This window comes from Idiomarina sp., from assembly GCF_048265525.1.
Lineage (GTDB): Bacteria > Pseudomonadota > Gammaproteobacteria > Enterobacterales > Alteromonadaceae > Idiomarina.
On sequence record NZ_JBLXBI010000005.1, the window covers coordinates 110,114 to 167,784 of the forward strand.

48 protein-coding genes (1 of these 48 cut by a window edge) are annotated in these 57,671 nt (G+C 47.4%); 20 read left to right on the plus strand and 28 right to left on the minus strand.

Annotated elements, in window-relative coordinates:
- Nucleotides 1-15: 15 nt before the first annotated feature.
- Nucleotides 16-624, plus strand: a complete 609-nt coding sequence (gene rdgB / locus ACN0TF_RS11130; protein WP_417442101.1) for an RdgB/HAM1 family non-canonical purine NTP pyrophosphatase — start codon at nt 16-18, stop codon at nt 622-624.
- Entirely contained in the window at nt 621-1,772 is a 1,152-nt protein-coding gene (hemW, locus tag ACN0TF_RS11135) for a radical SAM family heme chaperone HemW (RefSeq protein ID WP_417441981.1), read from the plus strand. Before rdgB ends, hemW begins: the two co-directional genes overlap by 4 nt.
- 17 nt (nt 1,773-1,789) lie before the next feature.
- On the opposite strand, the gene trmB is transcribed toward hemW, so the two are convergent.
- On the minus strand, nt 1,790-2,506 hold the full coding sequence (gene trmB / locus ACN0TF_RS11140) for a tRNA (guanosine(46)-N7)-methyltransferase TrmB (RefSeq protein WP_417441982.1): 717 nt from the start codon (nt 2,504-2,506) through the stop codon (nt 1,790-1,792).
- Nucleotides 2,507-2,618: 112 nt separating this feature from the next.
- Nucleotides 2,619-3,704, minus strand: a complete 1,086-nt coding sequence (locus ACN0TF_RS11145; protein ID WP_417441983.1) for an OmpA family protein — start codon at nt 3,702-3,704, stop codon at nt 2,619-2,621.
- Nucleotides 3,705-3,819: 115 nt separating this feature from the next.
- Between ACN0TF_RS11145 and mutY the strand changes: the two genes are divergently transcribed.
- The 4 genes from mutY (at nt 3,820) to ACN0TF_RS11165 (ending at nt 7,666) form a co-directional block, all read left to right on the plus strand.
- Complete coding sequence (mutY, locus tag ACN0TF_RS11150) at nt 3,820-4,860, plus strand: A/G-specific adenine glycosylase (protein ID WP_417441984.1); 1,041 nt, start codon at nt 3,820-3,822, stop codon at nt 4,858-4,860.
- A gap of 11 nt (nt 4,861-4,871) precedes the next feature.
- Entirely contained in the window at nt 4,872-5,144 is a 273-nt protein-coding gene (locus ACN0TF_RS11155) for an oxidative damage protection protein (protein WP_417441985.1), read from the plus strand.
- A gap of 156 nt (nt 5,145-5,300) precedes the next feature.
- Complete coding sequence (gene proB / locus ACN0TF_RS11160) at nt 5,301-6,416, plus strand: glutamate 5-kinase (protein WP_011235213.1); 1,116 nt, start codon at nt 5,301-5,303, stop codon at nt 6,414-6,416.
- The gene (locus ACN0TF_RS11165) at nt 6,413-7,666 is read left to right on the plus strand and encodes a glutamate-5-semialdehyde dehydrogenase (RefSeq protein ID WP_417441986.1); all 1,254 of its coding nucleotides are present in this window, start codon (nt 6,413-6,415) and stop codon (nt 7,664-7,666) included. The genes proB and ACN0TF_RS11165 overlap by 4 nt, the downstream gene beginning before the upstream one ends.
- Nucleotides 7,667-7,733: 67 nt before the next feature.
- Here ACN0TF_RS11165 and ACN0TF_RS11170 read toward each other — a convergent pair whose 3' ends face one another.
- A complete protein-coding gene (locus tag ACN0TF_RS11170; RefSeq protein ID WP_417441987.1) occupies nt 7,734-9,719 on the minus strand; it encodes a 3-deoxy-D-manno-octulosonic acid kinase in 1,986 nt (661 codons plus the stop codon).
- Nucleotides 9,720-9,724: 5 nt separating this feature from the next.
- Nucleotides 9,725-10,501, minus strand: coding sequence for a glycosyltransferase (locus ACN0TF_RS11175; RefSeq protein WP_417441988.1), 777 nt, complete (start codon nt 10,499-10,501; stop codon nt 9,725-9,727).
- 119 nt (nt 10,502-10,620) lie between these two features.
- On the opposite strand from ACN0TF_RS11175, the gene ACN0TF_RS11180 reads away from it, so the two are divergent.
- Both ACN0TF_RS11180 and ACN0TF_RS11185 read left to right on the plus strand, forming a co-directional pair.
- Complete coding sequence (locus ACN0TF_RS11180; RefSeq protein ID WP_417441989.1) at nt 10,621-12,177, plus strand: cryptochrome/photolyase family protein; 1,557 nt, start codon at nt 10,621-10,623, stop codon at nt 12,175-12,177.
- Between the two features lie 12 nt (nt 12,178-12,189).
- Nucleotides 12,190-12,726: a lipocalin family protein gene (locus ACN0TF_RS11185; protein WP_114982177.1), complete on the plus strand. Its 537-nt coding sequence runs from the start codon at nt 12,190-12,192 to the stop codon at nt 12,724-12,726.
- On the opposite strand, the gene ACN0TF_RS11190 is transcribed toward ACN0TF_RS11185, so the two are convergent.
- Nucleotides 12,723-14,510: a DEAD/DEAH box helicase gene (locus ACN0TF_RS11190; RefSeq protein ID WP_417441990.1), complete on the minus strand. Its 1,788-nt coding sequence runs from the start codon at nt 14,508-14,510 to the stop codon at nt 12,723-12,725. The two genes, ACN0TF_RS11185 and ACN0TF_RS11190, sit on opposite strands and share 4 nt — an antisense overlap.
- A gap of 343 nt (nt 14,511-14,853) precedes the next feature.
- On the opposite strand from ACN0TF_RS11190, the gene ACN0TF_RS11195 reads away from it, so the two are divergent.
- The 9 genes from ACN0TF_RS11195 (at nt 14,854) to nspC (ending at nt 27,966) form a co-directional block, all read left to right on the plus strand.
- Nucleotides 14,854-16,296 carry an NAD-dependent succinate-semialdehyde dehydrogenase gene (locus tag ACN0TF_RS11195; protein ID WP_417442102.1) on the plus strand — a complete coding sequence of 481 codons (1,443 nt, stop codon included), beginning with the start codon at nt 14,854-14,856 and terminating at the stop codon, nt 16,294-16,296.
- A complete protein-coding gene (locus ACN0TF_RS11200) occupies nt 16,293-17,666 on the plus strand; it encodes an aldehyde dehydrogenase family protein (RefSeq protein ID WP_417441991.1) in 1,374 nt (457 codons plus the stop codon). The genes ACN0TF_RS11195 and ACN0TF_RS11200 overlap by 4 nt, the downstream gene beginning before the upstream one ends.
- A gap of 82 nt (nt 17,667-17,748) precedes the next feature.
- Nucleotides 17,749-18,600 (plus strand): thioredoxin, encoded by an 852-nt coding sequence (gene trxA, locus ACN0TF_RS11205; RefSeq protein WP_417441992.1) that lies wholly within the window; start codon nt 17,749-17,751, stop codon nt 18,598-18,600.
- A 93-nt stretch (nt 18,601-18,693) separates the two neighbouring features.
- Nucleotides 18,694-19,815, plus strand: coding sequence for a cell division protein ZapE (zapE, locus tag ACN0TF_RS11210; RefSeq protein ID WP_417441993.1), 1,122 nt, complete (start codon nt 18,694-18,696; stop codon nt 19,813-19,815).
- Nucleotides 19,816-20,064: 249 nt separating this feature from the next.
- Complete coding sequence (locus ACN0TF_RS11215; protein WP_417441994.1) at nt 20,065-21,483, plus strand: sodium-dependent transporter; 1,419 nt, start codon at nt 20,065-20,067, stop codon at nt 21,481-21,483.
- A 1-nt stretch (nt 21,484) separates the two neighbouring features.
- On the plus strand, nt 21,485-23,323 hold the full coding sequence (locus ACN0TF_RS11220; RefSeq protein WP_417441995.1) for a GNAT family N-acetyltransferase: 1,839 nt from the start codon (nt 21,485-21,487) through the stop codon (nt 23,321-23,323).
- Nucleotides 23,324-23,388: 65 nt separating this feature from the next.
- Nucleotides 23,389-25,545 (plus strand): prolyl oligopeptidase family serine peptidase, encoded by a 2,157-nt coding sequence (locus tag ACN0TF_RS11225; RefSeq protein WP_417441996.1) that lies wholly within the window; start codon nt 23,389-23,391, stop codon nt 25,543-25,545.
- Nucleotides 25,546-25,617: 72 nt separating this feature from the next.
- Entirely contained in the window at nt 25,618-26,817 is a 1,200-nt protein-coding gene (locus ACN0TF_RS11230; RefSeq protein WP_034822448.1) for a saccharopine dehydrogenase family protein, read from the plus strand.
- Nucleotides 26,818-26,832: 15 nt separating this feature from the next.
- Complete coding sequence (gene nspC / locus ACN0TF_RS11235) at nt 26,833-27,966, plus strand: carboxynorspermidine decarboxylase (protein WP_417441997.1); 1,134 nt, start codon at nt 26,833-26,835, stop codon at nt 27,964-27,966.
- A gap of 52 nt (nt 27,967-28,018) precedes the next feature.
- Here the strand turns inward: nspC and ACN0TF_RS11240 are convergent, their stop codons facing one another.
- From ACN0TF_RS11240 to acs, 7 genes are read right to left on the minus strand one after another with little or no spacing between them, the layout of a single operon-like run.
- Nucleotides 28,019-28,645: a tetratricopeptide repeat protein gene (locus ACN0TF_RS11240; protein WP_417441998.1), complete on the minus strand. Its 627-nt coding sequence runs from the start codon at nt 28,643-28,645 to the stop codon at nt 28,019-28,021.
- A 37-nt stretch (nt 28,646-28,682) separates the two neighbouring features.
- Entirely contained in the window at nt 28,683-29,471 is a 789-nt protein-coding gene (locus ACN0TF_RS11245; protein WP_417441999.1) for a type III pantothenate kinase, read from the minus strand.
- Nucleotides 29,458-30,453, minus strand: coding sequence for a bifunctional biotin--[acetyl-CoA-carboxylase] ligase/biotin operon repressor BirA (birA, locus tag ACN0TF_RS11250; RefSeq protein WP_417442000.1), 996 nt, complete (start codon nt 30,451-30,453; stop codon nt 29,458-29,460). Before birA ends, ACN0TF_RS11245 begins: the two co-directional genes overlap by 14 nt.
- Nucleotides 30,450-31,451, minus strand: coding sequence for a UDP-N-acetylmuramate dehydrogenase (gene murB, locus ACN0TF_RS11255; protein ID WP_417442001.1), 1,002 nt, complete (start codon nt 31,449-31,451; stop codon nt 30,450-30,452). Before murB ends, birA begins: the two co-directional genes overlap by 4 nt.
- A complete protein-coding gene (locus tag ACN0TF_RS11260) occupies nt 31,448-34,921 on the minus strand; it encodes a PAS-domain containing protein (protein WP_417442002.1) in 3,474 nt (1,157 codons plus the stop codon). The genes murB and ACN0TF_RS11260 overlap by 4 nt, the downstream gene beginning before the upstream one ends.
- A complete protein-coding gene (locus ACN0TF_RS11265; protein WP_417442003.1) occupies nt 34,918-35,550 on the minus strand; it encodes a response regulator transcription factor in 633 nt (210 codons plus the stop codon). Before ACN0TF_RS11265 ends, ACN0TF_RS11260 begins: the two co-directional genes overlap by 4 nt.
- A gap of 21 nt (nt 35,551-35,571) precedes the next feature.
- Nucleotides 35,572-37,512: an acetate--CoA ligase gene (gene acs / locus ACN0TF_RS11270; RefSeq protein WP_417442004.1), complete on the minus strand. Its 1,941-nt coding sequence runs from the start codon at nt 37,510-37,512 to the stop codon at nt 35,572-35,574.
- A gap of 185 nt (nt 37,513-37,697) precedes the next feature.
- Here acs and ACN0TF_RS11275 point away from each other — a divergent pair, with 185 nt between their 5' ends.
- Nucleotides 37,698-38,897 carry a DcaP family trimeric outer membrane transporter gene (locus tag ACN0TF_RS11275; protein ID WP_417442005.1) on the plus strand — a complete coding sequence of 400 codons (1,200 nt, stop codon included), beginning with the start codon at nt 37,698-37,700 and terminating at the stop codon, nt 38,895-38,897.
- 57 nt (nt 38,898-38,954) lie between these two features.
- Here ACN0TF_RS11275 and ACN0TF_RS11280 read toward each other — a convergent pair whose 3' ends face one another.
- The 4 genes from ACN0TF_RS11280 to xseA all read right to left on the minus strand — a co-directional run bounded on the left by ACN0TF_RS11280 (nt 38,955) and on the right by xseA (nt 45,346).
- Entirely contained in the window at nt 38,955-40,466 is a 1,512-nt protein-coding gene (locus ACN0TF_RS11280) for an exopolyphosphatase (RefSeq protein ID WP_417442006.1), read from the minus strand.
- Nucleotides 40,441-42,528: a polyphosphate kinase 1 gene (ppk1, locus tag ACN0TF_RS11285; RefSeq protein ID WP_417442007.1), complete on the minus strand. Its 2,088-nt coding sequence runs from the start codon at nt 42,526-42,528 to the stop codon at nt 40,441-40,443. Before ppk1 ends, ACN0TF_RS11280 begins: the two co-directional genes overlap by 26 nt.
- Before the next feature lie 124 nt (nt 42,529-42,652).
- A complete protein-coding gene (locus ACN0TF_RS11290; protein WP_417442008.1) occupies nt 42,653-43,960 on the minus strand; it encodes an alkaline phosphatase in 1,308 nt (435 codons plus the stop codon).
- A 75-nt stretch (nt 43,961-44,035) separates the two neighbouring features.
- Entirely contained in the window at nt 44,036-45,346 is a 1,311-nt protein-coding gene (gene xseA, locus ACN0TF_RS11295) for an exodeoxyribonuclease VII large subunit (protein WP_417442009.1), read from the minus strand.
- A 151-nt stretch (nt 45,347-45,497) separates the two neighbouring features.
- Between xseA and ACN0TF_RS11300 the strand changes: the two genes are divergently transcribed.
- Nucleotides 45,498-46,406: an alpha/beta fold hydrolase gene (locus ACN0TF_RS11300; RefSeq protein ID WP_417442010.1), complete on the plus strand. Its 909-nt coding sequence runs from the start codon at nt 45,498-45,500 to the stop codon at nt 46,404-46,406.
- Nucleotides 46,403-47,671 (plus strand): O-acetylhomoserine aminocarboxypropyltransferase/cysteine synthase family protein, encoded by a 1,269-nt coding sequence (locus tag ACN0TF_RS11305; RefSeq protein WP_417442011.1) that lies wholly within the window; start codon nt 46,403-46,405, stop codon nt 47,669-47,671. The genes ACN0TF_RS11300 and ACN0TF_RS11305 overlap by 4 nt, the downstream gene beginning before the upstream one ends.
- Before the next feature lie 53 nt (nt 47,672-47,724).
- Here ACN0TF_RS11305 and ACN0TF_RS11310 read toward each other — a convergent pair whose 3' ends face one another.
- The 12 genes from ACN0TF_RS11310 to gspD form a co-directional block, all read right to left on the minus strand.
- Nucleotides 47,725-48,543 carry a mechanosensitive ion channel domain-containing protein gene (locus ACN0TF_RS11310; RefSeq protein ID WP_417442012.1) on the minus strand — a complete coding sequence of 273 codons (819 nt, stop codon included), beginning with the start codon at nt 48,541-48,543 and terminating at the stop codon, nt 47,725-47,727.
- Nucleotides 48,544-48,623: 80 nt separating this feature from the next.
- Nucleotides 48,624-49,370 (minus strand): type II secretion system protein N, encoded by a 747-nt coding sequence (locus ACN0TF_RS11315; RefSeq protein ID WP_417442013.1) that lies wholly within the window; start codon nt 49,368-49,370, stop codon nt 48,624-48,626.
- Nucleotides 49,367-49,885, minus strand: a complete 519-nt coding sequence (locus ACN0TF_RS11320; protein WP_417442014.1) for a type II secretion system protein M — start codon at nt 49,883-49,885, stop codon at nt 49,367-49,369. The genes ACN0TF_RS11315 and ACN0TF_RS11320 overlap by 4 nt, the downstream gene beginning before the upstream one ends.
- Entirely contained in the window at nt 49,882-51,102 is a 1,221-nt protein-coding gene (gspL, locus tag ACN0TF_RS11325) for a type II secretion system protein GspL (RefSeq protein WP_417442015.1), read from the minus strand. Before gspL ends, ACN0TF_RS11320 begins: the two co-directional genes overlap by 4 nt.
- A 3-nt stretch (nt 51,103-51,105) precedes the next feature.
- Nucleotides 51,106-52,092 carry a type II secretion system minor pseudopilin GspK gene (gene gspK, locus ACN0TF_RS11330; protein ID WP_417442016.1) on the minus strand — a complete coding sequence of 329 codons (987 nt, stop codon included), beginning with the start codon at nt 52,090-52,092 and terminating at the stop codon, nt 51,106-51,108.
- Nucleotides 52,082-52,765, minus strand: coding sequence for a type II secretion system minor pseudopilin GspJ (gene gspJ / locus ACN0TF_RS11335; RefSeq protein WP_417442017.1), 684 nt, complete (start codon nt 52,763-52,765; stop codon nt 52,082-52,084). Before gspJ ends, gspK begins: the two co-directional genes overlap by 11 nt.
- The gene (gene gspI, locus ACN0TF_RS11340; protein WP_417442018.1) at nt 52,755-53,147 is read right to left on the minus strand and encodes a type II secretion system minor pseudopilin GspI; all 393 of its coding nucleotides are present in this window, start codon (nt 53,145-53,147) and stop codon (nt 52,755-52,757) included. Before gspI ends, gspJ begins: the two co-directional genes overlap by 11 nt.
- A 2-nt stretch (nt 53,148-53,149) precedes the next feature.
- Entirely contained in the window at nt 53,150-53,716 is a 567-nt protein-coding gene (gene gspH, locus ACN0TF_RS11345) for a type II secretion system minor pseudopilin GspH (protein ID WP_417442019.1), read from the minus strand.
- Entirely contained in the window at nt 53,691-54,128 is a 438-nt protein-coding gene (gene gspG, locus ACN0TF_RS11350) for a type II secretion system major pseudopilin GspG (protein ID WP_011235251.1), read from the minus strand. The genes gspH and gspG overlap by 26 nt, the downstream gene beginning before the upstream one ends.
- A gap of 2 nt (nt 54,129-54,130) precedes the next feature.
- Nucleotides 54,131-55,357 carry a type II secretion system inner membrane protein GspF gene (gene gspF / locus ACN0TF_RS11355; protein WP_011235252.1) on the minus strand — a complete coding sequence of 409 codons (1,227 nt, stop codon included), beginning with the start codon at nt 55,355-55,357 and terminating at the stop codon, nt 54,131-54,133.
- A 3-nt stretch (nt 55,358-55,360) separates the two neighbouring features.
- Nucleotides 55,361-56,845, minus strand: a complete 1,485-nt coding sequence (gspE, locus tag ACN0TF_RS11360; RefSeq protein WP_417442103.1) for a type II secretion system ATPase GspE — start codon at nt 56,843-56,845, stop codon at nt 55,361-55,363.
- A protein-coding gene (gene gspD / locus ACN0TF_RS11365; protein WP_417442020.1) for a type II secretion system secretin GspD crosses the window boundary here: on the minus strand, nt 56,838-57,671 show its final stretch. It continues 1,305 nt past the right edge of the window; 834 of the gene's 2,139 nt are visible here — the last part of the coding sequence; the start codon falls outside the window, past its right edge — the gene reads right to left on this strand; the stop codon is at nt 56,838-56,840. Before gspD ends, gspE begins: the two co-directional genes overlap by 8 nt.

The window sequence follows — 57,671 nt, forward strand, 5'->3', positions numbered from 1 at the left end:
ACAGGTTCGCTTATGATGTCACAAAACACCTTAGTGCTGGCTACCGGCAACTCGGGAAAAGTTGCCGAGTTACGGCACATGTTAAGCCAAACAGATACCACCGCCGACTGGCAAGTTCGTCCGCAGTCAGAGTGGGACTTCGCTGAGGCTGATGAAACCGGCACCACTTTTGTCGAAAATGCCATTATAAAAGCGCGCCACGCATGCCAGCAAACGGGGTTACCTGCTATTGCTGATGATTCAGGTCTGGCCGTTACCGCTTTAAATAGCGCTCCCGGCGTTTACTCGGCTCGCTACGCTGGCAGCAACGCCACCGACTCCGACAACATCAATAAATTACTGAAAGCCTTAGAGGGCGTTGAAGAAAGCCAGCGTCAGGCAAGTTTTCATTGCGTACTGGTTTATATGCAAAGTGCGGAAGATCCGACACCAATCATCTGCCAGGGCCGCTGGGACGGACACATATTAACTCACTCGGTTGGAGAAGAAGGCTTCGGTTACGACCCGGTGTTCTGGGTTAAAGAAAAAAACTGCTCAGCAGCGCAGTTAAGCAAAACAGAAAAACAAGGGCTCAGCCACCGCGGACAAGCATTAAAGCTGCTGCTGGAGCAGTTGGCTGAATGACTTCTCTTCTGACGCTTCCGCCCCTGTCTCTTTATATACACATTCCATGGTGTATTCAGAAATGCCCTTATTGTGATTTCAATTCTCATAAACTGACCGGCGATGTGCCCGAAGCAAGCTATGTCGGCCGTCTTTTAGAAGACTTACGAGCCGACTTGGGCTGGGTTCAGAACCGGGAAATTCAGTCGATATTTATCGGTGGAGGTACGCCAAGCGTATTGTCCGCAAAAGCAATTCAGCAATTAATGGACGGCGTTCGTTCAATAGTCGCATTAAGTTCCGATTGTGAAGTCACCATGGAAGCCAACCCGGGAACCTTTGAGACCGAAAAGTTCTCTGCTTTCGTTGCTGCAGGCATCAACCGGTTGTCTATTGGTGTTCAGAGCTTACAGGAGCATCAGTTACAGCGCCTGGGGCGTATTCACAATCCGCAACAGGCAAAAGATGCGGCCGCGCACGCAAGTGAATTACCGCTATCCAGTTTTAATCTCGACCTTATGCATGGCTTGCCTGATCAGACCGTAGAAATGGCATTAGACGACCTACGTCAGGTCATTGCCCTGAACCCGCCGCATATCTCCTGGTATCAATTGACGATTGAGCCTAACACGCTATTTGCAAGCCAGCCCCCGGAACTCCCGGATGACGATACACTGTGGGAAATTTATCAGCAGGGTCATAAACTTCTGGAAGCAGCAGGTTATTCTCAGTACGAAGTGAGCGCTTACGCTAAACCAGGCCATCAGAGCAGGCATAATCGTAACTACTGGCAATATGGCGACTATTTAGGTATTGGTTGCGGAGCCCACAGCAAAGTCACTCTGCCTCAGCAAAATAAAATTCTGCGTTGCGAAAAGGTGAAGCACCCCAAAGGCTATTTAGATTTAACCAAGCCCCTGCGCTATCAATTAAAAGAAGTTGCAGTAGAGGACCGCTTGTTTGAGTTTTTCATGAACCAGTTCCGCTTACTGGAGCCGGTTAGTAAAAGTAATTTTGAACAGACCACAGCTCTTTCTGCAGAGGCAGCTTCAAAGCAGTTAACGAAAGCGAAAACTCTGGAGCTTGTAACGGAAGACGAGCTTAACTGGCAACTAACTCAACGCGGTCACCGATTTTTAAACTCTGTTCTGGATACGCTTCTGGATTAACCCAGAAGCGTGGCAGATTAGTTGATTTTAAACTGAAGATCCCAAACGCCGTGGCCTTTTCCTTCACCCCGGCGTTCAAACTTGGTTTTTGGGCGATTGTCGGGACGTGGTACGTAGTCACCTGAAGACGACAAATTGGTTAACCGGGGTTCGCTACTCAAAACTTCCAGCATATGCTCTGCGTAGTTTTCCCAGTCTGTTGCCAAATGAATTACTCCGCCAGTCTCAATTTTCTGAGTTAATAATTGCACAAACTCGGGCTGTACAATGCGGCGTTTATGGTGACGCTTCTTGTGCCAGGGGTCGGGGAAGAAAATTTGAACACAGTTCAGACTTTTATCCGGAATGCATTGTTTTAATACTTCGACCGCGTCTTCATGAAACACCCGAAAGTTTTCCACCCCAGCTTCCTCTGCCGCCATAAGGCAAGCACCTACACCAGGTTCATGCACTTCTATACCAATAAAGTCACGTTCGGGAGCATTAGCTGCCATCTCAACTAGTGAATGCCCCATACCAAAACCAATTTCCAGCGTTACTGGGGCTTGCCGACCAAACACCTCAACTAAATCCAACCGGCCATTCTCCAGAGTTAAACCTACTGAAGGCCAAAGACGTTCAATTGCAGCAGCCTGCCCTTTTGTCAGTCTTCCTTCTCTTTTCACAAAGCTGCGCACTGTTCTCACGTATTTTCCCGCAGCGGCGGCTTCTTCGGCAGTTTTAAAATGGCTCATGACTTTCCTGAAAATTAATGACTTAGCTAATACCAAAAAAACAGGCCTGAAAAATCAGGCCTGTTTAGAGTAGAGCTATTATCGCTATTTCAAGCAATCAATACAATCGGTATTAACGAGTTTTAGGTACCCGGTTTACGACTTTCAATGTTGCTTCTATGCGACGATTTTCCTGTCTGTCAGCAGCGCTATTCTCGCGAACTTTTGGTTGAGATTCGCCGTGACCTTTAAAGTCAACGCGGCTCTTCTCAATACCATGTTGCTTAACAAGTGCGTTGGCAACAGCCTCTGCGCGACGCTCAGACAACCACTGGTTATATTTCGCTTCGCCCGTGCTGTCTGTATGTCCATGAATAGTGATATCCAACTGTGGATGCTCTTTCATGAACTCCGCCATATCTTTAATATCTGACCGTTCACCACTGCGGATATTTGACGAGTTTAAGTCAAACTCTACCAGTAACTCTTCAGTAATGGTCTCGTTTTCATAAAGAATACAACCGGTCTCATCTACTGAGTAATTTTTAGGTGTATTGGCGCATTTGTCTTTTGAGTCAACAACGCCGTCACCATCAGAATCTACAGATTTAGGTTCAGGTGCCGCTTTTTGAGGTTCAGGGCGTGGCTCTGGACGCGTTCTAGGTTCAGGGCTGGTGTCGCGACCGCCAAAGAACCATTGCAAACCAACGTTTGCGAACATTTCCGTGTAGTCTTCTTCCCAGCCACGCTGAGCACCACCTTCAACACGCCATGCCAGATTATCGGTAATAAAGCTGCGATGACCAAGAGTGACTCGTGCAGCAACATCTGTAACATCACCAATTTCGGTGTTGTTCAAACCTAAACCAGCGTAAAAGTTGTTGTTGAAGTGGTAGAGTGCATCGACACCGTAGCTGTCGCCGTAGGCATCGCCGGCACCGACTAAGTCAGCATCCATGTAGTCATAATAAATGCGGGCTTCCCATGCCTCAGTAAACATCATGCCGGCTTCAACACCCGAAGTAATGGTTTTGAATCCGTCGTCAACGAAAAATGCTTGACCATTTTTTACCGCAACACGATCATCGTCGGCAGAAAATGCGCCTAAACGCGCGCCCAGATAAAAGTCGTTTTGCTCAACCTCAGTTTGTTGTGCAAAAACTGGAGCGGTTAATCCAGCGGTCAGCAAAGATAAAGTAATTAAGTTTAAGGTTTTCATTGCAAAGCTCCTTTTAATTGCAATAACAATCATGCTCGGAATATGAGACACTGTGTATGCCATAAAGAGTAGTACATTCTTCAGTTAAGTCATTTTTATTTGCAGAGATTTACAGTTGACTCAGACATTTAGTTCACAGGTTCTCAATTGGTTTCAGCAATACGGGCGCAAGCATCTGCCATGGCAGAAAAACGTCACGCCCTATCGCGTCTGGGTGTCAGAAATTATGCTGCAACAAACCCAGGTCACTACCGTTATTCCGTACTTCGAACGTTTTATGGCAACTTTTCCTACGGTTCAGCAACTGGCCTCAGCCCCACAAGACAAAGTATTGAATTTATGGACTGGATTAGGTTATTACGCAAGAGCCCGGAACCTTCATAAAACCGCAAAACTTGTTTGCACTCAATATAACGGTGAATTCCCCGAAAAAGTTCATGAACTCGAACAATTACCTGGGGTTGGTCGTTCAACAGCCGGTGCAGTTCGCTCTCTTGGGCATGGTGAATACGCACCTATTTTGGATGGCAACGTCAAGCGTGTATTAGCACGTCATTTTGCTGTTTCTGGCTGGCCTGGTAAGGCAGATGTTTTAAAGCAACTGTGGCAACTGAGTGAACAATTGACCCCGAAGCAAGACTCCGGCGCATACAATCAGGCAATGATGGATATCGGTGCAATGATTTGCACTCGCAGTAAACCGCTTTGCGAGCAATGCCCTGTCAATAGCACCTGTATTGGCAAAGCAACGGACACAATAGCACAGTATCCGGGAAAGAAGCCGAAAAAGATTAAACCAGTAAAAGCAACGCACATGCTGCTTTTTCGGCATAACCATCAGTTCTTGCTGGAGAAGCGCCCGCAGTCTGGTATATGGGGCGGGCTTTGGTGCTTTCCACAATGTGATGAGGAAACGGACATTCCTTCCTTAGCCCAACAATACGGTGTCACTGAACTGGCAAGACAGCAGCTGTCACCTTTTCGTCATACCTTTAGCCACTTCCACCTGGACTGTAAGCCCCTGCTAATTGACGTTACCCCCTCTGAGACTTTACTTAACGAAGCACAACACCTGTGGGTAAAAGCTAATACTAATCAGGACTTGGGCTTTGCTGCACCAACCGTTAAACTGATGGAGCAGTTAACTACTAAATAGGTGAACACAGCATGAGCCGTACTGTATTTTGTGAGCATTTTCAAAAAGAAGCCGAAGGTCTCGATTTTCAACTCTACCCCGGCGAGCTGGGTGAGCGTATTTTTAACCACATATCAAAAGAAGCCTGGGCAGAATGGCAAAAGAAACAAACCATGCTGATAAACGAAAAACGGTTGAACATGATGGATCCGACTGATCGTGAGTTTCTTGAAAAGCAAATGACAGCCTTTTTATTCGAAGGGGAAAACCCTGAAATTGAAGGCTATACCCCACCAGAGAGTTAATGCATCGCATTAACGAATTTCCGGATTCGATTCTTTTTTCTTGTAAATCGAAATTATTGTCTAATATATTGACAATAGGTATGGCTTATGAGCCTCGCTGGAGCTTAGACAGCCAATCTGTTAGACTACTAACGAATTCAAAAAAAGGGAGTCTCTATGAAAGCGCCATCCTGGCGAAGAGCCGTACTGAAAGTGGGGAGTGCGCTCATCGCGCCAGATGAAACTGGGGTTAGCACCAAATACCTATTACCCATAGCTCGTTTTATTAACGAGTGCCGAGAACGCGGACAAGAAGTTGTCCTAGTCTCGTCAGGCAGCGTTGCTGCCGGCCGCAAACATTTTAACTTTGAACACAAGAAAGTACCGGTTGCTGTGCGTAAAGCAATGTCCGCAGTTGGTCAAAATGAAATGATGGGTTACTGGTCACGCTTTTTCGATTCCCCCTGCGCCCAGTTGCTAATGACACATAGCGATTTACGCGACCGAGCTCGCTACGTCAGCATTAAAAACACCCTGAATAGATTGTTAGAGCACGACATTTTACCCGTGGTAAATGAGAACGATGCTCTTGCTACCGACGAAATGAAAGTCGGTGATAACGATAACTTGTCGGCCATGATCGCGACTTTGGTTGATGCCGACGCCCTGTTTATTTGTTCAGACATCGATGGTCTGTATGACTCAGATCCGAACCTGAATCCAGACGCGAAAAAGATACCGGTGGTTGAACAAATTGACGAAAGCATTTATTCGCTTGCCGGTGGTTCAGTAAGTTCCGTCGGGACCGGAGGAATGCGCACTAAAGTTGAGGCGGCAGAAAAAGCTACTTCACACGGTATCGATACTTACATAGTTAACGGTCGTAAAGGTGAAACTTTTGAATCGTTGCTACAAGGGGATATCCCCGGCACATTATTCCGTCGCCAATCTGATCCAATTAGCAATAAAAAGCATTGGTTAAGACATACTCTGGTCGCCCAGGGTGAAATATTGGTTGATGAAGGTGCTGAGAAAGCATTAATTGAGAACGGTGCCTCACTACTGAGTTCAGGCATTGTTGATGTACAAGGTGACTTTGATCGCGGTGACGCCGTACTGGTTCGCAGCGCCAACGATACTGACGCTATCGCAAAAGGTATTTGTCAGTACAGCGCACATGAACTGATGCACATTAAAGGGCAGCAAACTGAAGATATAGCGGAAAAATTTGGCTATAGCCCAATTACGGAAGTTATTCACCGCGACGATCTAATGATTTTGGAGGATTCATGAGCCAGCAATTAGCAAAAGAGATTTCACAACGCGCCGCAAAAGCGGCACGCGCTGTAGCAACCTTATCGGAAGCAGATAAAAACAGTGTACTGCAAAAAATGGCTGACGCTATTCGCGCACGTCAGGATAAGATTATTGAAGTTAATAAAAAAGATTTGGTAGCAGGTAAAGAAAAAGGTTTAAGCGATGCCATGATGGATCGTCTTGAGCTAACGCCTGAACGCATTGAAGGTATGGCCTCTGCCATTGAAGAGATCATTGCGTTGAAAGATCCTGTAGGCGACAGCTACGTTCTGGATGAGCGCCCTAACGGCATGAAAATAGAGAAAATGCGTATTCCTCTGGGCGTTATTTGTATGATTTATGAAGCACGTCCGAATGTCACAGCTGACGCTGGAGCACTATGTTTCAAGTCTGGTAACGCCGTTATCTTACGTTGTGGCCGCGAAGCCATTGAGAGCAGTAAAGCCATTGCTGAAGCATTGCACGAAGCTTTAGAAGCCAGCAATCTGCCTAAAGACGTTATCACCGTGGTGCCAACACCTGACCGCGAACTGATGACGGAACTTCTGCAGCAGAAAGATTATATCGATTTGGTTATTCCTCGCGGCGGTGAAGGTCTGATTCACTTTGTCAGCGACACCAGTAAGATTCCGGTCATTCAACACTACAAAGGTGTTTGCCACCTGTACGTAGACAAAGACGCGGATCTTGATAAAGCTCTGGCAATTTTACTTAACGGTAAAACTCAGCGTACCGGCGTTTGTAATGCGCTAGAAGGTTTACTGGTTCATCAGGACGTTGCTGATAAGTTCTTGCCTATGGCTGCTAAAGCTCTGGCTGAGAAAGACGTAACCATCCATGCAGATAAGCGTTCAGTAAGCTACTTTGATGGCGCTGATGAGATTGCAGACGACGCTTTTGGTGAAGAATATCTAGCCCTTGAGATTGCGGTTCGTACAGTTGATAACTACGAAGGTGCTATTGAGCATATTCAGGAGTTTGGTAGCGGTCATACCGAAGTTATTATCACTGAAAACGATGAAACTGCTAAGCGTTTCATTCGTGAAGTAGACTCAGCCGTTACTATGGCAAATGTCTCTTCTCGCTTCTCTGACGGTGGCCAGTTAGGTTTAGGTGCTGAAATTGGTATATCTACCAGTAAGCTGCACGCTTATGGACCAATGGGTCTTGAAGCACTAACAACTGAGAAATTCGTGGTAACCGGTAACGGTCAGGTCCGCGACTAGTATTTCACGCATTAAAAAGCCCCGGTCGCTTCACTTAGTGGCCGGGGCTTTTTTTATCTCTTAAAGCTTAACGACGGTAGCCAGTTAATAATTCAGGCCAGTCACGTGACTCTTTCCAGTAGAACGTCTCATTCTTCTCTTTTTCTTTGCGTAAAGAGCGCAATAGCCGTTGGATATTGGCTTCTTTCCAGTCACCATTTTCACGGAAATCACATTTATCAAAATCGACTATCCAGGCTTTGTCTTTGTCATCCAGCATAAGGTTGTGACAATTTAAATCTGAATGGTAGACACCGGTATCGTGCAGCTCTTTAATAACACTTCCCAGCTTTTGCCATAGCTCCGCGGACAGTTTCTTTTCACGCAGTAATCGGAAAACATCGACAGCCCCCGGAATAACTTCTACCAGAATGTCTGCTTTGTAACTGAAAACCGCTGTCTTTTCCATACGAGCTGCTACTGGACGAGGAACTGGTAAACCAATTTCCCGCAACTTCAATAGCAAATCGAACTCATGTATAGCGCGACTTTTTTCCGCAGGTTCACGTAAAAAACGGTCTTTATTAATTTTACCGACTAAACCACCGCGATAATAATGGCGCAGTAAAAGTCCCAAATCGCCCTGCTGAATAAACCAAACTGTTGCGCGTCCCGTTGAGTTTCCTGCAATCGACTTTTGTTGCTGCCAATACTGGGCTGTAAAATGCTTGTCTTCTATCGTTTCAAAAATATCGCTATCGTAGCGAATAAGCCCTTGGGGACTCTGCTCTGTTTTTATCATACCGCTTCCTGTCAGAGTATATTCCAGTGCCCGCTTTAATACTCTTAACGTAGCACCCTGGTGCGTTTGTAAAACGCTTTTAGCAGCTTCATGTTGCGCTTTCATGACAGCTGTCTGCTGCATCAACTCCACAGCTTGTTTAATTTCTCCGGCATTATTAACCCACTGCACGGCGCCAGCTTTTGCCAACTCACCGTAAACCTGTGGGAAATTGAACACGTGCCGTCCTGACATAACATTGGAGCCAGCAGCTATAACTTCAAGGGGGTTATGCCCGCCTCGCTCAATAATACTTCCGCCAACAAAGCTCACCGAGGCTAATTGCCCCCAAAGCATCATTTCGCCCATACTGTCAGCAAGAAAGACATCACAATCTTCAGGTATCACATTACTCTCGGTTCTGCGGGCAAGCTTAAGCCCGGACTCCTGTATCATTTCTGCTACCACCTCAAATTGCTCGGGGTGTCGCGGCGCAATGATAAGACAGGAATCAGGTAAGTCTTGTTGAATCAGTTTGTGTGCTTCTAACAGCACCTCATGCTCGCCTGGATGGCTGCTACTGGCTAACCACACCTGTCGCGACGCAAGACTTTGCTGCCACGCCAAAGCCTTTTCAATGTCAGTAGCACAAAGCTCAATGTCGTACTTAAGGTTTCCGTCCACAAAGAGCACGCCACCGGGAACTCCCAGTACCTTCATTCGTCGCGCGGTTTCTTTATTCTGAACAGAAACCAGTGTCAGTTGTTTCCAGACCTTCTTCATCAACCAATGAAAACGCCGATAACCTGCCGCTGAACGAGCCGAAAGTCGCGCGTTTAACAATGCGACGGGAATATTAGCTCTGGCCAATTGGTTCAACATTTGCGGCCAAAGCTCGGTTTCCATTACCCACACGGCTTTAGGTTTAAACTTACACACAAAACGCTTAGCGGCACCCGGAGTATCTATCGGCCAATAGCGACAACTAACAGCGTCGCCAAAATGCTGCTGAATAAGTTCCCGGGCAGTTGGTGTCATGCAGGTAATAAGTATTTTTTGACCTGGCTCCTGACGCAAAAGATGCTCGATTAACCGTTTCGCCGCTAACGTCTCGCCAACGGAAACGCTATGAATAACCACACAACCGCGCTGCTTTTTATTAACAGATCCCAGCGCAAGTCGTTCTGACCAGTTCTGACGGTAGCGGCTGTCTTTTCTGCCGCGTAGCCACAACCAGACAAAAACGGCTGGAGTGACCAGCCGTATTAATACTCCGTAGATCCACAATTGCATATAATTTAGCGCCAGTACTCGGCAATCCACTTAGTCGGCAGAACTTTCCGATACCACTTGCCGCTTCGGCCTTCCAACGCGTCATCCGGGTGCGGTTTGCCATGGAAAATAATAACTTTTGCTTCTTCAGGTATACGTGGCTCTTGGAAAAAGCTTAATGGGAACGGACGCAGACAATGGCGCTTAAAGCTACGACACCACTTTTCCGGCCAGTACGTCAGCTTGTTTTGGCGGTCAACAAAATGCGTAATGTACTCTTGTTCATTCCGTACGTCAGCGATAGCCGCTTTCGGATCTTTTTTCAGATGCTCTAACGCGTCTTCATGAGCGCCAATATCAAAACGAAATACCGATGTATTCCCGGTAGCGTCAGATTTATCCCACTCTTTGATCACCATAAACTCGCCTTCCGGCTCAAAAAACTCGTCCAGGCTTCCAACAATAATAATATCCAGATCCAGGAATAACGTAGGGCCTTCGAGATCATAAAGCGGGTTCGCAAAGCAAGTAAGCTTTAACCAGCCATGACCTTTTGACCACGGAACGTGTTCGTCAAAGTCTTTAAAGCCAATTTTAGGAATCGCTTTTACTTCAACGTCGTCGTTAATTCCCTCAAAATCATCGGTAAAACAGACAAAACGGAACGGTCGACTAAGGTGACGACTGACCATTGAATGCAATGTATTGACGTAATCGGGGCCATACTTTTTACCCCATTTAATGCAAATGACGTTGACCGGTTTTTGCTCTGATGAATTTTCGTTACCCGCTACCTGGTTCATAACTGCTCCTGAATCTGAAACTACCGCGCATAATGCCATATTTTGGGGCATTTAGGTATGCCGATCTGAATCCCTGAATAGAACGTAATAGAGCTATCAACCCTAAATCCTCACTGCTTATGAAAATTCATACTCTACGACTAATACTTGGCGACCAACTCAATGCCAGACATTCGTGGTTCAGACAAAAGGACGCGGGTGTAATTTATGTAATGATGGAGCTCAAACAAGAAACTGATTACGTTGTTCACCACCGGCAAAAAGTATTAGCCTTTTTCGCAGCGATGCGGGCTTTCGGTAGCGCTCTGAGCTCTGCAGGACATCAAGTAAACTATATAAAACTTGATGATGACACTAATGAGCAAAGCCTGACTCAGAACCTTCAGCAATTAATGAAAAAGTACGAAGTGACCACTCTGGAATGTCAGCAACCCGACGAATACCGGCTCGATCATCAACTGAAAAGCTGGGCCGGCGCCAATAACATTAATTTGAACTGGTTTGATACAGAACACTTTCTTACTGGCCGCAACTCGCTAAAAGAGTATTTCCCCAATAGCGAAAACTACTTAATGGAAACCTTCTACCGAAAGGTCCGTAAGCAATACGATATTCTAATGGAGGGAAGACGTCCGACTGGTGGCCGCTGGAATTACGATAAAGAAAACCAGAAAAAGATTCCCGCAAATCATGACCTAGAACCGCCTTTAATCTTCTCCAATGACGTATCGGATATAGATGAACTGCTGCGTAGCAGTGAAATTAAAACCATGGGACAAGCGAACGCGGCTCAACTGATATGGCCAGTTAACCGAAAACAGTCTAAGCAGTTGCTTGAACATTTTTGTCAATTCGGACTCCCTGATTTTGGTCGTTATCAGGACACCATGGCAACAGAAAACAACGTTGGGGAATCTCACTGGAGTCTTTATCACTCAAGAATTTCATTTTCTTTAAACACCAAAATGCTGCATCCGTTAGAAGTAGTCAACGCTGCTATTGATGCCTGGTCCAAAAATAAAGACAGCATTTCACTCGCTCAAATTGAAGGCTTTTGTCGGCAGATTATTGGCTGGCGAGAGTTTGTGCGGGGCATTTACTGGGCACATATGCCAGACTATAAAAACCTTAACGATCTTAACCACACCAGAGCGCTACCGGAGTTTTACTGGACGGCTAAGACCAAGATGAATTGCCTGCATTATGCCATTAAGCAGTCGTTAGACTATGCCTACGCCCATCACATACAGCGGTTAATGGTAACCGGAAATTTCGCACTGCTGGCCGGCGTATCACCGGATGCTTTGGATGACTGGTATCTTGGTATTTATATTGATGCCATTGAGTGGGTAGAACTGCCCAATACGCGCGGCATGAGTCAGTATGCCGACGGCGGGCTGATAGCAACCAAACCCTACATTGCCAGTGCCAACTATATGCAAAAAATGGGGCACTACTGTAAAGAGTGCTATTATGATCCGAAGAAGAAAACCGGTGAAAAAGCCTGTCCTTTTAACAGCCTGTACTGGCATTTTATTGAACGTCATAAAGAACGCTTTAAAGACAAGCACAGAATGAGCATGATGTATCAGGTCTGGAATAAGAAGCCCGAAGAAGAACAGCAGGCGTTAATGAAACAAGCCGAAACTTATTTAGATAATATCAACGAGTTATAAAAGGAAGCACTAATGAATAAATGGATAGTGTCGTTATTTTTTACGTTTCTACTGAGTGCCTGTAACTCTCAACCAACGCCGGTAGCCGAAGTTGTTGACGACTTTGAAGCCGAGCGCTACCTGGGTAAATGGTACGAAATAGTCCGCATGCCACACAGCTTTGAAGAGGGCTTGCAAGGTGTTACCGCAGAGTATCGCTTAAATGGTGATGGCACGCTGGAAGTGACCAATCGAGGCTATCATGTCAAAAATGAGGAGTGGCAAACCGCTATTGGGTTGGCTGAGCCGGTCGAAAATATGGATGCCGCGTATCAGGTTACCTTCTTCTGGCCCTTTTATGGCGGTTATTACGTAAGTTGGTTAGGTGGTGATTATCAGCAGGCAATAGTAACCAGCGACTCACACGAGTATTTCTGGTTTTTATCGAGAAGTCCTGATGTTTCTCAGGCAGATATTGATTACGCCTTAGCCAAGGCTCATGAGTGGGGATATGACATCGACCAGATGATCATTGTTGATCATCCGGCCGAGTTAAGAGACGCTAATTAACTAAAACGACGCGCGGCACCTTTACCGGAGTTGCGCTTAGGTCCGCCACGAGCATCGCGGTCACGCGGTGGGCGTGGCGCACGTTTAACTTGCTCATCACTTAGTTCCAGACCCATAGGCTGTTGACGCACACGAGCTTTTTTCAGTACATGCATAATGTCTTTTGGCATGCCTTTTGGCAATTGCACTAAAGAGTGATTATCAAACAACTGAATTTGCCCAATATACTTGCTGTCCATTGACGCTTCGTTAGCAATGGCTCCAACGATGTCTCCCGGACGTGCGCCGTGCTCACGACCGACCTGAATCTTATAGGTTTCGAAATCGACATCCGCTGCACGACTGGTGGTGCGCTCTGCACGAGGTTTGCGCTTATCACCACGGTCACTGCGTTCATTACGACCTGAACGCTCGCTACGCTCACTGCGTGCTTCACGTACCTGACGGTCTTCTTTCAGGAACAACGGACGCTGCTCATTATGCTGAGCCAATAACGCTAAGGCAATTTCTTCAGCACTTAACTCTGACTGTTCCAGCCACTCGCCTAGCAGTTTCTCTAGCTTAGGCTTATCGGCGCTTGCGGTTTCAGGTACCAAAGACGCCTGTAGCTTTTCCAGTAACTGTTGCTGACGATACTTGCTCAGTTCATTGGCGTTTGGTACTTCAAAGAACTCAACCGGAGCATTGGTTAAGCGCTCATAGTGACGCAACAAATGACGCTCTTTTGCACGGAAGAACAAAATGGCTTCACCTGTACGGCCGGCACGACCAGTACGTCCAATACGGTGAACATAAGATTCAGTATCGCTTGGTAAGTCATAGTTAATAACGTGCGTAATTTCAGGAACATCTAAACCACGAGCAACAACGTCAGTTCCTACCAGAATTTCGATGTGGCCACTACGTAACTGACTGACAGTCTGCTCACGCTGAGCCTGGTTCAAATCACCACTTAATGGCGCCGCTTTAAAGCCGTTGCGTTGCAGTAATTCAGCCACATCCATCGTATCCTGACGGGTACGTACGAAAATCAATGCGCGCTGATACGGAGTCACTTCTAACAATCGAGTCAGAGCGGTCATTTTAGTCATTCCCTGAACTTTCCAGGCTTTCTGCTTAATCGTCGCTTTCTCGCGAGCAATAGCTTCAATCTGAATGTTCAGCGGATCTTTCAGGAAGGTTTTTGCCAGCTTACGAATCGCATTTGGCATAGTTGCTGAGAATAATGCGCGTTGCGCCGTACTAGGTACAGCCTTTAGAATCGTTTCGATGTCTTCAATGAAACCCATGTTAAGCATTTCATCAGCTTCATCCAGAACGCCTACTTTCAAACCGTCTAGTTGCAGGACGTTTTTGTTTAATAAGTCGATAAGACGACCCGGGGTACCGACAACAATAGCGGTGCCCTGCTTCAGGGCTTTAACCTGAGGACCAAATGGTGCACCACCGTAAACGGTTGCTACGCCAACGCCACGCATTTTCGCAGCAAAGCCTTCAAGCGCTTCAGCTACCTGAATAGCCAACTCACGAGTTGGAGTTACTACTAATACTTGAGTTTGCTTAACCGACGCATCAATTTTTGCCAATGCAGGCAGACCAAATGCAGCAGTTTTACCGGTACCTGTCTGAGCTTCGCCCAACACGTCTTGCCCTTCAAGCAACGCAGGAATAGCCTGCAGCTGAATAGGAGTCGGAGTTAAAAATTGCATTGCGTTTAATTGTTCAAGCACAGCACTAGGTAAGGCCATGTCGTTAAACGACAGACCCGTTTGGGTATTTGACATATTTGTCTCACTTTATTCCCGTTTGCCCATTGGCAAACACAATAAAAAAGGGGTTATGGCCCGGCAACAGGAATCAGTGTTCAGTCTCTAAACTGTCTGGACTGGAATCAGGCGCTGCAACCCCACGAATCAAGGGTGACCGCTGCCTCATCAGTTATGCGGTGTTCCTTGAGGAACCGCGTATTATACGTTTTTTTACTCAAAAAGCAATGCCTTTGAGCTTTTTTTCACCAAACGCATCTATTTCCATCAAAATAATCGAAAAAGTTGAACCATTTCTTTTTATATTGCCTACATTATTAGAGTTATTCTCAAATTTGGAGGAATTATGTCAGCACATTCTATGTCATCTCTGACTAAGAAAGACTGCTTTATTGAAGGTCACTGGGTTCCTACGGACAAACGTTTCTCAGTCACTAACCCTGCAACTGGCGAAGTAATAGCCGAGGTTGCTGACGCTGACGAAGATTTAACTCAACGTGCCATAAACGTTGCAGACACCGCTCTGAAAAGCTGGCGCAAGAAAACCGCCCGTGAACGCGCGATGCTGCTGCGTAAATGGTACGAAGCTATGATGGACAACAAGCAGGCACTGGGTGAATTAATGAGTGCCGAGCAAGGTAAGCCCGTCGCCGAAGCGGTTGGCGAGGTCGAATACGGCGCCAGCTTTGTTGACTGGTTTGCCGGTGAGGCTGAACGCATCGATGGCGATATATTACCTAACGCCGACAGCAGTAAGCGCGTAATGGTCACTAAAGAACCTGTTGGTGTCTGTGCGGCCATTACCCCATGGAACTTCCCCAACGCTATGATCACTCGTAAAATTGCGCCGGCATTAGCGGCCGGGTGTACTATAGTGGTTAAGCCGCCGCAATTAACTCCGCTTTCCAGCCTGGCCTTAGCCCAACTGGCTAGTGAAGTTGGCATTCCCGATGGAGTTATCAATATTATTCCAACCAGCGATGCCAAGAGTGTCGGTAAACGTTTAGCGACCTCATCACAGGTCCGCAAGCTGTCATTTACCGGCTCTACAGGTGTCGGAAAAATTTTAATGCAGCAATGTTCAGAGCACGTCACAAAATTGTCTCTTGAACTTGGTGGTAATGCGCCGTTCCTGGTCTTTGACGATGCCGATATAGAGCAAGCCGCTGAACAGCTAATAGCCTGCAAATTCCGCAATGGCGGGCAAACCTGTGTTTCAGCAAACAGAATACTGGTACAACAATCGGTTGCGGAGGAGTTCACCAAAGCCGTTGTCAGTAAAGTGAAAGCTCTGAAAGTAGGACCAGGTACAGAAGAAAATGTCGACTTAGGCCCGCTTATCGATCAGAACGCTGTTGATAAAGTACAACGTTTAGTACTCGCAGCTAAGTCTGACGGTGCAACCATAGAAACCGGCGGTTCAGTAATGACCGAGTTAGGCGATTTATTCTATGCGCCAACAGTCATTACAGGCGTAACCGAAGAAATGGATATTAGTGAAGAAGAAATCTTTGGTCCGGTAGTGGCTATTAATACCTTTGAAACAGAAGAAGAAGGCATTGAAAAAGCCAACAATACACCATTTGGCCTGGCTTCTTACTTCGCAGCCAAAGACACCGCACGTATTTTCCGCGTAAGTGATGCGCTTGAATACGGCATGGTTGGTGTAAATACTGGTGGCATATCGCACGCTTATAATCCATTCGGTGGCATCAAAGAATCCGGTGTTGGCCGTGAAGGTTCTAAGTACGGTATTGACGAATACCTTGAGTTAAAAACGGTGACTCTTGGCGGACTTGGATGAACCCGTTTGAAAACACACTGAAGCAATTAAAAAGCCATTTTGACAGCGGGCTCACTCGTCCGCTGTCCTGGCGTTTAAATCAACTTCAGCAACTTCAGCGTTTTCTTACGGAAAACGAAAAGTCTTTACTGCAAGCTCTAAAGTCTGACCTCAACAAACACCCTAGCGAAGCGCGTTTAACTGAATTACAGTTCCTCCAAAGTGATATTAAGCAGACAATTAAAGCTCTGCCAAAGTGGAGCAAGCCTCGCAAAGTGGGTAATCCTTTACTGGCGTGGCCGGCGAAAAGCCAGCTAGTACCTGAGCCGCTTGGTGTTGTGCTGATTTTAGGTGCATGGAACTACCCTTTACAATTACTTCTTGCGCCTTTAATTGCAGCCATTGCCGCCGGCAACTGTGCGGTGATAAAACCCTCTGAACATGCAACGGCAACAACAGACCTTCTGACGCGCCGGTTACCAGGTTATCTGGACAATGCCGCGATAAAAATTGTGACTGGAGCGGTAGCTGAATCGCAACAACTGACAGCACTGCCCTTCGATCACATTTTCTATACTGGCGGAGAAAACGCTGCCAAAGCCATTATGGCTTCTGCCGCTGAAAATTTAACCCCGGTTACGCTGGAGCTTGGCGGTAAAAGTCCGGCGGTAGTTTTTGCCGACGCCCCCATTCAAGTTGCCGCCCGCCGTGTTATATGGGGGAAATTTCTTAATGCAGGCCAAACCTGTATCGCGCCCGATTATGTACTGGTAGAAGACAGTGTGAAAGACCAGTTAATTGCTGCTATGCAGCAGGAGCTCATCGGTTTTTACGGTGAAGACATTCAGCACAGCAGTGATTACGGCAGGATCATTCATCAGGCACACTGGCAGCGCCTGACGCAAATGCTGGAAGGCGAGAATATAGTTGTCGGCGGCGACTCTGATAAGAGCGAACGTTATATAGCCCCCACAATAGTGGATGGTGTAAAAGACGGCAGTGCGCTCATGCAGGAAGAAATTTTTGGTCCGATATTGCCAGTTATAACCATTAAGTCGGCAGCGGATGCCATCGAGGAAATCCGTCGCCATCCAAAACCATTAGCGCTCTATGTGTTTAGCAACAATCAGCGCCTGCTTGATTTATTTACACAGCAAGTGTCTGCCGGCAATGTTTGTTACAACGACACACTCATGTTCATGCTGAACGACGAATTGCCTTTTGGTGGCGTTGGTCGCAGTGGAATGGGTCGCTACCACGGTAAATGGGGATTCGATACCTTCAGCCATTTAAAACCCGTGATGAAGCGCAGTTTTCGTTTCGATGTCGCCTTGCGCTACCCGCCTTACAGCAAATTAAAAGATAAAATCTTATCCTGGTTTAGTCATTAACCATTGAAATTATAGACTCGCGTCTGCATATCCCTGATAACAGAGATTAAAGTGGCTTATTAAAACAGGAGCGTCGCAGCTGATGTCCGAATCCAATATCGTTAACCTTGACTTGCAAAACTTTCAGCAAGTTTTGCTGGAAGGCTCAAAAGAAAAGCTCATTATTATCGATTTTTGGGCTGACTGGTGTGAACCCTGCAAACAGCTCATGCCGGTGCTTGAAAAGCTGGCTATGCAATACAGTGATCAGGTGATTCTGGCCAAGATAAATTGTGATGAGCAGCAAGAATTGGCCGCGCAGTTTGGTATTCGCAGTTTACCTACCGTAGCCTTTTTCAAAGACGGTCAGCCAGTTGACAGTTTCGGCGGAGTGAAAACCGAAGGTGAAATTCGGGAAATACTAGCGAAACACCTGCCCAGCCCGTCAGATGACTTAATTCAACAAGCTCAGGTAGCTATGGGCGAAGGTGACGCGAATACGGCTTATACCCTGGCTAAACAAGCCTTTGATTTGGACAACACCAATATGCAGGCTCTTAAACTCTTAGCCGAAGCCGCTGTCGATGCTGGTCGGCTGGATCAAGCCAAAGAGCTGGTCGCTAAGATTCCACTGGTCGAGCAAGACAGCGACTATCAGCGCATAAAAGGCAAACTTGAGCTGGCCGAAGATGCCGCTGACTCTCCGGAATTACGTGCGTTGCAGGAGCAAGTAGAAAATAACCCCGACGATCTAGCTTTAAAATTACAGTTAGCACTTAAATTTCATGAAGCAAATCGTGATGAAGAAGCCCTGCAGCAGGTTTTCATTGTGTTGAGTAAAGACGTTAATTTCGCTGATGCGAAAAAATACGCTCTCGATATTATCAATTCATTACCCGATGGTGATCCTCTGGCAGCGACCTATCGTAGAAAATTGTACAGCACAATGTATTGAAGACCTGCTTTGACGGTTGTTCACTAGCAGCAGTATTTGGCCGGCTCCCCCAGCCGGCTTCTTTTTATCCAGACGTTTTGTGATAATAAACTCATGCAAGAAAACTATAACCAACGTATTCAGTCAGGAGTGCTCCAGCCCGATAAGTATCAGTTAAAGGCGGTAAAAGCGCTGCAGCAACGACTGGACTCACTTGCACGAGGGCATAAACCGAAAAGCCTTTACTTATTCGGCCCGGTCGGCCGGGGGAAAACCTTGCTGATGGATATGTTCTATCAGCACCTTTTAGAAAATCAGGCTGTTCGACTGCATTTTCACCATTTTATGGCCAAAATCCACGAAGAACTGAATCTCCTTCAGGGCGAAGCTAACCCTATACAGATTATTGCTAAGAGGTGGTCACAGCACTATTCGATAATCTGTCTGGATGAGTTTTTCGTTGAAGATATTGGTGATGCAATGATTTTAGCCGGGCTATGGCATGCACTGTTCAACGAGGGGGTAAGTTTAATAACAACGTCGAACGCCCCACCTAATGAACTCTACAGAGATGGTTTAGCGCGTCATCGCTTTGAACCTACAATAGATTTGTTGAATAAAGAGTGTGACTGCCTGGACTTAGGCATGGGCGTTGATTATCGCCGACTACACGAAGCCGAGTTACCCTACTACCTTAAGCGAGGTACTTTAAAACAGCTCCGTTCACTCGCAGAGAATTCTTTCGGCCGCACAAAAGAAACACCCTCCGTTCGGATAATGAACCGTGAAATTCCCTGCTTATGGCACAACAATAAAGTGATTGGTTTTGATTTTATGTCTCTCTGCTCGGGCCCCAGAAGTCAGCGTGACTATATGGAGCTGGCCGATCGCTATGCCGCTATAGCGGTACATCAGGTTCCGGCTTTTTCTTATATACCAGATAAAGACCTGGTACATGGTGTAGAGGAAACCTACCAGCGCGAACATCAGGCTAATATTGTCAGCAAACTGGATAACGAAGCCCGCCGTTTTATTGCTTTAGTTGATGAGTGCTATGACCGAAAGTGTCACCTATTGATGACCGCTGAAACCGACATTGATAGATTGTATCAGGCCAGACAATTGGCTTTTCCTTTCCGGCGTTGTGTTTCGAGGCTTTTTGAAATGCAGCAATGGAACGATTCAATTCAGGGAAACACGCTGGTAAAAAGACGCCAATCTGTTCCAGAGAGTTGAATTCCCTGTATTTACCAGCGTGTTAAAACTGAGTTAAGAAAATGTTATCCTATTTCCAACAAATTCCAATATTACAATTGTCATGGATGTTAAAATAAGTTTTGTTTCCAAGCCAGATTTCCCGCATTCTGCCGCACAAACAGCAATTAGCCGCTTGCCGTTAAATTAACGCCTTGCTAGGATTGCTGGAATTTGCTGAACAGCCTCGCTTAAAAGCGTGACAACAAAAACGATAAAAGAAGGTTCAGAATGAGCGAACAACGCGATCAATTTAGCTCTAAGATTGGCTTCATATTAGCGGCAGCAGGTTCTGCTGTCGGCATTGGTAACTTAGTGGGTTTCCCTGTTGCTGCGACCAAAAATGGCGGTGGGGCATTTTTAATTATCTATGCGTTATTCGTCGCTTTTATCTGTATACCGGTCATGCTAGCTGAAATGGGGCTGGGCCGGCGCGCGCAAAAAAGTCCACTAGGCTCCTACAAAGCGTTATCGCCAAAAAATAAAGGCTGGCATCTTGCCGGTCTACTGGCTGTTATTACTCCATTTATGATTGCCGTTTTCTATATGGTCATAACGGTATGGATATTCGGTTATCTCTGGCACTCAGTAACCGGCAACCTTGATATGCTGGCCGACGCAGAATACTTTGGTCAGTTCGTGAACGACTACGGTTTTGTTGGCTTCCTTATTGCTGTGACAATCATCGTCAATGTTATCTTGCTTGGTGGTGTTCGTCAGGGGATAGAAAAAGCCGCGAAATTCCTGATGCCAGCGCTATTTATTATGCTCATTTTGCTGGTTATCTTTGTGCTGTCACTGGATAACGCCGTACTAGGTCTGGAATTCTATCTGGTTCCCGACTTTTCAAAAATTGATGGTTCGGTAATCAACGGTGCATTATCGCAGGCCTTTTTCTCGCTCTCGCTGGGTATGGGGATTTTAATAACCTACGGCTCTTATTTCAGCCGCAGGGATGACATTGTTACTTCGGGTAAATTGGTGGCGTTAACAGATACTGCCGTTGCCTTTACCGCTGGTTTAATGACTCTACCAGCTATTTTCGCCATTAACCCAGATACCAACCCCGACTCACTGAGTGACTCCTCAGTTAGTATGATTTTCTCTTTCTTCCCACAAATCTTTATCGCTCTGGAAGGCGTTGTCGGCTATGTTGGCGCAAGCGTTGCCGCTACTATCTTTTTCCTGCTGACCTTTATTGCTGCCATCACATCTTTGGTTTCTATTCTTGAAGTACCAACCGCGGCGGTTATTGAGCAGGCGAAGATAAGCCGTAAAAAAGCGCTGCTGGTTATGGGTATCGCCGTTACTGTACTGACTCTTATTGCCGCTACCTCTTTTGGTTTTGTTCCGGCATTTACTGAGTTTGCCTCCTATGGAGAACAAACTAAGTCAGTCTTCGATATTATTTACGATGTTTTTTACGATACCATTTTGCCACTGAATGGCCTTTTGATTTGCTTATTTGTCAGTTTCCACTGGCGCCGCAAAAACCTGGATGCAGAACTTGCTGAAGGTAACCCGGGTTATCCGGACACGTTACTGGCCAAATATGTGCGCTTATCTATCTGCACTTTCATTCCGTTGATATTAGCGGCGGTATTTATTAATACGGTGCTGACTAAGTTCTTCGCTTATTCCATTTTCTAAAATGTCAGAACGCAGCGGTTACCGACAACTTCAACTGCTGCAAAATGCGGGCCTCTGGTATGAATACTGCGAGGCTCGCTCTGACAGCTCTATCTACTTATCAAATCTGCAGACCTATGCCGATGCCACACTCTCGCGCTACCGGGATTATCTGGGGCATGAGTTTGAACAAGTCTGGATAGACTGCAGTGACGGTTTACACGCCGACGCCATAGCTGCACTTTGTGGCACCGTTACCGCCGGAGGCCTGTTGTCTGTTTTACTTCCGGGTGAGAACAACACCATGAGTCACCGCATGGAACGTTTTACCGCAAAGCACTTTGCCGAGTCAGATACCCAAACGCATTCATTGGCCAACAAGCCCGAAACACGCTCAGCAAATGAGAAACTCCGGCTAACCAATGAGCAGAGCTCTATTTTTAACGCTCTTACACAAAGCACAGGAAAACCACGCGGCACTCATATCATCACGGCAGAGCGCGGCCGCGGTAAAAGCACCTTGTTGGGTCAGGCGCTCGCCTCAGTAGAAGATCAAAGCTCAATTATTGTAACTGCTCCGCGAAAAGCCAATGCGAAAATTTTGCTACAGCAAGCGCCGGAGGCTCATTTCGTTGCCTGGGATAAGCTACTGGAACACCCCGCTAATTCGGAAGTAACATTAATTATTGATGAAGCCGCAGGTCTGCCATTGTGGGCAACAGAACTGCTATGCCAAAAATTTAATCCCTGGCTGCTTGCCACAACAGTTGCCGGTTACGAAGGTTGTGGTCGTGGCTTCGCAGTGCACTTTACCGACTGGGCTAAAAAAACCTTGCCACAGGTATCTGTTCACCAACTGACTCAACCATTACGCTGGCCCGTAAATGATCCATTAGAGCAGTGGCTGACCGACACTTTTCTACTGAACGAGCAACCAGTAATACAATTCGGGAGCCGGGAGTCCGGCACTTTTATTAAACACGCATCGGAACTTGAAGAAGCTTTGCTGCAACAATGCTTTCAACTTCTTCTCAACGCACATTACCAAAGTAGCCCTAATGACCTTAATCTGCTGCTAACTGAAGCCGGGCATAAGCTAGCTTACCAGTCCATAAACGGAGAAGTTATTGCGGTTGCCTGGCTTATGAGTGAGGGGCCCATTCAGTCACCTTTAAAAGAAGAAATCAGGCAAGGCCAAAGGCGCCCCAAAGGAAACTTACTGCCTCAGGCCATAGGCTATTTTCTGCAACAAGACTGGGCTATGGATATACGTTGGCTAAGAGTCGCACGTATTGCTGTACCAGCAGCGAAAAGACGACGTAAAGTCGCCTCCGAATTACTGGCTGAAATTTACCGGTGGGCGCTGGACAACAACTACCAAATGCTGGGGACCAGTTTTGCCTGGTCACCGGGACTGGATAATTTCTGGAGGAAAAATGGCTATGCCCTTTGGCGCCTCAGTAGCCGTATAGACAGCGTATCTGCTCGGCCTGCGGCTATTTATGCTCAACCGCTATCCAATGAGTTCACTGGTTTATGCCAAGTATGTCAATTGCTCAACCAGTGGGGACATAATCAGCTACAATGGTTGTCAGGCGACAAAGAGATGTTGCAGCTGACAGAAGAAAGCAATGAGATAAAAGCAGACCTTATTCAAGCCTATCGTGTTAAGACAATCCCTTTTGATGCGGCGCATTTTGCCTTAGCTCAGTGGTTTTACTGGCAACATAGTAATCATCCTCTAACAGAACTGCTGTGTAACTCATCAACAACACTCAAACATCTGGGCGAGTATTGGGGTGGAGTATCGCAGCGTCAGGCAAATGAAAATCTCTGTAAAGAAGTGCGCTCACTGCACTAATGTGACTTGTTGTTTTGACAGCAAATTCCTATGATCACCGCAGAACCTAAACAGGAAGCCCAACCATGACCCGTTATTCAGCTTTTATACTTTGTTCGACTGTGTTGATACTAAGTGCCTGTAGCTCTTTTGAAGAGGAAAAGGAACAACCTGACGGCCCTTACCCGGAAACTAAAACCGTCGACCAGCAAGACGATTATCACGGTACCCGGGTTGAAGATCCTTACCGCTGGCTGGAGCAGGATAACCAGGAAGTGGCCAATTGGGTGGATGCGCAAAACCAGTTATCGACCCCTTTATTACAAAAACTTCCTGCGTTCGTGGATATTAAAGATCGCATGACTGAACTGTGGAATTATGAAAAAGTCAGCACGCCCTTTCGCTATGCCGACCGGTACTTTTATTTCTCAAACGACGGCCTTCAGAATCAGTCCGTGCTTTACACCATGACCGATTTAAACAGTGCCCCGGATGTTCTCATTAACCCTAATAACTTCAGCGATGACGGAACCGTGTCGCTGGCACGTATTAACGTTTCTCCCAACGCTACCTATGTTGCTTATGCCACTTCTGACGGCGGCAGCGACTGGACGGAAATAAAAGTCCGTAATGTCGAGTCAGGAAAAGACACTAGCGATGTTATTGAAGGGGTAAAATTTACTGAAGTCGCCTGGCTGCCAAACGAACGTGGTTTTTATTACAGCCGCTACCCTGAAAATAAGGACGGCAGTTTTGATGATACAAAACCTGTCAGTGTCTATTTTCACAAACTGGGAACCAAACAAAGCGACGACGAACTGATTTTTGCTTTTGATAACCAGCCCGACCTAAACCCTTACGCAAAAGTATCGGACGACGGTAAGTACTTACTTGTTGATGTCTTTAAAGGCTACGATGCTAATGCGGTCTACCTGCGTCCGCTAGCTCAGGAAGACGCCCCATTCGAAGGGCTTTTCACCAAGTGGGACGGTCAATATCAGTACGTTACCAGCCAAAAAGGCCAACTGTATTTTAAAACCACGAATGAAGCCTCGACAGGCCGTGTCATTGCCGTTGACCCCAAACAACCTGAACCTGAGAACTGGAAAGAAATTATTGCTACTAAAACTCATACACTGAAAGACGTGCATGCGGTAGACGGTCAATTATTTGCGCATTATTTGCAGTCTGCGCGCTCACGGGTGGCCATCTTCGATTTAAAGGGAACCATGCTTCAGGAACTGGCATTACCCGGTATAGGTTCAATTAGCGGTTTTGAAGGCAGCCATAAAGCACCCGATGTTTTCTTTTCCTTCAAGGGTTTTACCGAACCTGGGAAAATCTATCGTTATCAGCCTGACCAACAACGCACCACCTTGTGGTATGAAACCGAAGTTCCGGCCGAGTTAGACCAATATACAACCGAGCAAATAGTGTATAACAGCGCCGATGGCACCGAAGTTCCGATGTTTTTGGTGCACCACAAAGACATTAAGCTGAACGGCGAAAACCCAACGCTTTTATATGGCTATGGCGGCTTCAATATTTCTATTACGCCAGATTACGACACAACCCGCCTTGTCTGGTTAGAAATGGGTGGCGTACTGGCCATTCCTAACCTTCGTGGCGGTGGTGAATTTGGTGAAATGTGGCATCAACAAGGCACTAAAGAAAACAAGCAAAACGTCTTTGACGATTTTATTGCCGCGGCTGAATGGTTAATAAACAACAACTACACCGACAAAAATAAGCTAGCTATTCAGGGACGCAGTAACGGCGGTTTATTGGTCGGTGCTACCATGACTCAACGTCCTGAACTGTTTGCAGCAGCTCTTCCTGCTGTTGGTGTTATGGATATGCTGAGATACCAACTGCCCAGCGCCAATGCCCGAGGCTGGAGTAGTGAATTCGGTTTAAGCGAAAATAAAGAGGAGTTCAAAACTCTTTATGCTTATTCGCCGTTGCATAATACCGAGAGCGGCACCTGTTATCCGGCAACCTTGATCACCACCGGCGACCACGATAATCGAGTGGTTCCATGGCACAGCTACAAGTTTGCAGCTGCACTGCAACGTGACCAAAGTTGCGACCAACCCATACTGTTAAATGTAGAGACTCGCGCTGGTCACGGTGCCGGCACGCCAACCTGGATGCGCATTGAAGAACACGCGGAAAGCTGGGCCTTTTTATATAAGCATTTAGGTATGAATTCAGAGGTTGTACAAAGCAACGCTTCTGAATGATGATTTCATAAAAATATGCTATCTTTCGCAGCAACTTTATTAGTTAAAAGATTTCTGTGAAGGATAGCATTCATGTCTAAAGTTCTAATTATTGGTGCCGGCGGTGTTGCTGGCGTAGTCGTACAAAAATGTGCGGGCCTGCCTGAAGTATTCTCTGAAATTCACCTGGCCAGCCGTACCCTGTCAAAATGCCAGGCGCTTCAGGAAAAAGCCGGTAAAGATCGCGTTGTCGGTGTCTATCAGGTCGATGCCGATGATTCAGCAGAAGTGGCTGAGCTCATTCGCGGTATTAATCCGTCACTGGTTATTAACGTTGCTCTTCCGTATCAGGACTTACCTATCATGGATGCTTGTCTGGAAACCGGCGTGCACTACCTTGATACCGCAAACTACGAACCAAAAGACGAAGCGAAATTTGAATATTCATGGCAGTGGGCTTACCAGGAACGCTTTAAAGAAAAAGGTTTAATGGCCTTGTTAGGAGCCGGTTTTGATCCGGGTGTTACCAACGTATTTACCGCCTATGCCGCCAAGCACTATTTTGATGAAGTGCATTATCTGGACATTGTTGACTGCAACGGTGGTGACCACGGTCAGGCATTTGCGACTAACTTTAATCCGGAAATTAATATTCGCGAAATTACCCAAAAAGGCAAGTACTGGGAAAACGGCGAGTGGCACGAAACGGATCCTATCAGTGTGCGTAAAGATCTGGACTACCCCAATGTTGGCGTACGCCCTTCTTACCTGCTGTTTCACGAAGAGCTGGAATCGCTGGTTAAGCACTTTCCGACCATTAAACGTGCGCGTTTCTGGATGACTTTCGGTGAGCAGTACCTGACTCATCTGCGTGTACTTGAAAACGTCGGCATGACCTCTATCCAGCCGGTAGAGTTTGAAGGCAAAAAAATTGTACCGCTGGAGTTTCTGAAAGCCGTACTACCTAACCCCGGTTCTCTGGCGGAAGGCTACACCGGCAAAACCTGTATTGGTACTTATGTGACTGGTATGAAAGACGGTCAGGAAAAAACCATCTTCATCTACAACAACTGTGACCACGCTGAAACTAACAAGGAAGTGGGCGCTCAGGCCGTTTCTTACACCACCGGCGTACCGGCAATGATCGGCGCATCGATGATGTTGCAGGGTCACTGGATGGAACCGGGTGTCTGGAATATGGAGCAGTTTGACCCTGATGAGTTCATGGAACGCCTGAATAAGTATGGCCTGCCATGGCAAGTTCAGGAATGCGATAAGCCATTTGAGAAGTAACAGAGAAGACAACGCATGAGTCAATATACATCGCCGGACATTCCGTCTCCTTGCTATGTGCTGGACGAAAAGCTGCTACGCAAAAACCTTGAGCTGATGCAAAAGGTACAGGAGCAAAGTGGTGCCGACATTATTCTGGCACTGAAAGGCTATGCCATGTGGTCAGCTTTTCCGCTTATTCGACAGTATCTTAAAGGCTGCACAGCCAGCTCTGTCTGGGAGGCAAAGCTGGCAGCGGAGGAATTTTCGCGCGAAGTTCATGCTTATGCGCCAGCTTATAAACAAGAAGACATCGACGAACTGCTGCCGTTAGTGAATCACTTGTCTTTCAACAGTATCTCTCAATGGCACAAGTACCGTGAACAGACAGCTGATGCCGGAGTTTCCGTTGGCCTGCGTATTAACCCGGAGCATCAGGAAGCTGAAACTGAGCTTTATGATCCCAGCGCACCGGGCTCTCGTCTGGGTATTCGCGCCAGCGAGCTTAAGCAACAGGACTTAACTGGCGTTGAAGGTTTGCACGTGCATAACCTGTGCGAGTGCGACTCTTTTGCGCTGGAACGCACGCTGGAAGCCGTGGAAAACCGTTTTGGCGAACAGCTAAAGCAAATGAAATGGTTGAATCTGGGTGGCGGGCATCTCATGACACGTCAGGGCTACGATGTTGATCACCTGATAAAGCAGTTAAAGCGCCTGCGCGAGACCTACGACCTGCAAGTGATACTGGAACCCGGCTCTGCCGTTGCCTGGCAAACGGGCCCGCTGGTCTGTGAAGTGGTGGATATTGTTGAGAACCAGGGGCAAATCGCTTTACTCGACATTTCAGCTACCGCACATATGCCGGACGTACTGGAAATGCCTTATCGCCCGGTCATTACCGGAGCCGGTTTGCCAGCGGAAAAAGCCTTCAGCTATCGCTTAGGTGGCAACAGTTGTTTAGCCGGTGATGTTATCGGTGAGTACAGTTTTGATCAGCCGCTGGCTGTCGGTGACCGCTTAGTTTTTGAAGACATGATGCACTACACCATGGTGAAAACGTCTTTCTTTAACGGTGTTCAACACCCAGCCATTGGTATTTTGCGGGAAAATGGTCAGTTTGATTGTGTACGACAATTTAGTTACGAAGATTTCCGCAATCGCTTGTCTTAAACACAGATAAGCTTTCGCAGTTCAAATCAAAGGCCACTTAGTCCTATATACTCTAATCAAGTGGCCTTTTTGCTTTCTCAACCACCGAAGGTGGCATTCTCTCAGCCAGCTTTGCAAGCTTCTGTTCAATATCCGCATAAGTCCGCTTATCAGCTGTAATTGAATTATGCAGCCAATGATAAGCTTTTTCATAATCATAAGGGCTGCCTTCATCGGCCAGCAGAATATCGGCAAAGCGTCGTTGCGCAGGCAAATTTCCTAACGATGCGGCTTCACGAAGGTACAAAATGGCACGCTCGATGTCTTTCTGAACCAAAACACCTTCGTGGTAATAGCGCCCTAACTGCTCCAGAGCCTCCAGTAAGCCATGCTGAGCTGCTTTCTCCATATACAGCAGGCCAAGTTCAGGGTCACGGTCATAACACACGCCCCAGGCCATCATGTCGCCATAAAGAAACTGATAAGTCGGTCGGCGCTCAAGCTCGGCCTGAGCTTCAATATCCTGTGCCAACTGGCAGCGATCGGTATCGCGTACTCGTTTCAGATGCGCATTAGTTGCAAACATCTCAACCAGTTCCGCGTCTGAATATAACTGTACCGCTTCAACGTCCTGCGCCTGAGCCTTGTGTATAGCGGTCAATCCGGCTACAGCAATCAGCATTGGAATGACTATCTTCATAAAGTTGCCTGTGGTCTCTCTGAATATGCCTAAAAGCTTAACTGTTTAGGTTATCGGCACAGAGTCGCAAACCCTTAAACAACAAATCGTCATAACGACAAAATTCAACCGATAACGTTCGCATCAAATGTTCACTGTCACCACCGGTAACCACCACATCAAAAGGCTGATCGGAAAAATAACGTCCGGACAACTGAATCGCTTGTGCAATAGCACCGGTTAAAGCCGCTTCAGCCCCTTGGGTAATACCGTCAAAAGTATCCAGCCCGGCAGCTAAACCATCACGCTCAATATCGTTTACCGTAATGCCCTTTAAATTAGCCGTACCCTGACCCAGGGCATTTAGCATTAACTGTCGTCCGGGAACAATCCAGCCGCCAAGATGACGGCCATCAGCCATTAACCAGTCAATGGTTAGTGCAGTACCCGCATCAACAATCAGTGCGTTCTGTTTCACTTGCTCATGACAACCGAGTAACGCCATCCAGCGGTCCGAGCCGAGGCGCTCTGGTTCTTTAGTGTAACCATTAGTAACCCCTGCTTGCTGTGCTCTGGTTTTTTGCCAGAAAACTTTTATACCCAGTTCTGCCAGCGAGCTATTTAACGTATCCATCACCTGAACAGCGGCCACACTGCAACCAATGGCCTGTTGTTCGCGTTTTAGCTGACAGCCGCTAATAACCTCAAGAAGCAAATCTTTTAGCGGCTGACTTAAATCGTTTAGCCAGCTTTGATGAGAAATAGCTCCCAGAATCTCTATTTTATCGGTGTCAGCATCCCACCATGCAAACTTGCTGCGGGTATTGCCCGCATCAATTAGTAGCATCTTGCGCCCTCAATGAAACTTCACCACCAAAATAACGACGTACGCCCTGCTCATCTTCTACCAGTAACGCACCATTTTCGTCGATTCCACGACAGGTTCCTAAACAAACTCTTTGCCCCATAATGAGCTTCACCGGCTTATCCAAAAAGCAGTCGTATCGGCGCCAGCTTTGCTGAAAAGCAGCCAGCCCGTGTTGTTCGTATTGCTGTAAAGCCGACAGCACAGAGGCACGTACCTGCGCCGCAATATGATTACGCGACATTGGCCGCGGCAATTCGGAGTTCAGATCCGTCCAGGCCTGATCAATGCTCGCACCAACATGCTCTGGCATGGTTAAATTAATGCCAATACCAATAATGCTGTGCGCAGCGCCTTCAGGCGAGGTTTCAAGGTCGACCAGTATTCCGGTCACTTTCTTCCCGCCAATGTAAACATCGTTAGGCCATTTTACGCTAACGCCTTCAATACCCAGGTCGGTAAAACATTCCGCTAAGGCGACCCCGGCCGCAAGGCTTAACCCCATGGCGCCATGAATACCGTCATCTAAAGGCCAGTACACACTAAAGTAAAGGTTATTGCCAAAGGGCGAAATCCATTTTTTCCCACGACGCCCGCGTCCGGCGGTCTGAGCTTCGGCGAAAATAGAAAACCCCGCTTCTAAAGGCCCTTCTTTGGCCAACTCTTTAACCCGGTCGTTACTGGAATCAACCACCGACTTCACTTCAAACCCCGGCGACTGCCGCCACTTTTCCGGGCTTTCCTTTTCAATAACCCCGGCCTGCAAAAGCTCTATCGGCCGGGCAAGCTTATAGCCACGACCAGTTACCGAAAACAGCTCAAGCCCAAGCTCTTCAAGTTTGTGAATGTGTTGGTTTACCGCAGCCCGGGATATAGCCAGAGACTCACCAATAGCCTGCCCGGAATGAAACTCACCATTAGCCAGTAAAGTAATTAACTGATCAAGACGTTCTGCCTGCTTCATTTCTCTACCGCCAACTGCACAAGACCATGTTGGCCGACCAGACGAACTTCAGGTTCCAGCATAATGCCACTGGCATCCGCCACTTGTTTCATAATTTTCAGTGCCAGTTGCGTAATATCACTGCCCGTGGCCTGTGCTTTATTAATCAGTACCAATGCCTGTTGCGGGTTAACAGCAGCATCACCGACAAACGCTGACTTCAGACCTAAATGCTCAATAAGCCAACCCGCCGCCACTTTCACTTGGTTATCGGCTACCGGGAAATAGACCATGCCCGGCCATTTCTGCAACAGCTCATCAAGCTGCGCTTGGGTAATAACAGGGTTTTTAAAAAAGCTGCCGGCATTGGGTATAACTTTTGGGTCCGGCAATTTTTTCTGACGCACTTCCACAACCGTATCGAAAATTTTCTGAGCACTCACATGCCCCTGAAGCTGGTTTAACGGAGCATAGTGAGTAACCGGCTGCCAGTCTTTGGGCAACCGAAACACCACCGAAGTTATCAACCAACGGCCAGGGTGTTGCTTGAATACACTGTCGCGATATGCGAATTGGCAGGCTTCTCTGTTCATAGAAACCCAGCACTTTTCTTTAATGTCCCAGGCGGTTACCTGCTCAATAAAGGTTGCCACCTCGACCCCATAAGCCCCAATATTTTGCACCGGAGCGGCACCGACTGAGCCCGGAATTAGCGCTAAGTTCTCCAGCCCGTCGATACTTCTTGCGCGTAAGTCAGCAACAAAGTTATGCCAATTCTCTCCTGCTGCGGAAGTAATTAAATACGAGCTTTCCTGTTCTTCAATGCAGACACCCAGTAGCCGATTGCAAATGACGGTTCCATAGAAGTTATCAACAAATAAGGTGTTACTGCCCTCACCAAGCAAATAATAAGGTTCCTCAAATGCTAAATCCTCGACGTCATCGCTACTTTTCAGTTCAATTAACGAACGGCATTTTGCCGGGAGTTTAAATGTGTGTCGCTCGGCAAGCTCTATCAACTTCTGGCTCCTCCCGCCTTTCGGGTGCTAATGTATTTTAAAAATGCTTTTAATGCGGCAGGTTTAGCCGGTTTAGGTAAAAACTGCAGGCCGCTTTTGCGGGCTGCCTGCTTCACGGCATCATCGCGCATAGCTGTCACCAAAGCGGCCGGTATCTGTTGCTGCCAAATATCACGTAATTCCTGCGCCAACTGCAAGCCGTCACCGTCACCTAACTGATAATCTAATAACAGTCCGTGCGGCGCTTTACTCTGGCTGTGAGCCTTGGCATAGGCTAAAGCTTTGCTATAACGATTAAAGGTCAGCGCTTCACATCCCCACTTATTCAACAACGCACTCAACGCGCTTAAATTTTCATTGTCGTCATCGACCACAATAAGCTGTAAAGGATCAGATAAAGCATCTTCCAGTTGTTTCTTCGGTCGGCTGACAACCTGAGCGGCATTGCCTAACGGCACTCGTACCGAAAAACACGAGCCTTTACCTTCAACCGACTCAACCTGTACGTCACAGTTTAACTGCTCACCCATACGTTGCGCGACACTTAGTCCAAGGCCTACACCATCTACGGTTTGGTTCTGTACTCGATAAAATGCATCAAATACCTTATTTTGCTGCTGAGCCGCAATGCCCGGCCCGGTATCCCACACGGCTATCTGAAGCTCATCTCCGCGCTTGCGCACGCCCAACAGCACACTCCCCCTTTGGGTGTATTTTATGGCATTAGATAAAAAGTTCTGCACAATTCGGCGCAAATAAGTTGGGTCGGTGTACACTGGCCTGTCTTTATAAAACGCACGAAAATCCAGCTTCCGCTGCTCGGCCAGCACCGCATATTCTTCAACCAGAGGCTCCAGTAATGAGCTAAGTTGTACATGTCGGAACTGCGGTTTTAAAGCCCCCTGATCCATTTTTGCTATCGACAATAAGGTAGAGAGTAAATGCTCAGTTGACCCAAGCGCGGTATCCAGTTTGCCAACCAAAGACAAGTTCCGCTCCGAAAGTTCTTTCTCCTGAACTGCAGAAAGGTACAAACGCGCCGCATTAAGAGGCTGCAAAATATCATGACTGGCCAGCGCCAGAAAACGGGTTTTAGAAGCATTAGCTGCTTCCGCTTCAGCCTTGGCTTTTTTCAGCTCTTCCTCAACTTGTCGGCGCCTGTCTATTTCCGCCGTCAGCTCCTGGTTTATCTCGCGTATTTCCTGAGTCCGAACGTCAACTCGCTGCTCCAGGTCAATATTGGCATCTTCCAGCGCCTGTTGGGTTTCAACGTGCGACGTAATGTCGGTAAAGCTGGTAACGAAGCCTCCGGTCGGCAAAGGGTTCCCTACCATTTCTATAACCCGGCCATCGGCGCGACGACGAATAAAACGGTGTGGCGACCCCAGCTGCATATAACGCAAACGCTTATTAACCAACTCGTCAACGTCACCAGGACCACATTCTCCGCGCTCTGCGTTATAGCGAATAAGGGTCGCTATGGGCTGTCCGGGCTTCACCATGCCCTCAGGGTACTGGAATAGATCCATATAGCGTTTATTCCAGGCCACCAGTCTCAGCTCTGCATCGACAACACTAATGCCCTGAGCCAGATTCTCCAGTGAGCTAAACAGAATGGATTGCTGGGTTTGCAGAGCTTGCGTTGTATCGTCAAAGAAGTGAACAACTTCTTCTAAATTTAGCTGCTTATCGCGCAGTGCAGCATCGACAAGAGAGCGCGCCGTGGCAGAGCCAAGTACACCAGCTATCGCTCTTTCCACAAAACTGATAAAGGTTTTTTCAGCCACACCTTCCAGCGGAAGCTCAGTGTTTTCCGGACGCTGATAATACTGCATTAACTGCTGAGCCCGTTCCGCCCCTAAAAAGGTCCTTAACAGCAACAACATATCGGCATTGGTAGCACTGTCGTTTTTGTTGAAATGCAAGTCGGGTAAAGCGGCTCGGGGTTTAACAAAAGCCGTTGCCTGAATACGATCAACCAGACGTGGTTTTGCCAACAATGAAAATACAATGAACCCGAAGCAATTTAAGGCTAAAGAAACCACAGTACCGCGGGTTATTATTTCCACATCGGTCAGTTGCAAGTCGGTGTAAAGTGGTATTAGTACCGCTAAAACCCAACCGACGGAACCTGCAGCCAACCCGGCGTAAACACCCCGTGCATGTCCTTTACGCCAGTAAAGTGCGGCAAGCAATGCCGGCAACAACTGCAACACCAGCGAGAAAGCCAACAAACCAATACTGACTAAGTTAGTCCGGGCTGCCCAGAAGTAATAACATAAGAACGACAGCACCATAGTAACGGCAATAGCCACACGGCGAATTAATAGTAAGGCCCGGTCGTATTCACGACGCCGATGTTTTAGCGGCAAACGCGACTCGCGCTGCAGCAAAATAGGCATGATAACGTCGTTGGTTATCATAGTACTCAAAGTAACAGACGCGATAATCACCATGGCTGTTGCTGCGGATATACCACCAATAAAAATAACCAGTGATAACCAAAGCTGGTCTTTGAGTAACGGCAGTTGCAGCGCAAACGTTGAACCGTCGGTGGTTGCTGACAAATAGAAAGTTCCTGCAATAGCAATGGGGACAATTGCGGCAGCGGTCAGCGCCAGATACAGAGGAAAGCCCCAACGCGCCGTGCGTAAATGCCGGACATCAACATTGTCCACTACCGCCACATGAAACTGTCTGGGTAAACACAAAATTGCCCCGGCCGCCATTAGGGTTTGTACAATGAACTCAAACTCGCCAAAGGCTGCAAATGACCACTGAGGCTTCGTTACGTCATTGAATGAACTGAATAAGTCCGATTGCGCGTCTCCCTGAATCAGGAACCAGGCAAAAACACCAGCTGCCAGCAATGCGACCAGTTTTATCATCGACTCAACAGCAATAGCCAGTATCATGCCACTGCGATATTCAGTGACTTCGACGTGACGGGTACCAAACAACATAGCAAAAATTGCCATTAGCGCAGCAGCACCCAGTTCTTTTATCGAAAACTGTGCCATCACTCCAGAGCTTTCAGTCAGAACCGCAAAGCTAATGCCCACAGCTTTTAACTGAAGCGCAATGTAAGGAATAATAGCAACGGCAGCAATGGCGGTAACAGCCACGGCAAGCCGGCGGCGTTTACCAAAGCGGGAAGAAATAAAGTCGGCTATTGAAGTAATATTTTGTTGTTTACTAACCGAAACCAGCTTTTCCAGAATTCGGATACCAAACAGGAACAGCAAAATTGGCCCGAGCAAAATAGGAAAGAACGCCCAACCGTCAACTGCTGCATTACCCACAGCGCCGTAATACGTCCAGGACGTGCAGTAGATGGCCAGCGACATAGAGTAGACAACTGGCTTGTGACTGATTTTATTCGCCCACGAGCCTAAACGGTCGCCCCAGGTGGCAACTGCGAAGAGGAAAATCACATAAGCCAGCGAGGCAAATATCAGTAACCAGGTCATAATTGCAGACGTTCAGCCACCAAAACTGCCTGGGTACGACTGTACACTCCCAGTTTGCGAAAAATTGCCGTAATGTGTGCTTTGACTGTTGCTTCAGTAATGCCCAGTTGATAGGCAATTTGTTTGTTCAGCAAACCTTCATGAAGAAAGTGCAAAACCCGATATTGCTGTGGGGTAAGCTCCGAAACCTTTTGCGCAAGTTGCTGATCTTCGTCCGAAATCACATCGAGACGTTCTCTGTTTTCTTTCGGAACCCAAGTGTCACCCTGCAGGATGGTGTCTATCGCTTCGGCTATTTCGGCCGAGGGTAATGACTTTGGAATAAAGCCCAACGCCCCAAAGCCAATGCACTTAGCCACAATGGAGGAATCCTCACTACCGGAGATGATGGCAACGGGAAGCAGTGGGTAGTCTTCTCTGACACGAATAAGACCATACAAATCACCACTGCCGGGCATATGTAAATCCAGCAACAATAAATCGACATCGTCGTCTTTATTCAGCGCAGCCAGAGTCGAGTCTAAGTCTTCAGCTTCGCGTAAGGTAAGCTCAGAAAAGTGATTCGCGAGAGCGCCTTGCAACGCCTCGCGAAACAATGGGTGGTCATCTGCGATTAAAAATTTCGCCATGAGATTCCAGATTAAGTGACATTATTTATTCATTCGATTCTCTATCAAAGAATCTACCACACTTGGATCGGCAAGCGTAGAGGTGTCACCGAGGTTTTCGTACTCATTAGCGGCAATTTTACGCAGAATACGACGCATAATTTTACCGGAACGGGTTTTCGGTAATCCTGTAGTCCAGTGAATTAAATCTGGAGTTGCTATTGGGCTAAGCTCGGAGCGAACCCAGTTGCGAACTTCTTTAGTCAGCTCATCAGTAACTTCAACACCTTCAACCGGAGTAACATAAACGTAAATACCCTGACCTTTTAAGTCATGCGGATACCCTACCACAGCCGCTTCAGCTACAGATTTATGTGCAACCAGAGCGCTTTCAATTTCGGCGGTACCCAAACGGTGTCCTGATACGTTCAGTACGTCATCCATACGGCCCGTTATCCAGTAATAACCGTCGGCATCGCGGCGTGCGCCGTCGCCACTAAAATACATACCTTTAAAGGTAGAGAAGTAGGTTTGCTCAAAGCGCTCATGGTCACCCCATAATGTGCGCATTTGACCCGGCCAGGAGTCTTTAATAACCAAGCCACCTTCGGCTTCACCTTCCTGGATATTACCTTCGCTATCAACCAGCGCGGGCTGAATACCAAAGAAAGGACGAGTCGCAGACCCTGGTTTCAAATCAGTTGCGCCCGGCAGAGGAGTAATCAAAATACCGCCGTTCTCGGTCTGCCACCAGGTATCCATAATAGGGCATTTGCCGTTACCAATAGCGCGGTGATACCACTCCCATGCTTCAGGGTTAATTGGTTCACCAACACTCCCCAGAATACGTAAGCTTTCACGAGTCGAGGTTTTGGCCGCTTCGTCGCCTTTAGCCATTAACGCACGGATAGCCGTTGGTGCCGTATAAAGAATATTCACTTTGTGTTTATCGACAATTTCGCCAATACGACCCACGCCAGGGTAAGTCGGAACACCTTCAAACATCAGAGTGGTTGCGCCATTAGCCAATGGCCCGTAGACAATGTAAGAATGGCCTGTAATCCAGCCGACATCGGCCGCACACCAGTAGACCTCGTCTTCCTGATAGTCGAAAACATACTCGTGGGTCATTGAGGCGTACACCATATAACCACCAGTGGTATGCACAACCCCTTTAGGTTTGCCAGTTGAACCTGAAGTATAGAGAATGAAAAGCGGGTCTTCGGCGTTCATCACTTCTGCCTGACACTCGTCGCTGACGTTGCCAACCAGCTCGTGCCACCAAACATCACGGCCCTCAGTCCAGCCAACATCACCCTCTGTTACACGGCATACAATGCTGTGCTCGAGCGTTGGACAGGCATCGTCGGCTAAGGCTTTATCAACATTGGCTTTCAAACCAATGGTACCACCACCACGACGGCCTTCATCGGCGGTAATAATGGCTTTTGCCTGACAGTCGTTAATACGGTCAGCGATGGCATTAGGTGAAAAGCCACCAAAAATCACCGAGTGAACCGCACCAATGCGAGCGCAAGCCAACATGGCGTAAGCCGCTTCCGGTACCATGGGCATATAAATCGCGACGCGGTCACCTTTACCAATACCTAATTTTTTCAGGCCATTAGCAAAACGGGATACCTCTTTATGTAGCTCGCGATAAGTGATGTGTTTGTCTACACTAGGGTCGTCGCCTTCCCAGATAATCGCAGTTTTATCTGCTTTATTCGCAAGATGGCGGTCGACACAGTTATAACAAGCGTTTAAAGTGCCGTCTTCGTACCACTTGACGCTGACTTTTCCTGATTCGAAACTGGTATTTTTTACTTTGTTGTAGGGTGTGAACCAAGTAATACGCTGCCCGTGTTCACTCCAAAACCCTTCAGGATCGTCTATAGACTGTTGGTAAAGTTTTTTGTAACCGTCATTATCGATTTTGGCTTTTGCTTTAATGTGTTCAGGAACTGAATAGAGTTGCGACATTACCTCTTCCTCCTTAATTCGCAAGATGGTATCTGTTGTACGTTTTAAAGGGCTTAAACACTATTAGACCATAGTCTAGATTGATAAAAATTGACCAGTTAACGAGAATTAACAGCGTTTATACTTGGCATGACTAAAAAGTGCACAATCAAAAAATGAATATTTGGCTTACAGGGGAGAACACCATGGCTAAAGCAAGTACCGCAAAAAAATTCACCTTAACAGCGGCAAGCGCTGCTGTTCTGGGTGTTATGAGCTTAGGCGCTCAGGCTGACCAGACAGATATCGATTTCGGCGGTTACGTAAAACTGGATATGTTGGTATCTGATTACGCCGATGGGCAAGCACCCGCAAGCGCGAACATTGGACGTCAACAGTACATCCCAAGCATCACGCCAGTTGGTGGTGACGGCGATGACCTGACTACAGACTTTCACGCTCGCCAGTCGCGCTTCTTCCTGACCAGCAAAACCGAATTAGATAATGGCGAAACACTGACCGGCCATATTGAAATGGACTTTCAGTTAACTCCTGATGGTGACGAGCGTATTTCAAACTCATACAACCCGCGTCTGCGTCAGGCTTTTCTTAAATACGGAAAGTGGACTTTTGGTCAAACCTGGTCAAACTTTCAGGATCTAAACGTTCTGGCTGAATCTGTCGATTTCATCGGTATCACCGACGGTATCATCTTCGTTCGTCAGGCTCAGATTCGTTACACCTCAGGCGGTTTTAGTGCCTCTATCGAAAACCCTGAAACAACGGTTACAGAGACCAGAGCCGGCGGCGTTGCGGCTCAGGGTGGACGGATTGTTTCCAGCGATGGTTTTGTTCCGGATGTAACCTTTAAATACACCGGTAAGACAGACAACTTAACCTGGCAGGCATCAGCACTTTTACGCCAGCTGGCTTACGATGTTCCACAAACTGGCGATGACGAAACCACCTTTGGTTATGGTGTCAGCCTTGGCGCTAAATACACCTTCGGCATGGACGACATTCGTGCATCAATCACCACAGGTTCTGGCTTAGGCCGCTACTTAGGTCTTAACACCTGGAACGGCGCCTATATTGACAGCAATGGTGAACTTGAAGCCATTGATTCAACCGGCATTTCGTTTGCTTACCGTCACTTCTGGACTGAGAAATTACGTTCCAACGTCGTTTACTCGCGTGGCTGGGCAGATACTGATGGAGAGTTACTCGCGTCGGTCAACCCAGGGGCTTACACTGAATACACTCAGCGTCTTGCGTTTAACCTGATGTATTCACCAGCGTCTAACCTGACTTTTGGTGCTGAAATTTCACAAGCGAACCGTGAAACTGAAGCCAATGTTGACGGTGATTTAAACCGCCTGCAATTAATGGCTATGTATAAGTTTTAATCAATAAAAGAAATACGGGCGCACAAAGAGCGATTTTACTTTGTGCGCCTGCTGTTTTCAGCAGACCACCAGTTCGTAACCTAATTTCTGCATAACGTTGGCCTCGGACTCAAGTTGCATCGTAAGTACTGAATCCTCTTTCGCTGAACCTTTCAGTTGCAGTTTCAACGCTCCGTCTTCAATAATCGCCTCTTCCAATGAAATCGAGTTTTGTCTATCGCTGTTTAAAATAACGCCCAGACGCATAATTATCAGCATTTTAATGAGCTGATTTTGGCTAAACAGAATCAGATCCGGGAACTCTGCGGTTTGTATTTTTTTACGAAAGTACCGAACAATAGTTGATAAGAACCGCTGTTCTTCGGCATTAAACCCGGGCATATAAGCATGAGCTAAAATATAACCAGAATGCTTTTGTACACCACTGGCACTAATGCTTAGCCCGACCTCATGTAACTTAGCCGCACCTTCTAATAACACTTCCAAATCTTGTCCAGTGAGTCCCCAGCTTTCAGCTACACCGCCCCAAATCTGCTGCACCGTAGATAACACCCGCTCGGCTTGAGCCGAATCAACCGAGTAACGTTGCGCCAAACTGTTAATGGTGCGTTCCCGTGCGTCCTGGTGCAGCAAGACTTCGCCTGCCAGTTCATACAAAACGCCTTCTCTTAGCGCGGAGTCGTGAGGAACCAGACGCTCAATTCCCAGTTCTTCGAAAATGCCCAAGAGTACCGCAACACCGCCCGCAATAGATTCCCTGCGCTCTGGCGAGACCCATTCTTTATTCAGTTTTTTTATCGACTCAGCGGCAATAAGGTCACTCCGGCATCCCTGAAGCTGGGAATACGTTATACCCAAAGGTTGCTCGCCATCGCGCTTCACAATCCATTGGAAAATAGCCTTGATGGTTCCCGACGTACCGAAAACACTTTCTACCGGGTGCTCAGCCAAATAATTCGCTATAGGCTCAACATGCTGACGAGCCGATACAACCGCCTTATCAAAACGTTTGGGGGTGATTTTCCCTGATGAGAAAAACTCTTTTGAAAAAGCCAGGCTTCCAATACTTCGGGAACTTAGGAACTTCGGTTGGCGATTTTTTCCAATAGCGAACTCAGTACTGCCTCCGCCAATATCAATAACCAGCTGAGAACCGGTAGATTCAGAACTGGTTTCTGCTACGCCACGAAAAATTAACCGGGCTTCTTCCCGGCCTGAAATAACTTCGATAGGAAACGGTAGCACTTTGGCAGCTTCTGCCAAAAATCGCTTACGATTCTTAGCTTTACGTAATGTGTGTGTAGCTACAACTTTCACGGTATCGCGATGGAAACCCTCCAGCCGGAAAGCGCATTGCCGGAGCGCTTCAATACCACGGTAAACCGCAGCGTCACTCAGATGGCGATTAGAGAGACCTTCTCCCAGTTGCACGGGTTGCTTGAATTTGAAAATAGGCTGCAGCTGACCTTCGACTAAACGCGCGATAATTAAATGAAAACTGTTGGAGCCGATATCCAAAGCAGCAAATTGCTTTGGGTCATTGTTAGCGGTCTTTTTGTTGGCTTTCATAATCTCTCTTACGTCGCTTAAGATATCGATGAATAGCGACTTGTGAAGGCACCAGCGAGCGGCCTTTAGGAGCCAGTCTATCCGACTCAAAACAGTATTTATTCTGTTGCTCCGCATCAATAAAGCGTGACTTCGCTTTATCCTGCCACTGCAAGTTTATAATTTTCAAAATATCAGTTTTCACCTCATCATCATAGATGGGCGCGGCAACTTCGACACGATGGTCTAAGTTACGGGTCATTAAGTCGGCCGAGGCAATAAAGACTTCTTTCTTACCAGCATGCTCAAAAATATACACCCTGGCATGCTCCAGGTAGCGGTCAACAATACTGCGAATTTCAATATTCTCGCTGAGGTTTTCAATTCCCGGACGCAAAGAACACATGCCCCGCACTATCCCCCGAATTTTAACACCGGCACGCGACGCTCGATAAAGTTGCACAATTAGGCTTTCGTCTTCTAAGTTATTCACTTTAAAAAGCAGTTCTGCAGGTTTACCGGCTTTAGCCTGATCTATCTCGAACTCGATAAGATCATTTATTCTCTGGCGCATATTTACCGGTGCCACCATTAAATGACGAAACTTATGTGCCCGGTAAGGTTGCTCAAGATAATGAAATACCGATTCAACATCGGTACAAATATCTGGCTGACAGGTAAATAAACTAAAATCGGTATAAATTTGTGCCGTTCCCTCGTGAAAGTTCCCGGTTCCAATTACCGCGTAACGCCGGTCAAGATTCCCTTCATTGCGATGAATCAGCACCAGCTTAGAGTGCACCTTAAGACCGTGGATGCCGAAACTGACACGGACACCTGACTCGGTTAATTCCTTTGCCCATTCAATGTTTGCTTCTTCATCGAACCGAGCCTGAAGCTCAACCATAACAGTCACATGTTTACCGTTTTGTACCGCATCCATCAACGAGCGGACCACCCGAGAGTTAGGCGCCACACGATAAATACACATTGAGATTCGGGTAACTTTAGGGTCGTAAGCGGCCTGCCGGACAAACTCCGTAAAATGCGAAAATCTATGGTACGGGTAATACAGCGCGATATCGGCTTTCTGAATGGCATCGAATACATTATCAAAGTGCGAGAACTTTGGGTGAAACAATGCAGGCAGAGCTTTGTGTGTCAGTGACTTTTTACCTAAGTGCGGAAACTTAACGAAATCTCGTGTGTTACGATAACGGCCGCCAGCTACAAAGGAATCAAACTGAGTTAGCTGCAGCTTTTCACTTAGAAAGGCCAGCATTTCTTCTGGCATTGCGCGATCGTAAACTAAACGTACAGGGTCAGCTTTTACTCGTTGCTTTAAACCTTCTTCCATACGTTCAAGCAAGCTTTGCTCAATATCATCTGAAGGGCGGTATTCCGCGTCCCTCGTGGTCTTAAACGAAAAAGCCCGCAGTTGCTTAAACGGAATAATTCCCTTAAACAATACTTCTAAATTCAATTGCAGAACGTCATCTAAAAACAAAAGCTTGTGCTTCTTACTGCGCCCCTTGGCAGGCAACTTAATAAAGCGATCCATCTGATCAGAAGGCACTTCCAACAGCGCATACTGTTTGCCATCAGCGTTAATAATTTCAACACAAAGGTAGGTTTCATCTTCACGGATAATATTAGAAAGGTTTCCTTTACCATTGACCCATATAGGCACAATAAAACGCTGTACTTTTTCCGTGAAAAAGCGCTTAAGCCTTTGCTTTTCTTCTTCGTTCAACTGGTCAATGCTTAGTAGCGAAATACCACTTTTTCTTAAGGTTTCTAAAACTTCTTCCAGTACTTCATCAAAACGTTTTTGCAGCAACACAACCTTTTTTTGCAGCTGTGCCATCAGCTGCTCATATTGTTCACGCTCTTCTGTCGCCTGGCTAAAGAAAATACGGCGCTTTACGTCAGCCACACGCACCTGAAAGAACTCATCCATATTACTGGAAAAAATTCCGAGAAAACGAATTCGTTCAATTGCCGGAACCGTGCTGTCAGCAGCTTCTTGCAACACTCGTTCATTAAAGGAAAGCCAGCTTAGTTCTTTATTAAAAAATTTCATAGCGTAGACATGGCAACAGATACATCATGCGACTAGCCTAGCGTACTCGGGCTGTATTTTTATGACAGTAATATGACAGTCGCGTTATAAAACGCGACTGTCGGAAGGAACTTATAAAGAGGAACTATTTAACGACTTTTATTAGCTGTTTGCCAATATCAGTATTGTCCATATAGCCACCGAAATTCTCGCTGTATGGACCGTCGGCGAAGACAGGAACATCAACGCCGGTGTGTCCACTGGTTGTCCAGCCAGTCCCGGTAATATCGCCCGTTATATAGACCAACGCCTGATGTAGAGCTTCTTGCTGCTCTTCACCCTCTTTTTCAGCGGCAATCGCAAGCTCATCAAGATACTCCTGAGTCAGCTCAAAGTTAACTTTGTCGGCTACATACTTCGCCCAGCTATACGTATCCATGGTCAGCATTTCCTTACTCATGGAAGCAATAGAGCTTTCAATTTTCATAACTCGGTCAGAGTGCCAGGCATACTCGCCGTCACGCCCTATTGTCAGGCCACCAGTTGAGTGGTCAGCGGTCATAACAATTAAGGTATTGGGGTTCTTTTCGCGGTATTCACTCACCACTTTCAATGCGCGGTTTAGTCCGTCCATTTCGTGTACGGCACAAGCGATGTCATTAGCATGACCACACCAGTCAATTTCGCTGCCTTCAATCATTAAAGCAAACGGCTGCTGCTTTTTATCTAATAAGCGCAAAGCTGTACGTGTCATATTGGCCAACGCATCAACATCGCCATCAATAGCAAAAGGCAGACCTTTTTCTGCAAAAAGTCCCATCACAGGCGTAGTCTCAACAGAATTCAGCTTTTGCATATCGGTTACTACCTGCATGCCGTGCTCCGGCAATACATCCAGCCAGTTTTTGTCGTCACGGTTAAAATAGCTTTGGCCGCCACCTAGCATCACATCAAAAGACGGCTTACCCTCAACCACCTGAGTCGCAATTTTATCTGCTATTTGGTTGTATTCGTAACGCGATGGATGGTGGGTAAAGAATGATGCCGGTGTTGCATGATTAACTTGTGATGTGGATACCGAGCCAGTTGACCAGCCATTTTCACGAGCCAGTTCCATGATGCTCTGCAGTGGGTATTTATCTGAATCGACCGCAATAGCGCCGTTGTAACTTTTAACGCCTGTGGCCAGAGCGGTTGCCCCCGCAGCTGAGTCAGTAACCCAGGTATTATCATCAGGATAGGTTGTTGCTGCGCCTTTCAGCATGGCATCAAACTCAGTTTTAGCAATAGTTTTGCTGTCTAAATCAGACATGGCATAACGGTACGCGCTAATATATTCAAACCCCATACCGTCACCAATAATATAAATAATATTGGGTTTCTGTTCTTCTGCCTGCACCATTGTTGATGCCAAAGCCAGTCCAATACCGGCTGCCAATGCTTTGAGTTTCATACCACGACTCCTTTGTGAATAACCTAACCAGTATACCAAAGCGCGAATGTCAGGAATATGACAATAGCCGCAGAATCATTGCCGTTTAGCGGTAATATTACCGTCAGCCAGACGAACTTCTATTGATTCACCCACAGCCACTTGCTTCTCGCTACGAACAACATCGCCCTTTTCTGTACGGACAATAGCGTAGCCCCTTTCCAGGGTATTCAAAGGACTAACAAGGTTCAGAGCCTGCATCAACTGTTGCTGGTGAGTTCGTTTGTCTTTTATGACTCGTTGCATAACCTGCGGTAACCGTTGCTGCTGCGTCTGAAGTTTTTGCTGCAAACGCTGTAACTCTTTTTGCGGATGCATTGCCTGCAGGCGGCCGTGTAAATAAGACACTTGCTGCTTCTGTCGCGCCAGACGGTTCTGTAAAGCCCGGTTAGCTCTGGCTTGCAGTTCATCGGCCAACTGCGACTGTTGTTGCAACTGTCGTTGCGGGTGCTGCTGTTGCAGCCGGGTTTGTAAAAACTGCCAACGCTGCTGTAAACGCTGCACCAATCTTTGCTGCGCCAGACCTAATCGCTGCTGCAATGCCTGCGCTTTTTGCTGTTGTTGCTGTTGGTCTCTGGTGACTAACTCAGCGGCTGCGGACGGTGTCGGCGCGCGGACATCAGCAACAAAATCGGCAATAGTGAAGTCAATTTCATGCCCGACAGCGCTAATAGTTGGCATGGGCGCTGTTGCCAAAAGACGCGCAAAAGTCTCATCGTTAAAACACCACAAGTCTTCCAGAGAGCCACCGCCACGGCTGACTAATAGTACATCCACTTCATTACGCTCAAATGCCGTTTTTAACATAGCGTGCAACTGCGGAACGGCTGCCTCTCCCTGTACCGCACTCGGATAAATAACCACTTCGACGCCGGGGTCCCGGCGTTTCATCACCGCCAGTATGTCTTTGATAGCAGCACCCGTGGGTGAGGTCAGCACGCCGACTTTTCGAATGTGGTCGGGTAGTAAGCGTTTACGTTCTGGCGCAAATAATCCTTCAGCGGACAATTTCTCTTTTAGTTGCTCATAACGCTGCTGTAAAAGCCCCTGACCGGCATCTTCAACCTGCTCAATAATCAGTTGATAGTCGCCCCGCGGTTCGTAAACCGTGACTTTGGCTCTTACCAGTACCTGCATACCATTTTGCGGCCGAACCTTTGCGCGCTGATTCGCATTGCGGAACATGGCACAGCGAACCTGAGCCCGCTCGTCTTTTAAAGTGAAATACCAGTGCCCTGAACCCGGTGCGGCAAAATTTGAGATTTCTCCAACCAGGCTTATTTGACCAAAGCCCTGCTCTAACAGCTGTCGAATCTCAGTATTTAACTGGCTGACCGAATACACCATGGGCATCACTCTTGTTTCGAAATGAAAAATAAATCATACCATATTCCGCTGGCAGCGAAATAAACCCACTCAATTTAGACGTCTAAATGTCTTGACGTCCTGATATCTATTTATTACAGTCAAAACCTCACTCAGAATATTGAGGTTAACTATGGTTAAGCCAGTTGCCCGCAGTTTTTATGCAGACACGCCGTTCGCACGTCTTAAAGGTTATCGCTATGGCGATCCTGACAAGCCGGTCGTTGTTGTTCAGGGCGGGATCAGTGCCAGTGGCCTAATCTGGAAGCCTGATGAGAGTGGCTGGTGGCAGTCGCTGCATCCGCTCTTTTCCGAGCTGAATGATGTGCAAATCATCAGCTTCGACTACCCCGGAGGAATAGGAGGCTCAGAGTGTCCGTCCGTACCTTTAACAGTACAGCAACACAGTGAAGCCATACGACACGCACTTAAACAGGAAACCGACAACCTACAGGCGTGGATCGGGGGATCTTTTGGTGGCGTTCTGGGACTGCAGTATGCCGCTGATCACGCAACTGAATTACCACGTTTAAGTGCTATTGGAGCGGCTCACAAACCGTCAGTGCATTCCGCTTTATTACGCTATTTTCAACAGGCGCTCATTCAACGATGCGATGATAAACAGTCAGGCATTATTCTGGCACGCGCGCTGGCAATTCTGAGTTACCGTACCGCCGAAGAATTCGAACAACGTTTTAACCATGGGGACGATGCCTTTGAATACTTACTGTATCAGGGCGAAAAACTGTTGAAGCAAAACGGTAATGGCTGCCGCAGCTTATTTACGCACCTTACGCCGATACTCAACGATTACGCCATTGACCCAACCCGCGTGCAGGCAAAAGTACAGCTAGTCGACTTTAACAACGACGCCATTGCACCGCCTAGCCTAGTTAATGAACTGGAAAACTTGCTTCCCAACCTATTTGGACGGGTCACTATTGAAACGCCGTTCGGCCACGATGGTTTTATCAAGAATGTTGAACAATACCAATCGGCTTTAACGCATTTTTTAACTGAATCTGAACTGGAGTCCGTATGAAAGACGAAACGCTGGCCATACACCATGGCTATGAAACTGACCCAACGACTAAGTCAGTAGCTACTCCCATTTACCAAACCGTTTCTTACGAGTTTGATAACGCACAGCATGGCGCTGACCTGTTTGATTTGGCGGTTGAGGGAAATATTTACACGCGCATAATGAACCCCACCAACGATGTTCTGGAGAAGCGTGTAGCAGAGCTTGAGCACGGCGTGGCGTCCCTAGCCGTAGCCTCAGGCATGGCAGCTATTGAATACGCATTAATTACCCTTGCCAGTCAGGGCGATAACATAGTAACGACACCACAACTCTACGGCGGAACCTACACACTCTTCCGGCATATGTTGCCTTCATTTGGCATTGAAGTCCGTTTTGCTAAATCGGATAAAGCGGAAGACATAGGCAAACTTATAGACGATAAAACTAAGGCGGTATTCTGTGAGAGTATTGGCAACCCGGCGGGAAACATCGCCGATTTAGAAGGCTATGCTGAGGTCTCCCACCAACATGGCGTTCCACTGGTCGTGGACAACACGGTTGCTACACCGATACTTTGCAAACCCATTGATTTTGGCGCTGACATCGTGGTGCATTCACTGACCAAATATATTGGGGGTCATGGCAATTCAGTTGGCGGATTAATAGTCGATAGCGGACGGTTTGACTGGGTTAAGCAAAAACAACGCTTTCCTCAGTTTAGCTCACCGGAACCGGCTTATCACGGCGTAGTATATACCGACGCTTTTGGTCCGGCGGCTTTCATAGCCCGCGTTCGTACTGTCGCTTTGCGTAATACCGGTGCTTGCTTGTCACCCTTTAACGCCTTCCTGTTACTGCAGGGTTTAGAGACTTTACCTTTGCGTATTGAGCGCCACTGCGAAAACGCACTGAAAGTGGCTGAATACTTACAGTCGCACCCTGGCGTAGACTGGGTAAACTTTGCGGCGCTGCCAGAGCACACTAACTACGAGCGAGCGAAAAAGTATATTCAAAATGGGGTTCCTGCGTCGCTGTTAACTTTTGGCGTTAAAGGCGGCTACGATGCTGGCGTTGCGTTTTACGATAAGCTGAAGCTGTTTAAACGGCTGGTCAATATTGGCGATGCAAAGTCACTGGCCTGCCATCCGGCTTCGACAACTCACCGCCAGCTGTCTGCTGAAGAACAGGCCTCGGTTGGCGTAAAACCAGAAGCTATTCGTTTATGTATTGGCATTGAAAATGCGGAAGACATTATTGCCGATATCTTTCAGGCACTCGCTTAAGCACCCATAAAAAAGGCCACTGTTATAAAGTGGCCTTTTCTCAGAACAACACATTAGTCGTCTTTTTTCAGGTGAACGTCCATTTGGGGAAAGGGAATACCTATGCCCTCTTCATCCAAACGGTCTTTAATGCGTTCTAATAAATCCCAGCGGGTCGGCCAGTAGTCCTCGTTTTTCGTCCACGGGCGAACATTAAAGTCGACCGACGAATCGCCAAGGTTGGTCACCGTAACAACAGGTTCAGGATCTTTTAATACCCGTTCATCGCTGGTAATAACATCCATCAGTGCTTTCTTCGTCTGCTGCAGATTAGCGCTGTAACTTACACCAATAACCAGGTCGATACGGCGCAGTGCTTCGCGGTTATAGTTAACAATAGGACCGCCAATAACTTCAGAGTTAGGAACAAAAACCACCTTACGGTCAGGGGTTTTCATAATGGTCTGAAAGATATTAATTTGCTCAACGGTTCCTGAAACACCACCGGCATCAACATATTCACCCGCACGAATTGGGCGGAACATAATAAGCAGAACGCCTGATGCAATATTAGACAGAGAGCCCTGCAACGCCAGACCAATTGCCAGACCTGCGGCACCTAATATGGCAATGAAGGAAGTGGTTTCAACGCCCACATGCGACAGCGCCATCATAATAGCGGCAATGAATATCACCGTTTTTAAAATTGCACCGACAAAGCTGATAACGGCACCGTCAACTTCACGTTTCTTCATGCCTTTGGTCATCACACCTGTCACGGTGTTAGCAACGATCTTACCGATGACAAGTATCGCAATCGCGATGACAAATTTAATCGAGAAACCGATCAGCATGTCCTGGTTATCATTAATCCACTGGACGATGTTATCCATACAAATTCCTTATTCCGCAGAGACTTTAATTAGTGACTTATTATTACAGTAATCATAAACGTTTTTACCCGCAAGTGGGATCACAAGCGAAATGAGTAACGGCCGCGCGAATCCGGCGTTCCCATGTATTCCATCATTTTAGCCAGCCCTTCAGGTGTTTCCGGAGTCGGCTTCACTGTGCCTTCAGCATTGAAACTCTGGCTGTTAATGCTGCCCTTGAAATCTAATCCCAGGCTGTTGTTGCCATTCATGGCTAAGCCCACTGAGTTATTGTCGTTACAGCTAAGTTCTACCGGAAAATCTCCCAACGACTGCCATTGATTATTAACCAACACCCGAATTTGCTCGCCCTGAGCCTGACCTTTCAGCTCGTCGCACCAACGGACCGGACCGGGCGCAGTAACGACAAAGCTGTCTAATGACAAACGCCAGTTCCCTCCGGTTTTTAAAGGCAAGCGGGTGTTTGCCAACTGCAGCAGAGCATTAACATCACCACTGGCCGTTATATCTTTGGCTCCAACTTTGGTGGAGCCTGCAAGCAGGCGTCCATTCAGTGCAAACGGGTTACTTTTGGCAGGCAAGTTAACATCCATGACCAATTCACCCAGGAATACCGAAGACACCTGCCAGTTCCAGCTAAGGTTAGTCAGTACGATATCGTCAACTGCAACCTGCCCGGCAACACCATTCCACAAACTCCCACTGACCTGAGAGAGCCGGACGTTATCCGGCAAAGGAAACCAGTAGATGACCCTTGCCGGTAACATCACCAGCATGGCAACCAGATACACGACCACTAACCAGGGTATCCAGCGTTTTAAGTTCATGAAGCCTCACTTACTAATAGTTTACGTAAACGCACCTGTCCGGGCGTATTTAATTTCGCAATATCAACAGCTTTTAGTGATAACCCCTGGCGTTGCTCCAGTTCGGCTAAAAAGCTTAATAAATCAGAAAAAGCCACCTCATCAACACTTAACAGATAATCCTGGCCCTGAGGCTGCAAACGCGCAATTTGAATATCCTGTGCGGCTGCAGCACGGTTGATGCGTTGACTGACAGAGCCCGATGCACTTTGTTGTTCAGAGCTGCTCTCTTCCAGTTTTTTATAGCGCGCTATTGCCTGCTGAACCCATTGGTATTGCTGCTGTTGAGCTGCAAGCTGACGCTCTGCATTGGCTACTGCCTGGGAGCTGGGCTGCCAAATGACAAAGTACAGAAAAGCAATAAACAGTACTCCTGCCAAAACAGCTAACAAGCTCTGCTCACGCTGGTTAAACTGTTGCCAGCGTTGCTTGCCTAAGTCCAGATAAGGCATTAAATGACCAGTAATTCTGTTCATGACTGCGCCCCCTGAGCATCTAGTTGCACGGTTAGAGACCCCGAAACTTGTTCACCACGGTTACTCATTGAGCCCGCTTCAACAGTTAACCCTTCGGCTTTCGCCGCCTGTTGAAAAGCCTCAAATTGAGAAAAGCTGCTGGCGGTTGCCTGTAAGCGCAACTCATTGTTCTGAAAGCGAAGTAACTCAAGCTGCAGCTCAGGCTGTGACTTAAACGCAGGAGCCAGTTGCTGCAAAACCGCAAGCACCGAAGCTTCATCCGCACTACCCAGTCCAAGGCTTTCCAGTTGCCGTTGCAACTGTACTTTTAAATTCACAATACGAGTCTGGCCTGGAAAGGCGTCACGATAAAGTTGCTCAGCCTGCGCTTTTAAAGTGTCTCGCTGAGATTCCAGTTGCCAATAGCGTACGCCGTTTAATAACACGGCCAAAACAAAGAGTACACTCGCGGCAGTAGCCAGCCCCTTCCAGGGCAAGTCAACTGAACGTTTAGCCCGTTGTGAACGATAAGTTCCCTGCCTTAAGTTAATACAGTTCCCTGTCGCGATACTTTGCACGGCAATAGTAAAAGGCACCTCAATATCAGCCGGCGTTAAAGGCGCTGGCGATTGCGGCCAGTTGAGCGCGCCATAGTGAATAATTTCCGTTGGATTGTCCTGTTCAGCAGCAAAAGCTGGTGCTAACTGAGCAAACTGCTCTTTTTCTATGGTAAAGCCCTGCCATTCACCGGTTCTGACAATGACACTGTCCGCAAGCTCTATCGCCTGCCAGGTATCGTTCTGATGCGGCAACAGAAAACAGTCGGGCACCCAGAAAGCCGAATCAATGCCGGCTTCGGCTAACACCTGCAACCAATAATTCATTCGTTCTTTAGCAACTACAGCAACCGGCAATTCTGTGCCTTTTAGATCCGGCCAGGCAAAGTGCAACTGCTCAATATCTGTCGCCAGCTCTTCTTCCAGAGCGTAAGGAATAATGCGCTGCAGATGCCTTTTTGTGCCTGCGGGCAAAGTCACTCTTGTCATCGAAACATCTTGCCCGGGCAATGCCACAATGACTTCGCAACGGTTGGCTTTATCTTTTAACTGAACAAGCTCTGCTACCGAACTCAGCTCTCCACTGGCTATTAACTCTTGCTGCCCTTTATGCCAGACCAACCAGGGTATGGGTTCGTCGGTACCATAAGCCGGTAACCGCAGAATCAGTGTTTCATGCATAAACTAATCTCCCATCGCCCGGTACAGGGTTTGTACTCGACCTTCGTTTAAATGTAATACCGAGCGCGCTCTCATTTCTACCTCGCCCCACTGAATCATCGCAACCAGCTGAAAATACTCACTACTTACGGTCAATTCGGACAATTCACCTTCTAATTCCGACCTCACTCCCGAAAGCTCAGCCAACTCAGCGAGTTCCTCATCGGATTCGTAGCCTTGAGGCGGCCGGTTATTCAGCAAAGCCATAGCATCAGCAAGTGCTAGCTTACCTTCGGTAACCCCGGTTAAAACCGCAGCCTGCTCCTGTTCCAGAGTATTAATATTAATTTTTAAGCCTGTCTCATTGGGAATAACGCAAGCAACAGAGTGTAGAGTATTCACAATTTTAGCGCTGTATCCACGCACCATTCTTAGCTCACTCATCTCAAGTAGTTGGCTGTTTGCGGCCAAATAAGGCTTAGGTAAACTCTCATAATCAGGGTCTTCGGCACCGTTACTGCCCGACAACTGACTGTCTTCATCCAGCCAGTCTACCAGACTGTCGGTTAAAATCTCGGCTTGATAGTTATCAATTTCCAGTGCTTCCAACAGCGCTTTGTATTGTCGTTTGCGTTTTTCCAGAGTTCCGGGATCTTCTGCATCGGCAACCAGGCTATTAAGGTTAAAGCAGCTGTATAAATCCCTGACTTTCGCGGCAATCTGCCCACCTTCTACCGGAAAAGGTCCGCTGCGCTGAGCCCAGTTTTGTTCTTTGTGCGCAACTCCATCGTTCTCTTCCAGCTCAGTTTGCAGCACTTCTTTTAGAACATCCTCTGCGCTTAACCACATCCAGTAGCTTTGTTCAGCTTGCTGCAAGTTACCCATACGGGTTATTTGTAACTGTAGCTTTCCACCTAAATTCACAGCAATAACCGACACAATAGCAATAACCAGCAAAACCGTTATCAGTGCAGCTCCGGTCTGTGATGACTTACCCGGGCTAATTGGCACGTTGCAGCCCTCCGCTATTACTTTCCACTTGCTGTCCTACTGCGGCTATCAAAAACACGCGCCTGATGGTGCCAAAGTTTTTGCTACGAATGGTCACTTCAACGGCTTGAGGTAAATCGCCGGAGCTTTCCCAGCTGTCGCTCCAGCCTTGTTCTAGTCCCTGATTCGCGTTACTCACGCCATCACTGCGGTAAAACCGAAAAGACAGTTCTTCAACGCCTTCTAATAAGGTCTGAACGGATGGCTCTGAGGAGCGATCGTTAACAAAAGTCTCGGTTACTCGCTGCAAATTCCCATTCCATAAACGGTAAACTACCGGCTGCAATTCGCTGCGGGGCATCATGTTACCGGGGTTATCAAAACCACTTCTGACAAAGGCCAGCACACCGCCGTCCGAATCGAAGTAACTCGGATCATTACTCAGGTATTGATGAGTCACTTCGACACCCGATGGCCGCGTCGGCTTAGCGACCATTTGCCGAATATCCTGCTGTATCAGCAACTGGCTAAACTGCAAACGTTCCATTTGCTCGCGCTGTTTTTGAGATTGCTCTTCGGTATTTACCATTTGGTTCAGAACCTGAAAGCTGGCAATACCGATAATGGCAAATATCACCATGGTCACCAGCACTTCTACTAAGGTAAACCCCTTGTTTGCGGAGTTAACGACCATTGCTCGTTCCTCCCGCTGAATCCGGTTTGCGCACATAGCGGGTTAGCCGAAAGTGCTCACGACCGTCCTCGTTTTTCATCACTTTCACCGTTACTGCAACAACATTCGGCGTGACGGTTTCAGTCACTTGTTGCTGCCAGTACCAGGTAACATCGGCCTGTTCCTGCTGGCCGCTCCGTTTATCTTCAAGTGGCCACTTTTGTTCAAGCGACAGTTCTGCGAGGCGGTTAGAAGCTACGTACTGAGCAAAGGTTTTATCCTGTAAAGCGCTTAACCCGGTCAAATGGCCACTGGCTGCCTGTAGTGCGGCAAGTGCCGCCAGACTGAACACCGACAAGGCGACCATCACTTCAATTAAGGTAAAGCCACGCACACACCGCATAGTTACTCCGGAGCCTCAGCAGAAATACTGACTTGCCAGCTATTTTCCGCAATAAGCCAACGCTCAGCATCGGGGTCGTTTAAATGCTCAATATGAACTTCAAATAGTGTCATTTCACCGCTGGGTAGAATCAGAATATCGGGAATGATGCTGTCTTCGTCACTTTCCTCAGCAAACAACCCGCTACTCAGCGATTCGTTTTGTTCCAATATCTTCAGCCCCCGGCTAGTGAACTGCCAGCGTAGTGGCCATTCTGTTTCCTGCGCCCGCAAACCACGAGCGTTTTGTTCGCGCCATTGCTCATCTTTCCAGAATAAGAAACGATAGCCATCTTCTTGAAACTTTAATCCGAGAGGTTGTTGTCGAACCATGGCGTATTCGCGCGCATAGTTTAGCTGTTGACGTAAACTCACGGCCGCATTTTGAGGAGAGTCCTGCCCACGGTCACCGCCGGGCAGTGTAAACATGACAGCGCTGGCGATGAGACCAAGAATGGCCATCACCAGCATGACTTCAATTAAAGTAAAACCAACCAAACAACGCTTATTGATCACGATTGTTGTTGCCAATCATCCAGTTGCCAAAATCATCATCTGTTCCGGGCTGACCGTCCGGGCCCGGGGAAAAAATATCAACATCATCGTACTGCCCCGGGTTCAGGAGTAAATAGTCATTGCCGTAAGGGTCCTGCGGTAAACGGCGAATATAACCGCCACTGCGGTAGCTGCGAGGCTGCGGATCCATGTTCGGTTCATTGACTAAAGCCTCAAGTCCTTGCTCGGTCGTTGGAAACATACCGTTATCTAAGTGATACTGAGCCAGTGCGTTTTCTAAAGCGACAATATCGGCTATCACTTTTTGCTCGTTGGCCTTTTCCTGATTACCCAGTACATTTGGTAACACCATAGTGGCCAAAATACCGATAATGGCAATAACCACCATTACTTCGACCAATGAAAAACCTTGTTGATTACGTCTCATACCTAAAGCCCTACACTATTATTTAATTGTAAAATGGGTTGAATGATAGACAGCACAATAAAGAAGACGATACCTGCCATCGTCACTATCAACACCGGCTCAAATACTTTTAAACTAACCGACACCAAGTTTTCAAATTCTTTGTCCTGATTATCGGCTGAGCGTTTTAACATTTGTTCCAGTTCACCGGACTTCTCACCTGCCGCTATCATGTGCAGCATCATTGGTGGGAACAACCCCGTTTCCTGCAACGCACCGCGCATTGACGCCCCTTCACGAACGCGTCCAGCCGCTTCATCTACCGCCTGACGTATGGCTAAATTACCAATGACCGACGAGGTAATGCGCAACCCGTCAAGCAAGGGTACCGCTGAGGAGGTCAGTATACTTAAAGTCCGGGCAAAACGGGCAGTACTTACCCCTCTTATGACCTTACCCAGCATGGGAAGTTTTAACAGCCTGCGATGATATTTCAGGCGGTTTTTTTCATTTCTCAACCACTGGTTAAAGGCCACCAGTACCAAAGCAATACCAATAAGTAACCACAGCCCCCAGTTTTGCAAAAATTCACTAATGGCTATCATCGCCAGAGTGGTTGGCGGTAAGTCCTGGCCCATGGTTGAAAAGTTATCCACTATTTGCGGCACAATAGAAACCAACAGAAAAACCACAATGCCAATGGCAACTAAAGTCAGCATAAGCGGATAAATTAGCGCCTGAGTCAGCTGGCTTTTCATGTGTTGACGTTGCTCAGTATAGTTTGCCAGTTCATCCAGTACTGTATCTAAATGGCCGGATTTTTCACCTGCAGCGACCATGGCGGTATATAAAGAATCGAAAACACCGGGAAACTCCGACATAGCTTCGGCAAGGCCATAACCTTCAACCACTTTACTGCGTACCGACATCAGTAACTTTTTCAGGCGCGGCTTTTCGGTTTGATCAGCAACCGCTAACAACGCCTGCTCAATGGGCAACGCTGAACCTACTAAGGTGGATAACTGACGGGTAATTAATGCCAAGTCCTGCGCTTTAACCTTACGCTGTGGAAGCCCAAACCGGGGCTGTAAGGTTTTCTTTCTGTCTTGATCAGCGGCAGGTTCAATAGTTAAAGGCATTAAGCCTTTTTCGCGCAATAACTGACGTACCTGTCGCTCAGTATCGGCTTCCAGTACACCTTTTTTCTTTCTGCCATTAGCTTCAACGGCTTGGTATTCAAATGCTGCCACCCTCTACTCCTCGCGGGTAACCCGCAGCACTTCTTCCAGCGTTGTTTTGCCTTTCAGTACTTTTGCTAATCCGTCCTGGCGAATACCGGGCGTCGACTGGCGAATATACTTTTCAATAGACTGTTCACCGTGACCATTATGGACTAACTCACGTACATGGTCGTCCACCAGCAGCAGTTCGTGAATACCGGTTCGTCCACGATAACCGGTGTGATTGCATCGTTCACAACTCCCTGCACGATAAATCACACTCGTATCTGAAGCATCAAGGCCCAGCATATTCTTTTCTTCGTCATCAGGCTGGTGAGGCTGTTTGCACTCGCTACAGAGTGTCCGCACCAGACGCTGTGATAACACCGCCAATAAGCTCGATGAAAGCAGGAAAGGTTCTACGCCCATGTCTTCCAGACGAGTAATAGCACCGGCGGCCGTATTGGTGTGCAATGTAGACAAGACCAGGTGACCAGTGAGCGAAGCCTGCACAGCAATTTGCGCAGTTTCTACATCACGTATCTCACCAACCATCACCACGTCCGGGTCCTGACGCAAAATAGCGCGCAACCCGCGGGCGAAGGTCATATCCACCCGAGGATTAACCTGAGTCTGTCCAATACCATCAATGGCATATTCTATCGGGTCTTCGACGGTCAGAATATTACGGTCTTTAGAGTTAATTTCGCTAAGCCCGGCGTACAAAGTCGTACTTTTACCAGACCCTGTAGGGCCGGTTACCAAAATAATACCGTGGGGCTTGTAAATCAGCTCCTGGAAAATCTTCCGGTTAGCATCGGTCATTCCCAGCTCAGTCAGATTGAGCCGCGCATTATTCTTATCTAATAAACGCAATACAACCCGCTCGCCATGATTAGACGGCATGGTAGAAACCCGCACATCCACCGCTCGACCGGCAATCAACAACGAAATGCGACCATCCTGCGGAACGCGTTTTTCAGCAATATCCAGCTGCGCCATAACTTTTATGCGCGACACCAGCAGCGATGACAACTTACGGTTTGGTCGCAACACTTCACGTAAAACGCCGTCTATGCGAAAACGTATTAGCAAAGCTTTCTCAAAGGTCTCAATATGAATATCTGAGGCACCTTCTTTTATCGCCTCGCTCAGCATTGCGTTAATTAGCTTAATAATAGGCGCGTCATCTTCGCTTTCCAGCAGATCTTCTGTCTGCGGCAACTCATCAGCCAGAGAGAACAAGTCGGACTCATTGCCAATGTCCTCCATTAGCTGCTGAGCTTCTGATGAGTCTCGCTGATACGCACGAGTTAACAAGCTTTCAAAGTCACTTGCGGCATGCTCCTGAAGGGTTACCGGTTGCCCCAGCGCACGCCTCACTTCTTTTAACGCAGCAGCCGAAATACCGGCACGGCAATGCAAAATTAACGGCTCACCCTGCTCTACCACTACGCCAAAGCGTTTAGCAAAGCTGAACGGAAGGCGAGCTGTTGCAATGGCACTGGCTTCAGTCATCTTGCTGCTCTGCATTTTGCTCGTCGCTTTCTTTGTCACTCTTTTCGTCTTTCTTTTCGTCTCTATTCTCGTCGTTCTTCTCGCTACCTTGTTTTTTCAGGTATTCGTCAAATCCCGGCGGTAACGTCAGCTCACTGTCCCAATCGTTAAGCAGTGGTGACTCCTCAGAAGGCATGAGTGAAATTCCACGCGACCGTTCATTTAACTGCAGTGCCCGCATATAATTGTATTTTGCCGAGCTCAACTCGCGCATACGGTTGCCGTCACGGACTATGGTCGGACGGATAAATACCATAAGATTGCGCTTTTGCTTGGATGTTGAAGTTGAACTAAATAGCTTACCCAGAATCGGGATATCCCCCAAAATAGGAACTTTGGATACAGATTCCTGCACGTCTTCGTCAATCAAGCCGCCCAGTACAATAGTCTCACCGTCGTCAGCCATAACCGTGGTTTTCAGTTCACGCTTATTAATAATAACGTCAACCGCAGTGGCACCGCTTAAACTGGACACTTCTTGCTCTATCGTCATTTGCACGGCGTCCCCCTCGTTAATTTGAGGCGTTACCTTTAACTTAATACCTATCTCGGTGCGGTTAACCGTCTGGAAAGGGTTGTCGTTGTTATCACCCGTAGTAGAGCCACTAATAGTAGGAACTTCCTGGCCGACCAGGAAGCTCGCTTCCTCGTTATCTACGGTAACAATACTTGGCGTTGCCAAAATATTTGAGCGAGTATCCTGTGTAACGGCCTGAACCACCGCCGCCCAGTCATTCTGAATGGTGCCGAACATCATACCGTTTACAGAGCCCAACAAGTTTGCCAG

Bases quoted from the DNA above. Each gene is read 5' to 3' on its own strand.
- rdgB (WP_417442101.1), top strand. From the start codon at position 16: ATGTCACAAAACACCTTAGTGCTGGCTACCGGCAACTCGGGAAAAGTT.
- hemW (WP_417441981.1), top strand. From the start codon at position 621: ATGACTTCTCTTCTGACGCTTCCGCCCCTGTCTCTTTATATACACATT.
- trmB (WP_417441982.1), bottom strand. From the start codon at position 2,506: ATGAGCCATTTTAAAACTGCCGAAGAAGCCGCCGCTGCGGGAAAATAC.
- ACN0TF_RS11145 (WP_417441983.1), bottom strand. From the start codon at position 3,704: ATGAAAACCTTAAACTTAATTACTTTATCTTTGCTGACCGCTGGATTA.
- ACN0TF_RS11155 (WP_417441985.1), top strand. From the start codon at position 4,872: ATGAGCCGTACTGTATTTTGTGAGCATTTTCAAAAAGAAGCCGAAGGT.
- proB (WP_011235213.1), top strand. From the start codon at position 5,301: ATGAAAGCGCCATCCTGGCGAAGAGCCGTACTGAAAGTGGGGAGTGCG.
- ACN0TF_RS11165 (WP_417441986.1), top strand. From the start codon at position 6,413: ATGAGCCAGCAATTAGCAAAAGAGATTTCACAACGCGCCGCAAAAGCG.
- ACN0TF_RS11170 (WP_417441987.1), bottom strand. From the start codon at position 9,719: ATGCAATTGTGGATCTACGGAGTATTAATACGGCTGGTCACTCCAGCC.
- ACN0TF_RS11175 (WP_417441988.1), bottom strand. From the start codon at position 10,501: ATGAACCAGGTAGCGGGTAACGAAAATTCATCAGAGCAAAAACCGGTC.
- ACN0TF_RS11180 (WP_417441989.1), top strand. From the start codon at position 10,621: ATGAAAATTCATACTCTACGACTAATACTTGGCGACCAACTCAATGCC.
- ACN0TF_RS11185 (WP_114982177.1), top strand. From the start codon at position 12,190: ATGAATAAATGGATAGTGTCGTTATTTTTTACGTTTCTACTGAGTGCC.
- ACN0TF_RS11190 (WP_417441990.1), bottom strand. From the start codon at position 14,510: ATGTCAAATACCCAAACGGGTCTGTCGTTTAACGACATGGCCTTACCT.
- ACN0TF_RS11195 (WP_417442102.1), top strand. From the start codon at position 14,854: ATGTCATCTCTGACTAAGAAAGACTGCTTTATTGAAGGTCACTGGGTT.
- ACN0TF_RS11200 (WP_417441991.1), top strand. From the start codon at position 16,293: ATGAACCCGTTTGAAAACACACTGAAGCAATTAAAAAGCCATTTTGAC.
- trxA (WP_417441992.1), top strand. From the start codon at position 17,749: ATGTCCGAATCCAATATCGTTAACCTTGACTTGCAAAACTTTCAGCAA.
- zapE (WP_417441993.1), top strand. From the start codon at position 18,694: ATGCAAGAAAACTATAACCAACGTATTCAGTCAGGAGTGCTCCAGCCC.
- ACN0TF_RS11215 (WP_417441994.1), top strand. From the start codon at position 20,065: ATGAGCGAACAACGCGATCAATTTAGCTCTAAGATTGGCTTCATATTA.
- ACN0TF_RS11220 (WP_417441995.1), top strand. From the start codon at position 21,485: ATGTCAGAACGCAGCGGTTACCGACAACTTCAACTGCTGCAAAATGCG.
- ACN0TF_RS11225 (WP_417441996.1), top strand. From the start codon at position 23,389: ATGACCCGTTATTCAGCTTTTATACTTTGTTCGACTGTGTTGATACTA.
- ACN0TF_RS11230 (WP_034822448.1), top strand. From the start codon at position 25,618: ATGTCTAAAGTTCTAATTATTGGTGCCGGCGGTGTTGCTGGCGTAGTC.
- nspC (WP_417441997.1), top strand. From the start codon at position 26,833: ATGAGTCAATATACATCGCCGGACATTCCGTCTCCTTGCTATGTGCTG.
- ACN0TF_RS11240 (WP_417441998.1), bottom strand. From the start codon at position 28,645: ATGAAGATAGTCATTCCAATGCTGATTGCTGTAGCCGGATTGACCGCT.
- ACN0TF_RS11245 (WP_417441999.1), bottom strand. From the start codon at position 29,471: ATGCTACTAATTGATGCGGGCAATACCCGCAGCAAGTTTGCATGGTGG.
- birA (WP_417442000.1), bottom strand. From the start codon at position 30,453: ATGAAGCAGGCAGAACGTCTTGATCAGTTAATTACTTTACTGGCTAAT.
- ACN0TF_RS11260 (WP_417442002.1), bottom strand. From the start codon at position 34,921: ATGACCTGGTTACTGATATTTGCCTCGCTGGCTTATGTGATTTTCCTC.
- ACN0TF_RS11265 (WP_417442003.1), bottom strand. From the start codon at position 35,550: ATGGCGAAATTTTTAATCGCAGATGACCACCCATTGTTTCGCGAGGCG.
- acs (WP_417442004.1), bottom strand. From the start codon at position 37,512: ATGTCGCAACTCTATTCAGTTCCTGAACACATTAAAGCAAAAGCCAAA.
- ACN0TF_RS11275 (WP_417442005.1), top strand. From the start codon at position 37,698: ATGGCTAAAGCAAGTACCGCAAAAAAATTCACCTTAACAGCGGCAAGC.
- ACN0TF_RS11280 (WP_417442006.1), bottom strand. From the start codon at position 40,466: ATGAAAGCCAACAAAAAGACCGCTAACAATGACCCAAAGCAATTTGCT.
- ppk1 (WP_417442007.1), bottom strand. From the start codon at position 42,528: ATGAAATTTTTTAATAAAGAACTAAGCTGGCTTTCCTTTAATGAACGA.
- ACN0TF_RS11290 (WP_417442008.1), bottom strand. From the start codon at position 43,960: ATGAAACTCAAAGCATTGGCAGCCGGTATTGGACTGGCTTTGGCATCA.
- xseA (WP_417442009.1), bottom strand. From the start codon at position 45,346: ATGGTGTATTCGGTCAGCCAGTTAAATACTGAGATTCGACAGCTGTTA.
- ACN0TF_RS11300 (WP_417442010.1), top strand. From the start codon at position 45,498: ATGGTTAAGCCAGTTGCCCGCAGTTTTTATGCAGACACGCCGTTCGCA.
- ACN0TF_RS11305 (WP_417442011.1), top strand. From the start codon at position 46,403: ATGAAAGACGAAACGCTGGCCATACACCATGGCTATGAAACTGACCCA.
- ACN0TF_RS11310 (WP_417442012.1), bottom strand. From the start codon at position 48,543: ATGGATAACATCGTCCAGTGGATTAATGATAACCAGGACATGCTGATC.
- ACN0TF_RS11315 (WP_417442013.1), bottom strand. From the start codon at position 49,370: ATGAACTTAAAACGCTGGATACCCTGGTTAGTGGTCGTGTATCTGGTT.
- ACN0TF_RS11320 (WP_417442014.1), bottom strand. From the start codon at position 49,885: ATGAACAGAATTACTGGTCATTTAATGCCTTATCTGGACTTAGGCAAG.
- gspL (WP_417442015.1), bottom strand. From the start codon at position 51,102: ATGCATGAAACACTGATTCTGCGGTTACCGGCTTATGGTACCGACGAA.
- gspJ (WP_417442017.1), bottom strand. From the start codon at position 52,765: ATGGTCGTTAACTCCGCAAACAAGGGGTTTACCTTAGTAGAAGTGCTG.
- gspI (WP_417442018.1), bottom strand. From the start codon at position 53,147: ATGCGGTGTGTGCGTGGCTTTACCTTAATTGAAGTGATGGTCGCCTTG.
- gspG (WP_011235251.1), bottom strand. From the start codon at position 54,128: ATGAGACGTAATCAACAAGGTTTTTCATTGGTCGAAGTAATGGTGGTT.
- gspE (WP_417442103.1), bottom strand. From the start codon at position 56,845: ATGACTGAAGCCAGTGCCATTGCAACAGCTCGCCTTCCGTTCAGCTTT.